The sequence below is a fragment of the Paraburkholderia sp. genome (genome assembly GCF_036488795.1).
In the GTDB taxonomy this organism is placed as follows: domain Bacteria; phylum Pseudomonadota; class Gammaproteobacteria; order Burkholderiales; family Burkholderiaceae; genus Paraburkholderia.
The window spans coordinates 1-41,456 of the sequence record NZ_DASXHA010000088.1; the positions used below are offsets into that span (position 1 = coordinate 1).

38 protein-coding genes are annotated in these 41,456 nt (G+C 63.7%); 19 read left to right on the forward strand and 19 right to left on the reverse strand.

Annotated features, from left to right (window positions below):
- The first annotated feature begins 44 nt into the window (after positions 1-44).
- Positions 45-926 (forward strand): EamA family transporter, encoded by an 882-nt coding sequence (locus VGH41_RS11615; RefSeq protein WP_331597569.1) that lies wholly within the window; start codon positions 45-47, stop codon positions 924-926.
- A gap of 84 nt (positions 927-1,010) precedes the next feature.
- Here the strand turns inward: VGH41_RS11615 and VGH41_RS11620 are convergent, their stop codons facing one another.
- Both VGH41_RS11620 and tsaE read right to left on the reverse strand, forming a co-directional pair.
- Positions 1,011-2,555, reverse strand: coding sequence for an N-acetylmuramoyl-L-alanine amidase (locus VGH41_RS11620; RefSeq protein WP_331597570.1), 1,545 nt, complete (start codon positions 2,553-2,555; stop codon positions 1,011-1,013).
- Complete coding sequence (gene tsaE / locus VGH41_RS11625; RefSeq protein WP_331597571.1) at positions 2,537-3,094, reverse strand: tRNA (adenosine(37)-N6)-threonylcarbamoyltransferase complex ATPase subunit type 1 TsaE; 558 nt, start codon at positions 3,092-3,094, stop codon at positions 2,537-2,539. The genes VGH41_RS11620 and tsaE overlap by 19 nt, the downstream gene beginning before the upstream one ends.
- A gap of 17 nt (positions 3,095-3,111) precedes the next feature.
- On the opposite strand from tsaE, the gene queG reads away from it, so the two are divergent.
- The 3 genes from queG to xerD all read left to right on the forward strand — a co-directional run bounded on the left by queG (position 3,112) and on the right by xerD (position 5,883).
- On the forward strand, positions 3,112-4,362 hold the full coding sequence (gene queG / locus VGH41_RS11630) for a tRNA epoxyqueuosine(34) reductase QueG (RefSeq protein WP_331597572.1): 1,251 nt from the start codon (positions 3,112-3,114) through the stop codon (positions 4,360-4,362).
- A gap of 109 nt (positions 4,363-4,471) precedes the next feature.
- Positions 4,472-4,951 carry a methylated-DNA--[protein]-cysteine S-methyltransferase gene (locus tag VGH41_RS11635; RefSeq protein WP_331597573.1) on the forward strand — a complete coding sequence of 160 codons (480 nt, stop codon included), beginning with the start codon at positions 4,472-4,474 and terminating at the stop codon, positions 4,949-4,951.
- The gene (gene xerD / locus VGH41_RS11640) at positions 4,948-5,883 is read left to right on the forward strand and encodes a site-specific tyrosine recombinase XerD (protein ID WP_331597574.1); all 936 of its coding nucleotides are present in this window, start codon (positions 4,948-4,950) and stop codon (positions 5,881-5,883) included. Before VGH41_RS11635 ends, xerD begins: the two co-directional genes overlap by 4 nt.
- A gap of 19 nt (positions 5,884-5,902) precedes the next feature.
- On the opposite strand, the gene VGH41_RS11645 is transcribed toward xerD, so the two are convergent.
- Entirely contained in the window at positions 5,903-7,465 is a 1,563-nt protein-coding gene (locus VGH41_RS11645; RefSeq protein WP_331597576.1) for a class I adenylate-forming enzyme family protein, read from the reverse strand.
- Positions 7,466-7,605: 140 nt separating this feature from the next.
- Between VGH41_RS11645 and ybaK the strand changes: the two genes are divergently transcribed.
- Positions 7,606-8,097, forward strand: a complete 492-nt coding sequence (ybaK, locus tag VGH41_RS11650) for a Cys-tRNA(Pro) deacylase (RefSeq protein ID WP_331597577.1) — start codon at positions 7,606-7,608, stop codon at positions 8,095-8,097.
- Positions 8,098-8,232: 135 nt separating this feature from the next.
- Entirely contained in the window at positions 8,233-8,868 is a 636-nt protein-coding gene (plsY, locus tag VGH41_RS11655) for a glycerol-3-phosphate 1-O-acyltransferase PlsY (protein ID WP_331597578.1), read from the forward strand.
- 48 nt (positions 8,869-8,916) lie between these two features.
- Here the strand turns inward: plsY and VGH41_RS11660 are convergent, their stop codons facing one another.
- Positions 8,917-9,402 (reverse strand): YajQ family cyclic di-GMP-binding protein, encoded by a 486-nt coding sequence (locus VGH41_RS11660; RefSeq protein WP_074300623.1) that lies wholly within the window; start codon positions 9,400-9,402, stop codon positions 8,917-8,919.
- A gap of 172 nt (positions 9,403-9,574) precedes the next feature.
- Here VGH41_RS11660 and murB point away from each other — a divergent pair, with 172 nt between their 5' ends.
- Positions 9,575-10,615 carry a UDP-N-acetylmuramate dehydrogenase gene (murB, locus tag VGH41_RS11665; RefSeq protein ID WP_331597579.1) on the forward strand — a complete coding sequence of 347 codons (1,041 nt, stop codon included), beginning with the start codon at positions 9,575-9,577 and terminating at the stop codon, positions 10,613-10,615.
- 204 nt (positions 10,616-10,819) lie between these two features.
- Here the strand turns inward: murB and VGH41_RS11670 are convergent, their stop codons facing one another.
- Entirely contained in the window at positions 10,820-12,046 is a 1,227-nt protein-coding gene (locus VGH41_RS11670; protein ID WP_331597580.1) for an argininosuccinate synthase, read from the reverse strand.
- Between the two features lie 242 nt (positions 12,047-12,288).
- Positions 12,289-13,218, reverse strand: a complete 930-nt coding sequence (gene argF / locus VGH41_RS11675; RefSeq protein ID WP_331597581.1) for an ornithine carbamoyltransferase — start codon at positions 13,216-13,218, stop codon at positions 12,289-12,291.
- A 419-nt stretch (positions 13,219-13,637) separates the two neighbouring features.
- On the opposite strand from argF, the gene VGH41_RS11680 reads away from it, so the two are divergent.
- Entirely contained in the window at positions 13,638-13,970 is a 333-nt protein-coding gene (locus tag VGH41_RS11680; RefSeq protein ID WP_331597582.1) for a DUF3579 domain-containing protein, read from the forward strand.
- Positions 13,971-14,217: 247 nt separating this feature from the next.
- Here the strand turns inward: VGH41_RS11680 and rpsT are convergent, their stop codons facing one another.
- Positions 14,218-14,496 (reverse strand): 30S ribosomal protein S20, encoded by a 279-nt coding sequence (rpsT, locus tag VGH41_RS11685; RefSeq protein WP_331597583.1) that lies wholly within the window; start codon positions 14,494-14,496, stop codon positions 14,218-14,220.
- Positions 14,497-14,910: 414 nt separating this feature from the next.
- Here rpsT and murJ point away from each other — a divergent pair, with 414 nt between their 5' ends.
- Both murJ and VGH41_RS11695 read left to right on the forward strand, forming a co-directional pair.
- A complete protein-coding gene (gene murJ / locus VGH41_RS11690; RefSeq protein ID WP_331597584.1) occupies positions 14,911-16,461 on the forward strand; it encodes a murein biosynthesis integral membrane protein MurJ in 1,551 nt (516 codons plus the stop codon).
- Entirely contained in the window at positions 16,458-17,309 is an 852-nt protein-coding gene (locus VGH41_RS11695; protein WP_331597585.1) for a SirB1 family protein, read from the forward strand. The genes murJ and VGH41_RS11695 overlap by 4 nt, the downstream gene beginning before the upstream one ends.
- A gap of 96 nt (positions 17,310-17,405) precedes the next feature.
- Here VGH41_RS11695 and VGH41_RS11700 read toward each other — a convergent pair whose 3' ends face one another.
- The 5 genes from VGH41_RS11700 to lpxK form a co-directional block, all read right to left on the reverse strand.
- A complete protein-coding gene (locus tag VGH41_RS11700; protein ID WP_331597586.1) occupies positions 17,406-18,164 on the reverse strand; it encodes a 3-hydroxyacyl-CoA dehydrogenase in 759 nt (252 codons plus the stop codon).
- Between the two features lie 351 nt (positions 18,165-18,515).
- Entirely contained in the window at positions 18,516-19,181 is a 666-nt protein-coding gene (adk, locus tag VGH41_RS11705; protein ID WP_331597588.1) for an adenylate kinase, read from the reverse strand.
- A 219-nt stretch (positions 19,182-19,400) separates the two neighbouring features.
- Positions 19,401-20,210: a 3-deoxy-manno-octulosonate cytidylyltransferase gene (kdsB, locus tag VGH41_RS11710; RefSeq protein WP_331597590.1), complete on the reverse strand. Its 810-nt coding sequence runs from the start codon at positions 20,208-20,210 to the stop codon at positions 19,401-19,403.
- Between the two features lie 118 nt (positions 20,211-20,328).
- A complete protein-coding gene (locus VGH41_RS11715) occupies positions 20,329-20,535 on the reverse strand; it encodes a Trm112 family protein (RefSeq protein ID WP_331597591.1) in 207 nt (68 codons plus the stop codon).
- Positions 20,516-21,532: a tetraacyldisaccharide 4'-kinase gene (lpxK, locus tag VGH41_RS11720; protein WP_331597592.1), complete on the reverse strand. Its 1,017-nt coding sequence runs from the start codon at positions 21,530-21,532 to the stop codon at positions 20,516-20,518. Before lpxK ends, VGH41_RS11715 begins: the two co-directional genes overlap by 20 nt.
- A gap of 577 nt (positions 21,533-22,109) precedes the next feature.
- On the opposite strand from lpxK, the gene xseA reads away from it, so the two are divergent.
- The 3 genes from xseA to VGH41_RS11735 all read left to right on the forward strand — a co-directional run bounded on the left by xseA (position 22,110) and on the right by VGH41_RS11735 (position 25,957).
- Positions 22,110-23,489, forward strand: coding sequence for an exodeoxyribonuclease VII large subunit (xseA, locus tag VGH41_RS11725; protein ID WP_331597594.1), 1,380 nt, complete (start codon positions 22,110-22,112; stop codon positions 23,487-23,489).
- 209 nt (positions 23,490-23,698) lie between these two features.
- Positions 23,699-24,277, forward strand: coding sequence for a superoxide dismutase [Fe] (gene sodB / locus VGH41_RS11730; RefSeq protein WP_331597595.1), 579 nt, complete (start codon positions 23,699-23,701; stop codon positions 24,275-24,277).
- Positions 24,278-24,838: 561 nt separating this feature from the next.
- Positions 24,839-25,957, forward strand: coding sequence for a porin (locus VGH41_RS11735; protein ID WP_331597596.1), 1,119 nt, complete (start codon positions 24,839-24,841; stop codon positions 25,955-25,957).
- Positions 25,958-26,015: 58 nt separating this feature from the next.
- Here the strand turns inward: VGH41_RS11735 and VGH41_RS11740 are convergent, their stop codons facing one another.
- Positions 26,016-27,500 (reverse strand): NYN domain-containing protein, encoded by a 1,485-nt coding sequence (locus VGH41_RS11740; protein WP_331597597.1) that lies wholly within the window; start codon positions 27,498-27,500, stop codon positions 26,016-26,018.
- A 303-nt stretch (positions 27,501-27,803) separates the two neighbouring features.
- On the opposite strand from VGH41_RS11740, the gene VGH41_RS11745 reads away from it, so the two are divergent.
- Positions 27,804-29,324 carry a purine-cytosine permease family protein gene (locus VGH41_RS11745; protein ID WP_331597598.1) on the forward strand — a complete coding sequence of 507 codons (1,521 nt, stop codon included), beginning with the start codon at positions 27,804-27,806 and terminating at the stop codon, positions 29,322-29,324.
- An 80-nt stretch (positions 29,325-29,404) separates the two neighbouring features.
- On the opposite strand, the gene clpP is transcribed toward VGH41_RS11745, so the two are convergent.
- Positions 29,405-30,052 carry an ATP-dependent Clp endopeptidase proteolytic subunit ClpP gene (gene clpP / locus VGH41_RS11750; protein WP_331597599.1) on the reverse strand — a complete coding sequence of 216 codons (648 nt, stop codon included), beginning with the start codon at positions 30,050-30,052 and terminating at the stop codon, positions 29,405-29,407.
- A 299-nt stretch (positions 30,053-30,351) separates the two neighbouring features.
- On the opposite strand from clpP, the gene VGH41_RS11755 reads away from it, so the two are divergent.
- A complete protein-coding gene (locus VGH41_RS11755; RefSeq protein ID WP_331597600.1) occupies positions 30,352-31,341 on the forward strand; it encodes a sigma-70 family RNA polymerase sigma factor in 990 nt (329 codons plus the stop codon).
- On the opposite strand, the gene VGH41_RS11760 is transcribed toward VGH41_RS11755, so the two are convergent.
- The 3 genes from VGH41_RS11760 to VGH41_RS11770 form a co-directional block, all read right to left on the reverse strand.
- A complete protein-coding gene (locus VGH41_RS11760; protein WP_331597610.1) occupies positions 31,297-32,571 on the reverse strand; it encodes an EAL domain-containing protein in 1,275 nt (424 codons plus the stop codon). The genes VGH41_RS11755 and VGH41_RS11760 overlap by 45 nt on opposite strands.
- 192 nt (positions 32,572-32,763) lie before the next feature.
- Positions 32,764-34,224: a multidrug transporter subunit MdtD gene (gene mdtD, locus VGH41_RS11765; protein ID WP_331597601.1), complete on the reverse strand. Its 1,461-nt coding sequence runs from the start codon at positions 34,222-34,224 to the stop codon at positions 32,764-32,766.
- A 105-nt stretch (positions 34,225-34,329) separates the two neighbouring features.
- A complete protein-coding gene (locus VGH41_RS11770; RefSeq protein WP_331597602.1) occupies positions 34,330-35,745 on the reverse strand; it encodes a PLP-dependent aminotransferase family protein in 1,416 nt (471 codons plus the stop codon).
- A 159-nt stretch (positions 35,746-35,904) separates the two neighbouring features.
- On the opposite strand from VGH41_RS11770, the gene VGH41_RS11775 reads away from it, so the two are divergent.
- Positions 35,905-36,225, forward strand: coding sequence for a DUF2917 domain-containing protein (locus VGH41_RS11775; protein ID WP_331597603.1), 321 nt, complete (start codon positions 35,905-35,907; stop codon positions 36,223-36,225).
- A gap of 19 nt (positions 36,226-36,244) precedes the next feature.
- On the opposite strand, the gene VGH41_RS11780 is transcribed toward VGH41_RS11775, so the two are convergent.
- Positions 36,245-37,474 carry a citrate synthase family protein gene (locus VGH41_RS11780; protein ID WP_331597604.1) on the reverse strand — a complete coding sequence of 410 codons (1,230 nt, stop codon included), beginning with the start codon at positions 37,472-37,474 and terminating at the stop codon, positions 36,245-36,247.
- Positions 37,475-37,630: 156 nt separating this feature from the next.
- Here VGH41_RS11780 and VGH41_RS11785 point away from each other — a divergent pair, with 156 nt between their 5' ends.
- Positions 37,631-39,028, forward strand: coding sequence for a CoA transferase (locus VGH41_RS11785; RefSeq protein WP_331597605.1), 1,398 nt, complete (start codon positions 37,631-37,633; stop codon positions 39,026-39,028).
- A 44-nt stretch (positions 39,029-39,072) separates the two neighbouring features.
- Here VGH41_RS11785 and VGH41_RS11790 read toward each other — a convergent pair whose 3' ends face one another.
- Positions 39,073-39,819 carry a GntR family transcriptional regulator gene (locus tag VGH41_RS11790; RefSeq protein ID WP_331597606.1) on the reverse strand — a complete coding sequence of 249 codons (747 nt, stop codon included), beginning with the start codon at positions 39,817-39,819 and terminating at the stop codon, positions 39,073-39,075.
- 137 nt (positions 39,820-39,956) lie between these two features.
- On the opposite strand from VGH41_RS11790, the gene VGH41_RS11795 reads away from it, so the two are divergent.
- On the forward strand, positions 39,957-40,802 hold the full coding sequence (locus VGH41_RS11795) for an aldo/keto reductase (RefSeq protein ID WP_331597608.1): 846 nt from the start codon (positions 39,957-39,959) through the stop codon (positions 40,800-40,802).
- Between the two features lie 291 nt (positions 40,803-41,093).
- Positions 41,094-41,456 (forward strand): hypothetical protein (locus tag VGH41_RS11800; RefSeq protein ID WP_331597609.1); only part of this gene is annotated, 363 nt, incomplete at its 3' end.

A 41,456-nucleotide genomic window follows, 5' to 3' on the forward strand; every position in this document is an offset into this window, starting at 1 on the left:
CCACTCCGCTAAACTCCCCTTTCAAACAACTTCAGGAGACGGCGATGACGCCAAAGGATCTGCTGCTCGCGCTGGTCGTCGTCGTGGCGTGGGGCGTGAACTTTGTCGTGATCAAGGTGGGGCTGCACGGCGTACCGCCGATGTTGCTCGGCGCGTTGCGCTTCATCCTTGCCGCGCTGCCCGCGGTGTTTTTCGTCAAGCGTCCCCAGTTGCCGTGGCGCTGGCTGCTCGCGTACGGCGCGACCATCTCGTTCGGCCAGTTCGCGTTTCTGTTTTCCGCCATGTACGTGGGCATGCCGGCCGGTCTCGCATCACTCGTGCTGCAGGCGCAGGCGTTCTTCACGCTGATCTTCGCCGGCCTGTTCCTGCATGAGCGCTTTCGCGCACCCAATGTCGCCGGACTGGTGATTGCCGCCGGCGGGCTCGCCGTGATCGGCATGCAAGGCGGCCACGCGATGACGCTCGCCGGCTTTGTGCTGACCTTGTGCGCCGCCGTCTCATGGGCGCTCGGCAACATCGTCACGAAGCAGGTCGGCAAGGTCGATCTGGTCGGCCTCGTCGTATGGGCGAGCCTGATTCCGCCGCTGCCGTTCCTCGCGCTGTCGTACTGGATCGAAGGACCGCAGCGAATCGCAGCCGCTCTGTCGGGCCTCGGTGCCACGTCGATTTTCGCGGTGGTGTATCTCGCGTTCGTCGCCACGCTGCTCGGCTACAGTTTGTGGAGTCGTTTGCTGTCGCGCTATCCGGCGAGCCAGGTGGCGCCGTTTTCCCTGCTCGTGCCGATCATCGGGCTGGCATCCGCCTCGGTGTTTCTGGACGAGCAACTGTCCATGGCGCAGATTATCGGCGCGGTGCTGGTGATGGCCGGTCTGGTGGTGAATGTATTCGGCGCATGGCTCGTGCGGCGATTCGTCCCGGCCCGCTGACGAGGCGCGCATCCCGCCGGCATCTGACGAAGAAACGGCCGCATGCAGCGGCCGTTTTAGCAAGTGCGGCAGCGAAGCCGTCCGTCAGGTCATGCGGTTTTTCGCGAGCGGCGGATTGGCCGCGAAATAACGCTTGATGCCCTTCAGAATCGCGTTGGCCATCTGGTCGCGGTAGGCGTCGTCGTTCAGGTGCTTTTCCTCGTCCGGATTGCTGATGAACGCGGTCTCCACGAGGATGGACGGAATGTCCGGCGCCTTCAGCACGGCAAAACCGGCCTGTTCGACCGAGCCCTTGTGCAGCTTGTTGATACCGCCAATCTCGTTCAGCACGAAATTGCCGTAGCGCATCGAATCGCGGATCTGCGCGGTGGTCGACATGTCGAACAGCGCGCGATTCACCGCGGCGTCGTCCGATTTGATATTGATGCCGCCAACCTGATCCGACGAGTTCTCCTTGTTCGCCATCCAGCGTGCTGCCGCGCTCGACGCGCCGTGCTCCGACAACGCGAACACCGACGAGCCGCGCGCCTCGGGCGTGGTGAACGCGTCCGCGTGGATCGACACGAACAGGTCGGCGCCGACGCGCCGCGCCTTCTGCACGCGCACGTTGAGCGGCACGAAGAAGTCGTCGTCGCGCGTCATCATGGAGCGCATGTTCGGCTGCGCGTCGATCTTCGCGCGCAGCTTCTTCGCGATGTCGAGCGCGATGTGCTTCTCATACGTGCCCGCGCTGCCGATCGCGCCTGGATCTTCGCCGCCATGGCCCGGATCGATCGCGACGGTCAACAGGCGCACCGTATTGCTCTTGCCGGATCTGGGCGTGCTGAACGCGTAGGTGTCGTCGCCGCTGTCGTCGTCATTGCCGCGTGCAATCGCGGTAGGCGGCGCCACGGGTCGGGACGGCGGCGTGAGCGTCGCCGGAGCCCGCGGCGTCGGCGTGACATGCAGCGGCGGCATGGGCGGATGCGGCACGTCCGCAGCGGGTCCGCCGTTCTGCGCGTAGCGGTCGAAAAATGCTTCGCTGTTGTCGGCAGCCGGCGGCGTGGTGCCGGGGCCGCTCAGGGTGGAGGGCGGGGCGGCATTTTCGTTCAGGCTCTGCTGCTTGTGCTCGGATTGCGCGAGCAGATCCATCATGGGATCGGGCGGCACCGCCGGATAGAGGTCGAACACCAGCCGGTATTTGTAAGTGCCGACCGGCGGCAGCGTGAACACCTGCGGCTTCACCGAACCCTTCAGGTCGAACACCATCCGCACCACGTGCGGCTGATATTGTCCGACGCGCACTGCCTGAATCTGCGGGTCGTTCGGCGTGATCTTGGAGACGAGATCCTTCAGTTCCTGGTCGAGATCGAGACCGCTCAGATCGACCACGAGGCGATCCGGGCCTTGCAGCAATTGCTGGGTGTTCTGCAGGGGTTGATCGGATTCGATCGTGACGCGGGTGTAGTCGCGCGCGGGCCACACGCGTACGCCGAGGACCGAACTGGCCCATGCGAGACGCGGTGCGACGAGGCCGAGCACGAGCGTCGACGCGCCGGCGCGCAGAATCTGCCGGCGTCGCCAGTTATGCGTGGCGGTCGCTGCCGATTCGATCGAGCGAAATGGTTTGATTAACATCTTTCTAGACATGCTTTTCCTGATTCGCTGTACGCCCGGGCAATCAGCACCCGGCCGTCGCCGTCGACATCGAGCGAGAAAACGAGATCCGGCAGCCCCAACAGGCCGCCCGCACGCTGCGGCCACTCGACGAGGCAAACCGCGCCGCTGTCGAAGTACTCGCGAAAGCCCGCGTCGGCCCATTCAGCCGGATCGGTGAAACGGTACAGATCGAAGTGATAGAGCTCAAGTTCCCCATCGGGTCTTTCGACCGCATAGGGTTCGACGAGTGTATAGGTCGGACTGCGCACGCGCCCGGTGTGCCCGAGGCCGCGCAGGGTTGCGCGTACGAGGGTGGTTTTGCCCGCGCCGAGGTCGCCCGTCAACTGCACCTGCAAGCCGTGAAACGGCGTTGCGCCGGCGCTGGTCCGTTGTGCGTGACGCACGCTCTCGATGGCCTGTGCGAAGCGCACACCGAACGCACTGGTGGCGGCTTCGTCTGCGAGCGCAAACTGGCGTTCGAGCAGGACAGCGGCGGCCGGTTGGAGCGAGCGATCGGAGTTGTCGGGCATTCTCGTAAAATGGCGTGATGAACCGAAGTCCGGAAGTCCCTGTTTCCTGCACGCCTGCGTCCGATGACGATGCGCGTGCCCGGCGTCATTTCGACAAAGCGGCGCTGGTCGCGCTTGCCCTGCGCATCAAGACGTGGGGCCGCGAACTGGGTTTCGGCGCGGTCGGTATCAGCGATACCGATCTCTCCACTGCCGAGGCGGGACTCGCCGCGTGGCTCGAAGCGGGCTACCACGGCGAGATGGATTATATGGCCAAACATGGGATGAAACGCGCGCGGCCCGCTGAGCTTGTGGCCCATACGCGACGCGTGATTACGGTTCGCATGGCCTATTTGCCCGCTGCGGGGGACAACGGAAAGCTCGACGAAAGCGCCGTGTCGGATGGGCCCGCCGCGCCTGCCGCGCCGCCTGCCTGGCGTGCTCACGAACACGCGCGGCTCGCGGATCCGGCGGCGGCGGTGGTGTCGATTTATGCACGTGGCCGCGATTATCACAAGGTGATGCGTAACAGGCTGCAACAACTCGCCGAGAGAATCGAAGCGGAAATCGGCGCGTACGGTTACCGCGTGTTCACCGATTCGGCACCTGTGCTCGAGGTGGAGCTCGCGCAAAAAGCGGGTATCGGCTGGCGCGGCAAGCACACGCTGTTGCTGCAGCGTGATGCCGGTTCGCTGTTTTTCCTCGGTGAGATCTATGTCGATTTGCCGCTGCCCGCCGACGCGCAGATCACGCCCGACGACGCTCCCGAAACCCCGGGCGCGCATTGCGGCAGTTGCACGCGGTGCATTTCGGCATGCCCGACCGGGGCGATCGTCGAGCCGTACAAAGTGGATGCGCGACGTTGCATTTCCTATCTGACCATCGAATTGAAGGGCAGTATTCCCCTGGATTTGCGCCCGCTAATCGGTAATCGTGTGTATGGCTGCGACGATTGCCAGCTCGTGTGTCCATGGAACAAGTTTGCCCAGGCGGCGCCCGTGGCGGACTTCGGCGTACGCCACGGACTCGATCGCGCGACGCTGGTTGAACTCTTCGACTGGAGCGCCGACGAGTTCGACACGCGCATGCAAGGCAGTGCGATCCGCCGTATCGGCTATGAGTGCTGGCTGCGCAACCTGGCGGTCGGCATGGGCAATGCGTTGCGCGCGTCACCCGCCAGCCTTTCCGGCGAAGCGCGTACGGCGATCGTCGACGCGCTGCGCCGACGTGCCGGGGACGCGTCGCAGCTCGTGCGCGAACACGTCGAATGGGCGCTTGAAGCGGCGTGATCAGGCGGCGTACAGTAGCGGCATTCCGTACTGTGCTGGCCACGCAGTGCGCGAGCGTCGGGTGCCGGCGCTCGCACCGGTGCAACCTTAAGCAAATGGGCAAGCCATCATGTTCAACGCAGTGATCGACGCGCCGTTCGGCAAGATCGGCATTCGTCTCGAAGCCGATACGGCGGTGCGCGAGATCGTCTATTTGCCGGACTCGGTGCACAACATCGCGCCTGAGACGCCGCTGGCGAAGCAGGCGGCAGAGCAGATCGACCGCTATTTCGAGCGCGCGGCGGCCGGTTTCGATTTGCCGCTCGCCGCGGTGGGCACCGCGTTTCAGCGGCGCGTATGGGCGGCGATCAGCGAGATTCCGCCCGGCATCGTCCTGACGTATGGGCAACTGGCGCGCCAGGTGGGCAGCGCGCCGCGCGCGGTCGGCCAGGCGTGCGGTTCGAACTACTTTCCGCTGGTGATTCCGTGTCATCGTGTGGTGTCCTCAAGCGGGATTGGCGGCTTTGCACATCACGCCGACGAAGACGACAGCTATTTCCGCAAGATCAAGCGCTGGCTGCTTGCGCATGAAGGTGTGCCCTACGCATGAGCGATACTGTTACCGCCGATATTCCCGCCACCTCCCCGCTGTTCGTGACGAGCAATGCTTCGATCGACGCGTTCTGCGACGCGCTGTGGCTCGAACACGGCCTGTCGCGCAACACGCTCGACGCATATCGCCGCGATCTGCGCCTGTTCTGCGAGTGGCTTGCCCAAAGCCGCAACGCTTCCCTCGATACCGCCAGCGAAGCCGACCTCACCGCGTATAGCGTGGTGCGCCAGAAAGACAAGTCGACTTCCGCAAACCGCAGACTCTCGGTGTTTCGACGCTACTACGCGTGGGCTGTGCGCGAACATCGCGCGCAGGTAGACCCGACGCTGCGGATTCGTTCGGCGAAACAAGCGGCGCGTTTTCCTTCGACGCTGACCGAAGCACAGGTCGAAGCGTTGCTTGGAGCACCGGACATCGACACGCCGCTCGGCCTGCGCGATCGCACGATGCTCGAGCTGATGTACGCGAGCGGCCTGCGTGTCACCGAACTCGTCACGCTGAAGACGGTCGAGGTGGGACTCAACGAAGGCGTCGTGCGCGTGATGGGCAAGGGTTCGAAAGAGCGGCTGATTCCGTTCGGCGAGGAAGCGCACGGCTGGATCGAACGCTATCTGCGCGAGGCGCGGCCCGCGTTGCTAGGTGCCCGCGCAACGGATGCGCTGTTCGTCACCTCGCGCGCCGAGGGCATGACGCGCCAGCAGTTCTGGAACATCATCAAGCGTCATGCGGCGGCGGCCGACGTACATGCGCCGTTGTCGCCCCATACGCTGCGGCACGCGTTCGCCACGCACCTGTTGAACCACGGCGCCGACTTGCGGGTGGTGCAGCTGCTGCTCGGCCACACGGATATCTCGACGACGCAAATCTACACGCACGTTGCGCGCGAGCGGCTGAAGTCGCTGCATGCGGCGCATCATCCGCGCGGCTGAAGGGCGCGTACCCCAGCACTCACACCAGATCGCGCAGCCGGTGCTTGAGGACCTTGCCGGTTGATGCCGCAGGCAGCGCGGCGAGCACCCGTACTTCGGCAGGGCGTTTATACGGCGCGAGACGCTCGCCGCACCACACAATCAATTCAGCCGGCGTCACCGTCGCGCCGGCTGTGAGTTCGACGAACGCGACCACCTCTTCATTGCCTTCGACGGCGCGCCCAATCACCGCCGACTGCACCACTTCGGGATGCGCATTCAGCACATGCTCGACTTCTGCCGGATACACATTGAAGCCGGAGCGGATGATCAACTCCTTGCTGCGCCCGACGATGTGCAGCGCGCCGTCGGTCTCCGCGCGCGCGAGATCGCCGGTCTTCAGCCAGCCATCCTGCGTGACCGCAGCGCGAGTCTGCTCCGGATTGCGGTAATAGCCGAGCATCACGTTTGGTCCGCGCACCCATAGCTCGCCAATCTCGCCCGGTTGGACGTCGAGGCCGTTCACGCCGACGAAGCGCACCGCCACGCCGGGAATGACGTGGCCGACCGAGCAGTCGGTGCGCGGCGCGTCCAGCATGGTTTGCGCGACCGTGGGACTGCTCTCGGTCATGCCGTAGCCGTTGTGCAATGGGAGGCCGTACACGCTTTCGACGTGCGCTTTCAGCGCGGCATCGAGCGGCGAACCGCCCGAGTAAGCAAAGCGCAGATGCGGCGCGGACCAGCCGTGACCTTGCGTCTGCAGATGGTCGAGCAGCTTGGCGTGCATCGCCGGGACGCCCTGGAAGATCGATACGCGTTCTTCGGCGAGCGCACGCCGCACGGCTTCCGGCGCAAAGCGCGGCGCGAGCCGCAGCGTGGCGCCCGCATACAGGCTGCCGAGGCACACCGACGCGAAGCCATAGACGTGCGAGACGGGCAGCACCGCGTACACCACGTCAGCCGGATTGACGCCGCGCAGACGGCTCGAAATGGCCGCGATAAACAGCAGATTACGGTGCGACAGCATCACGCCTTTGGGCGCGCCGGTTGTGCCCGTCGTGTAGATCAAGGCGGCGCACTGGCGATCGCTGCCGGTTTCGACAGGCTCTGCTGTGGCGGTGTCGTCACACGCGTATGCCCACGTGCCGATATCTGGAGCGAGCGCCGGCGCGCGCAGAGCGCCGTGGCGTTGCGCGTGCTGCTGTGCGTCGGGCGAGGTTTCGACGGCATAAGCGACCACGCGCGGCCCCGCGTGCGCGCGGATCGCGTCCAGCTCGGCGGCGGATAAGCGTGCGTTCGACATCAGCGCCCATGCGTCGAGCTTCGCCGCAGCGAACAGCAGCACGATCTGCGCAATGCTGTTCTCCGCGACGATCATCACGCGGTCACCGCCGCGTACGCCCCAGTCGCGCAACTGGGCCGCGGCGGCGTTGACGGCGCACAGCAGTTGCGCGCTAGTCAGGCAACGTGCGTCTTCGATCAGCGCGATATGCTGCGGATCGCGCGCGGCCATCAATGCGGGGATCTCGCTGATGCGCTGTGGCAAAGCGGCAAGCAGCGCGGGAATCTCGATGGCCTGGCGTCCGGGCAAGTCGAAGGTCAATGCTGTCTCCTGAAAACGGTGGGGTATGCGGCACGCCTTGCGTCCGATGATTTGCGAACGATCGTGCCACAGCGGCCAAACGCCCACAATTGGCCGTTCGGCAAATGGCGGTCGCGCGACGCCGCCATTACAATGCGCCGATGAGCAAATCCAGACACGTTTCCGAAACGCCCGCGACGCAGTTTCTGCGGCGCCACGGCGTCGCGTTCGGCGAGCATCCGTACGATTACGTCGAGCATGGCGGCACCGCGGAATCGGCGCGCCAGCTGGGCGTCGACGAGCATCACGTCGTCAAGACGCTCGTTATGGAAGACGAGCACGCAAAACCGCTGATCGTGCTGATGCACGGCGATCGTACCGTCTCCACCAAGAATCTCGCGCGGCAGATCGGCGCGAAGCGGGTCGAGCCGTGCAAGCCCGAAGTCGCGAACCGGCACTCGGGCTATCTGATTGGCGGCACCTCGCCGTTCGGCACACGCAAGGCGATGCCCGTGTACGTCGAGTCGAGTATTCTCGAACTGGAACAGATCTGGCTGAACGGCGGGCGGCGCGGTTTTCTCGTCAGCATTGCTCCGGCCGTGTTGACCGCCTTGCTGAACGCGAAAGCGGTGCAGTGCGCGAGCGTCGACTGAGCAGGGTGCATACCAATCGGAGGGGGCGGTCCGGTTCGGTAGAATGTGGGCCGTTTCGCGTGTGCTGCGCGTGCCGCGTGGGCTGTTGCGCCGCCCGTCGCGCTTTCCGATACCTATAAGAGTCCCTGGATAGAAATGGAAAACCTGATCGTCGCCGTTGTCGCTTACCTGATCGGCTCGGTGTCGTTTGCCGTGATTGTCAGCGCCACGATGGGACTGGCCGACCCGCGCTCGTACGGCTCGAAGAACCCTGGCGCGACCAATGTGCTGCGTAGCGGCAACAAGACCGCGGCCATCCTGACGCTGCTCGGCGATGCGTTCAAAGGCTGGCTGGCCGTGTGGCTTGCCGGCCACTTCGGTCCGCGCTACGGTCTCGACGACACGGCGGTTGCGCTCGCGGCCATCGCCGTTTTCCTCGGCCACCTGTATCCGGTGTTCTTCCGCTTCAAGGGCGGCAAGGGGGTGGCGACGGCGGCGGGCGTGTTGCTGGCAATCAACCCGGTGTTGGGTATCGCCACGTTGCTGACCTGGCTGATCATTGCGTTCTTCTTCCGCTATTCGTCGCTGGCGGCGCTGGCCGCTGCGGTATTTGCGCCGCTCTTCGACGGCTTCCTGTTTGGCGCCAACATCATTGCGCTGGCCATCGTGGCAATGAGCTGTCTCTTGATCTGGCGCCACCGCGGCAACATCGCAAAGCTGATGGCCGGCAAGGAAAGCCGGATCGGCGACAAGAAGAAGGCCGAGGCGCAGACGGCGGCAAAGCGGCCCTGAGCGCCGCGGTACGCCGGCGCGCGCCGCCGAACCACCAGGCCGCGCGCCTTAGTCGCGGAAGTTGTTGAAGTCGAGAGGCGTATCCGTGACGTCCTTACGCAGCAGCGCGATCACGCTCTGCAGGTCGTCGCGCTTGGTACCGTTCACGCGCACCGCGTCGCCCTGAATGCTCGCCTGGACCTTGATCTTGCTGTCCTTCACGAGCCTGACGATCTTCTTCGCGAGGTCGCCCGAGACGCCTTTTTTCACGGTGACGACCTGCTTGACCTTGTCGCCGCCGATTTTTTCAATCTTGCCGTAGTCGAGGAAACGCACGTCCACGTTGCGCTTGGCCATCTTCGACACCATGACGTCCTTGACCTGACCCAGCTTGAAGTCGTCGTCGGCATAGAGCGTCAACTCGTGCTCCTTGTGCTCGACGCGCGCGTCCGACCCCTTGAAGTCGAAACGGGTTGAAATTTCCTTGTTGGACTGCTCGATCGCGTTCTTGACTTCGATCATGTTTGCTTCGCAGACGACGTCAAACGATGGCATTGCTCTCTCCCAATAGTGCCGAGGTAGTTGGCGCCGCCGGACGGCTGCGCACGACGCACTCGCTATAATCACGAACCGGACGTCATTTTACCGACGCCTTTCTCTTTTGCCCAAGGCCGTTGCGGATTGCCGCCCGGCCCGCTCCAGACGGCCCCATATTCCGATGTCTTCGATGTCCCAGTTCGCACCCGCTTCCTTCCATGCCGGCTATCCGCTGCAGGCGCACAACACGTTCGGCTTCGATGTGCGTGCGCAGCTGGCGTGCCAGATCGAGCATGAAGAGCAATTGCGCGAGGCGCTGCGCGACGCGCGGGTGGCAGGCCTGCCGCGCCTGGTGCTGGGCGGCGGCAGCAATGTCGTGCTGACCGGTGACTTCAACGGCGTGGTGCTGCTGATCGCGCTGCGCGGGCGCCGCCTCGTACGCGAAGACGCCGAGGCCTGGTACGTCGAAGCGGCGGCTGGCGAGAACTGGCATGCATTCGTTGCCTGGACGCTCGAACAGGAGATGCCCGGCCTCGAGAATCTCGCGCTGATTCCGGGCACGGTGGGCGCGGCGCCGATCCAGAACATCGGCGCATATGGGCTGGAAATGTGCGAGCGCTTCGCGTCGTTGCGCGCGTTCGAGCTGGCGACCGGCGAGGTAATCGAACTGGACGCGCAGGCCTGCCGGTTCGGCTATCGCGACAGTTTCTTCAAGCGCGAAGGGCGCGACCGCTTTGTGATTACGTCGGTGACCTTTCGCTTGCCGAAGGCCTGGGTGCCGCGCGCCAGCTACGCGGACATCGCGCGCGAACTGGCTGCCGAAGGCCATGGTGACACATCGCCGAGCGCGCAGGCGATTTTCGATGCGGTGGTCGCCGTGCGGCAGGCCAAGCTGCCTGACCCGCTACAAGTGGGTAACGCCGGTAGTTTCTTCAAGAATCCGGTGATCGACGCCGCGCAGTTCGACGCATTGCGGCAGCGCGAGCCGGAAGTGGTGTCGTACCGGCAGCCGGATGGTGCGGTCAAGCTGGCTGCCGGCTGGCTGATTGACCGGTGTGGCTGGAAAGGACGTGCAATCGGCGCGGCGGCCGTGCATGAGCGTCAGGCCCTGGTGCTGGTGAATCGTGGCGGGGCGAGCGGCGCTGAGGTACTCGCGCTGGCTCAGGCGATTCAGCATGACGTGCGCGAACGGTTCGGGGTTGAACTGGAGCGGGAGCCGGTTTGCGTGTAAGCGGAGTGTGACGCCGAATTGAGGGTTGTCAGTAGACGGCGGCCTGCGTGGATGAAAAAAGCCGCTGATCCGCGAGGATCAGCAGCTTTTTGTTATGGCCAGCGCTTTTTAGCTGCGCGTGATAGCACGCGTTTTGGTTCCGCCCGCGCCTTGCGGCGCTTAACTTCGCTGACGCGAAGTTAGCCTTCACCGAAACGCACGTCGTCAGCTACGCTGACGACGTGCGTTTTCCGCGATTCGCATGCGCAGAGCGTTCAGCTTGATGAATCCGCCAGCGTCAGCCTGGTTGTAGGCGCCCCCGTCGTCGTCAAAGGTCGCGATGGTCTTGTCGAACAGCGTTTCCTTCGAATCGCGCGCCACCACCGACACGCTGCCCTTGTACAGCTTCACACGTACCCAGCCGTTGACCTTCTCTTGCGTATGGTCGATCAGCACCTGAATTGCGCGACGCTCCGGGCTCCACCAGTAACCGTTGTAAATCAGCGCAGCGTAGCGCGCCATCAGGTCGTCCTTCAGGTGCGCCACTTCGCGATCGAGCGTAATCGATTCGATTCCGCGGTGCGCCTTCAGCATGATCGTGCCGCCCGGCGTTTCATAACAGCCGCGGGACTTCATGCCGACGTAGCGGTTCTCGACCAGATCCAGACGGCCAATGCCGTGCTTGCCGCCCAGCCGGTTCAGCTCGGTCAGCATTTCGGCCGGGGAAAGACGCTTGCCGTTGATGGCAACCGGGTCACCGTGTTCGTATTCGATGTCGAGGTATTCCGGCTGATCCGGTGCCTGCTCCGGCGACACCGTCCAACGCCACATGTCGGCTTCGGCCTCCGCCTTCGGGTCTTCCAGGTGACGGCCTTCGAACGAGATGTGCAGCAGGTTGGCGTCCATCGAATACGGCGCGCCGCCTTGCTTGTGCTTCATTTCGATCGGAATACCGGCCTTTTCCGCGTAAGCCAGCAGCTTTTCACGCGACAGCAGGTCCCATTCACGCCACGGGGCAATCACCTTGATGCCCGGTTCGAGCGCGTAATAGCCGAGTTCGAAGCGAACCTGGTCGTTGCCCTTGCCGGTTGCGCCGTGCGACACCGCTTGTGCGCCAGCGGCGCGGGCAATTTCGATCTGGCGCCTGGCGATCAGCGGACGCGCGATGGACGTGCCCAGCAGGTACTCGCCTTCATAGATCGTGTTGGCGCGGAACATCGGGAACACGAAATCGCGCACGAATTCTTCGCGCAGATCTTCGATGTAGATGTTTTCCGGCTTGATGCCGAGTTGCAGGGCCTTCTTGCGCGCCGGTTCCAGCTCCTCGCCCTGGCCGATGTCGGCCGTGAACGTGACGACTTCGGCGTCGTAGTTGTCCTGCAACCATTTCAGGATGACGGAGGTGTCGAGGCCGCCGGAATAGGCGAGCACGACTTTCTTGATATCGCTCATGGTGAACTCGTAGCTGGGAGAAAGCGGGGAAAACAAGGCGCGCCGGCCGTTCCGGTGCGCGGAAAAAACGTCATTTTGACACTAAACCGCCGGGATCCCGCGTTTTTGGGACGGGGCGGCGGATCAGCCGGTGCGCGCTTCGGACCGTGAAGTGTCCGGGGCCGCAGCCGGCGAGGGGCGCGGCGCGAACCCGAGAGCTGTGCCTCGTAAGCGAGCTCCGTCGCGCTCCGCGTAGCGCTTGCTCAGTGATTCAGCTTGCCGAGCAGCAGAAATTCCATCAAGGCCTTCTGGACGTGCAGGCGGTTTTCCGCCTCGTCCCACACGACGCTTTGCGGCCCGTCGATCACTTCCGCGCTGACTTCCTCGCCGCGGTGGGCGGGCAGGCAATGCATGAAGAGCGCGTCCGGGTTGGCGCGCGCCATCATCTCCGCATCTACGCACCAGTCGGCAAAAGCCTTCTTGCGAGCTTCGTTTTCTGCTTCGAAGCCCATGCTGGTCCAGACGTCCGTGGTGACCAGGTCGGCGCCCGCGCAGGCTTCGTGCGGGTCGTCGAATTCCTCGTAGAACGGCGCGCTCCCGGCCGCCACCATTGCGCGGTCGAGCTTGTAGCCCGGGGGGGTGGAGAGGCGCAGCCTGAAACCGAGGATCTGCGCCGCCTCGATCCAGGTGTAGAGCATGTTATTCGCGTCGCCAACCCAAGCGACAGTCTTGCCGCGAATCGGGCCGCGATGTTCGAAATACGTGAACACGTCTGCCAGCACCTGGCAGGGATGGTATTCATTGGTCAGGCCGTTGATGACCGGCACGCGCGAATTCTCGGAAAAACGCTGCAGGATGTCCTGGCCAAACGTGCGGATCATGATGATGTCGACCATGCGCGAAATGACCTGGGCGGCGTCTTCAATCGGCTCGCCGCGCCCAAGCTGCGTGTCGCGCGTGCTCATGAACACGGCGTGGCCGCCAAGCTGGAAGATGCCCGCTTCGAACGACAGGCGCGTACGCGTCGAGTTCTTCTCGAAGATCATCGCGAGGGTGCGGTCGTGCAGCGGGTGATAAGTCTCGTAGTTCTTGAACTTGCGCTTCAGAATGCGCGCGCGTTCCAGCACGTACTCGTAGTCTTCCAGCGAGAAATCCTTGAACTGCAGGTAATGACGAATTTTCTTGGCGGTCATGAAACAAATACGGCGGTCTCACCCGGCGAAATTGCCGGACGGCGCCGCCGTCGTTTGTGGTAACTCAATGCAGCATAAAGGATTTTGACCCGTTTGACGAGCCGGCCGAATGGCCAGGCAGTCATTCCTAAAGGCCCGTGGCTTGCGTCAGAAGAGTCCTGTGTGCGGTGCGGAAGGAGGTCCGCTGAGCTATAATCGCAGGGTTTCCTAAAAGCCCGGCAAGCAGGCTCCATGCTTGCAGGACACGGCTCGCGCGCCCGGAAGGCTTTCCTCGCGGTGCGCCGTCATGACGATTGCCAGGGGGCCTTCTGATCGGCTCCAGGGTGCCCGGCGGCGTGGTCCGCGGGGTCGTGTACAACGTGTTCAGGCAGCAGCCGCATTCGCTGGCGTTCAGCTGGGCAGTCACAAGGTACCCGTACATGGCCGAAGCACCTCCAACCGAATTTTTCATCCAGGGTATTACCAGCAACGGAAAGAAGTTTCGGCCGAGCGACTGGTCGGAGCGACTCGCCGGGGTGATGTCCATGTTCGGACCGGGCGCGAAAGGGCCGAATGCCTATCTGCAATATTCGTTGTACGTGCGTCCCACTATGCTCGACGACCTCAAATGCGTCATCCTCGACTCGCGGCTGCGCGATATCGAGCCGATGGCGTTCGATTTCGTCATGAACTTCGCGAAAGACAACGACCTGGTTGTCACCGAGGCCTGCGAATTACCCCCGGAGCACGGCACGCAGCAGAAGCGGCGCTAGGTTTCGCGGCGGGGCAGGTGGCCCGGCTTCTGAAGCGCGCGCCATTTGTCAGGCTGATGAAAACAGCAAAACCCGCGAGTGCGGGTTTTTTTGCGTCTGGAGCCGTCTGCAAGGCCGCAGCGTGCGTTGATTCGAATCTGCGCACGAGCGCTTGCGTCAGTCGCAACAAAACAAAAAAGCCCGCCGAGGCGAGCTTTCTTGACGCAGCGGAAACAGGAGGTAGCCCACCGAAGCGGGCCGACCGGATTTACTGCGCTGCGGACGCTTGCAGACCCTTGATGGCTGCAGCGAGGCGGCTCTTATGGCGAGCTGCCTTGTTCTTGTGAACGATTTTCTTGTCGGCGATGATGTCGATCGTCTTCGACGACGCCAGGAAGAGCTCAGCGGCCTTGGCCTTGTCGCCGGCGTCGATCGCCTTGCGGACAGCCTTGATTGCCGTGCGGAACTTCGAGCGCAGCGCCGAGTTGTGCGAGTTTGCTTTCGCGGCCTGGCGGGCGCGCTTGCGTGCTTGTGCGGAGTTAGCCATGACGGTTCCTTATCCTGTTCCTGTTTCCAGTACCTGACCTTCAAGTGGCCGGGCGCTGCTTTTAGATCGAACCCTTGGAAGCGATTGCCCAAGAGCGCAAAAGTGACGAAATTGCTGATTCAGCTAGGCGAAATCAGGCCCGTTCAGCGGATGCCTGGATGGCGGCGGAGCGCAACCCCAGTGCTTCCCGAAAATTGAGCGAGCTTCGAAACCGGCGATTATAGCAACAAAAACAGGCACGTGGCAAACGGAAATACGTGATCCGCCGTGCGAGCGGACACTGCGTGGGCACCAGGCGGGCACTGCGCGAACATCGTGCAATCCTGTCCGGATCGAACGTCTGCGCGTCAAATCGGTCGGATACGGTTCCCGGCTCGTCGTCCGCACACGCGGCACCCGTATAATAAGCGCCCCATGAATCTATTCCGAGCCCTGCTGACGGTCAGCGGCTTCACGCTGCTGTCCCGCGTGACCGGACTGGCCCGCGAAACGCTGATCGCCCGTGCGTTCGGCGCCAGCCAATACACCGACGCGTTCTACGTCGCCTTCCGTATTCCCAACCTGCTGCGCCGCATCTCCGCGGAAGGCGCGTTTTCGCAGGCGTTTGTGCCGATTCTCGCCGAGTTCAAGAATCAGCAGGGGCACGACGCGACCAAGGCGCTGGTCGACGCGACTTCGACCGTGCTCGCCTGGGCGCTGGCCGTTCTGTCGCTGATAGGCGTGCTTGGGGCGTCGGGCGTCGTGTATGTGGTCGCGTCCGGTCTGGCGCATGACGGCGCGGCGTATCCGCTCGCCGTCACCATGACGCGCATCATGTTCCCGTACATCGTGTTCATTTCGCTGACCTCGCTGGCCTCGGGCGTGCTGAATACCTACAAGAGCTTTTCGCTGCCGGCATTCGCCCCGGTGCTGCTGAACGTCTCGTTCATCGGCGCGGCCGTGTTTGTCGCGCCGCATATGAAGACGCCGGTCTATGCGCTGGCGTGGGCGGTGATCGTCGGCGGAGTGTTGCAGTTCCTCGTGCAGTTGCCGGGTCTGAAGAAGATCGACATGGTGCCGCGCATCGCGTGGAATCCGCTTCGTGCGCTCGCGCATCGCGGCGTGAAGCGCGTGCTGTCGAAAATGGTGCCGGCCATGTTCGCGGTGTCGGTCGCGCAGATCAGCCTGATCATCAATACGAACATTGCGTCGCGCATCGGTCCCGGGGCCGTGTCGTGGATCAACTACGCCGACCGGCTGATGGAATTCCCTACCGCGTTGCTGGGCGTGGCGCTCGGCACGATTCTGCTGCCGAGTCTCTCCAAGGCACACGTCGACGCCGATCCGCATGAGTATTCGTCGCTGCTCGACTGGGGCTTGCGCGTGACCTTCCTGCTCGCGGCGCCCAGCGCAATCGCGCTGTTCTTCTTCGCCGAGCCGCTCACCGCGACGCTGTTTCACTACGGCAAGTTCGACAGCCACTCGGTGGTCATGGTCGGGCGCGCGCTGTCGGCGTATGGGGTTGGGCTGATCGGCCTGATCCTCATCAAGATTCTCGCACCCGGCTTTTACGCAAAGCAGGACATCAAGACGCCGGTGAAGATCGGCGTCGGCGTGCTGATCGTCACGCAGTTGAGCAACTACGTCTTCGTGCCGATTTTCGCGCATGCCGGCCTGACGCTGAGTGTCGGCCTCGGCGCCTGCGTGAACGCGCTATTGCTGTTCATCGGTTTGCGCCGGCGCGGCATCTATATGCCGTCCAGCGGCTGGCTGAAGTTCTTCGTGCAGATGTTCGGGGCATGTCTCGTTCTGGCGGGTGTCATGCATTGGTTTTCCATCAGCTTTGACTGGATCGGCCTGCATGCCGAACCGCTCGAGCGCGTCGTCCTGCTGGCATCGTGCCTCGTTCTGTTTGCTGCGCTATATTTCGGTATGCTCTGGCTGATGGGCTTCAAATACGCGTATTTCAGAAGGCGAGTGAAGTGATCACGACGACGCGGGTTCTCGACTATTTCAGCACGCTGGTCGCCGAAGACGACAGCCTGCCGCTCACCGAGGCGGCGCTTTCGCTCGCACAGGATGCTTACCCCGACCTCGATCTGCAAGGCGCGCTCGCCGAGATCGACGAACTGGTGCTGCGCCTGCAGCGCCGCATGCCGGCGGAGACTGACATCAAGCAGAAGGTCGGTATCCTCAACCGGTTTTTCTTCCGCGAACTGGGCTTCGGCAGCAATCTCAATGACTATAACGATCCGGATAACAGTCATCTGAACGTGGTGCTCAGGCGCCGCCGCGGCATTCCGATTTCGCTGGCCGTGCTGTATCTGGAGATGGCCGAGCAGATTGGCATTCCAGTACGGGGCGTGTCGTTTCCGGGGCACTTCCTGTTGCGTGTCACGACGCCTGACGGCGACGTGATGCTGGATCCGACCACGGGGCATTCGCTCTCGGAATCGGAAATGGTCGACATGCTGGAACCCTACGTGGCGTCGGCCGGCGAGTCGGTCAGCCGCGCGTTGCGCATGTTGCTGCAACCGGCCACGCGCCGCGAGATCATCACGCGCATGCTGCGCAACCTGAAGTCGACCTATCTTCAGACGGAACGCTGGCAGCGCCTGCTCGCCGTGCAGCAGCGGCTGGTGATCCTGCTGCCGGACAGCATCGAGGAAGTGCGCGATCGCGGCTTCGCTTATGCGCGGCTCGACTATCTGCGGCCCGCGCTGGAAGATCTGGAGCGTTACCTGGGCGACCGGCCGGATGCGGATGATGCAACGGTCGTCGAATCCCAGTTGCACGAGTTGCGTCAGCGTACGCAGCACAACGACGGCGACTGAGACACGATCCTTCACCTCATGCGAAGCGAAACGCCGGCGATGCGCACCAAGCGCGTCGCCGGCGTTTTACATTGCGACGGGAGCGGCCGGCCAGGGTTACTTGGGCTGCATCCGGATTGCGCCGTCGAGGCGAATCACTTCGCCGTTGAGCATCGGGTTGTCGAAGATCTGCTTGGCGAGCATTGCGTATTCCACCGGCTTGCCCAGACGCGGCGGGAACGGCACCATCGCGCCGAGCGCGTCCTGTACTTCCTGCGGCATGCCGAGCAGCATCGGCGTTTCGAAGATGCCCGGTGCGATCGTCATGACGCGGATCGCGTTGCGCGACAGGTCGCGGGCGATCGGCAGCGTCATGCCCACCACGCCGCTCTTCGAAGCAGCATAAGCGGCCTGGCCAATTTGTCCGTCGAATGCCGCCACCGACGCCGTATTGATGATCACGCCGCGCTCGCCCAGCGTATTCGGCTCGTTCTTCGACATGGCCGCCGCGGCGAGGCGAATCATGTTGAAGGTGCCGATCAGGTTGATCGAGATGGTCTTCGTGAACGCCTCGAGCGGATGCGGTCCGTCCTTGCCGACCGTCTTGATGGCCGGGGCCACGCCCGCGCAATTGATCAGGCCGCGCAGCGTGCCGAGCTTCGTGGCCGCTTCGACCGCTTGCGTGGCGTCGTCTTCACGGCTCACGTCGCACTTGACGAACACGCCGCCCAGTTCTTGCGCGAGCGCCGTGCCTGCCTGCTGGTTGAGGTCGGCGACCAGGATCTTGCCGCCGTGTTCGGCGAACAGGCGCGCCGTGGCGGCGCCCAGACCTGATGCACCGCCGGTGATCAGGAATACGTTGTCACGAATCTCCATGTCTTCTCCTTTGCTTCGGTTCGGTAATCGTCGAGATCGAATATTTTTTCGATGAACGATTGTAGCGACTATGCTGCAGCGCGGAAAGCAAAAGGGCGGAGTGTCTGCTCGTGCGTGGTGCGGGAGCAAGCCACAAGAATTAATTCGGATAACGGAATAAACAGCAGCCGGATAGCCGCAGGCATGCACGCCGCCGGGAGCAGGCATGACATGGGAGAAAACCGCGCGGGCGTAAAAAAGCCCGCCTTAAATGCGGGCCTTTCATTTCAGCGAACTTCGCTGACGTGCCGCTGTGACGGGTGCCGCGGCAACCTGAACTGCCATTGCGCCTGTCGCATCACGGCAGCGCGCTTACTTCAGTGCTTCGAACACGCGAACGCGAATTTCGTCAACGGTGCCCAAGCCGGAAATGGCGCGGTATTGCGGCGCGCTGAGGCTGGTGGACGGATCGCCGTGTTTCGCCCAGCTGTTGTAGTAATCGATCAGCGGCCTGGTTTGCGCCACGTAGACGTCCAGACGCTTCTTGACCGTTTCTTCCTTGTCGTCGTCGCGCTGGATCAGCGGTTCACCCGTGACGTCATCGAGCATGTCGACCTTCGGCGGATTGAAGCGGGTGTGATACGTGCGGCCCGACGCAGCGTGTACGCGGCGGCCGCTCATACGCACGATGATCTCGTCGAACGGCACGTCGATTTCCAGCACGTAGTCGATCGCGACGCCGGCGTGTTTCATGGCTTCCGCTTGCGGCAGCGTGCGCGGAAAGCCGTCGAACAGATAGCCGTTCGCGCAGTCCGGTTGTTGCAGGCGCTCCTTGACCAGATTGATGATCAGTTCGTCCGACACCAGTTCACCGGCATCCATGAAACGCTTCGCTTCCACGCCGAGCGGCGTACCTGCCTTGACGGCCGCACGCAGCATGTCGCCGGTGGAAATCTGCGGAATGCCGAATTTTTCTTTGATGAAGTTTGCCTGAGTGCCCTTGCCCGCTCCAGGAGCACCCAACAGGATCAAACGCATGTGATATCTCCAGATCTATGTGAATTCTGTGCGGCGCAATGCTTGAAGGTGATCTGCGCGCCTGGTTCAGGGGACCCGCGTTGGACGGACCATGACGTGCCTCGCGCTGCTCGTCGGATCCGACGGCGCTGCGAGGAGACAACGGGACGACTGGGGGCAAACCCTGACAAACGGTCATTGCAGATGGTGCGCACGACCGTCTGATTATGCCATGGGTTTTTACGCTGACGGACCGAATAAAGCCTGTACGCGGGCAAGATCCGCGGGGGTGTCGACGCCTGGCAGCGGCGCTTGCGCGGTCACGAGGACGGCGATGCGCTCGCCATGCCACATGGCGCGCAACTGTTCGAGCGCCTCGGCCTGTTCGATCGGAGATTGGGCGAGACCCGGATAACTGCGCAGGAATCTGGCGCGATAAGCGTACAGGCCAATGTGCCGATAAACCGCCGCAGGGGCAGGTGGGGCGGGCATTTTCGCGATATCCGGCCAGGCCGGCTGATACGCGTCGCGGGCCCAGGGAATCGGCGCGCGCGAAAAGTACAGCGCCACACCGCGGGCGTCGAGCACCACCTTCACCACGTTCGGGTTGAAGACCTCGGCGGGATCGGTGATGGGGTGTGCGGCCGTGGCGATCGCGCAGCCCTCGCTCGCCGCAAGGTGCGACGCAACGCCGCACACGAGCGCCGGGTCGATCAGCGGTTCGTCGCCCTGCACGTTGACGACGATCGTGTCGTCGCTCCAGCCGAATTGTGCAGCGACTTCCGCAAGACGGTCGGTGCCCGACGGATGATCGCCACGCGTCAACACTGCTTCGATGCCATGCTCGCGCGCGACGTCGAGCACCGACTGCGCGTCCGACGCAATCAGCACCTGCTGCGCGCCGGAGGCGAGCGCGCGTTCGGCGACGCGCACGACCATGGGTTTGCCGCCGATATCGGCGAGCGGCTTGTTCGGCAGACGGGTCGACGCGAGTCGCGCCGGAACGACGGCGATGAACGGCGGGGTGGAGGCGGCGGTGGCGTGAGTCATCAAGAGCGTGGCAGACCTGAACAAGGCACGGAACTGGGCGCGCCTCGTCGGGGCGCGTAGAACATGGAAGACCGATGCGGGCTGAGCCGGGTTCGCAGTGCGACCACAGTGGCCCGGCTCAAGCGCCGGGCGCGGGGTTCAGCGGCTCGACCGGCGTGCCTTCCACCGTTTGACGGGCTTCGTCCACCAGCATGACCGGAATGCCGTCGCGGATCGGATACGCGAGCTTGTCCGCATTGCAGATCAGCTCCTGCGCGGCGCGATCGTAGCTGAGCGGGCCCTTGCAGATCGGGCAGACGAGGATTTCAAGCAGGCGAGCGTCCACGGACTTTCTCCACAACTAATTCAATGAGGCGATGATCCAGCGCAGCTTCGACGGGGACAACCCAGATGCGCGCATCGTGCCAGGACCCCAATTTTACCGCATCCTTTTCGGTGATCAGGATCGCGTCGGCATCGACATCGACGAATGGATTCGTGTCAAAGGCGTAGTGATCCGGCAAAGCACGCGTGTCCGGTGCGAGACCTGCCGCGCGCAGCGTCGCAAAGAAGCGTTCGGGCGCGCCAATTCCGGCCGCGGCCAGCACGCGCACCCCGCGGAATTGCCCGAGCGGCCGGCGCAGTGCGGGATTGCCGAGATGCCATGCGTCGCCCGGCGTGAGCGTCAGCGCGAACGTGTTCGGCCAGGGCGGCAAGGTGCGTTCATACGGATTGTTGATCAGCGTCGCATCGCGGCGGCGTGACAGCGGTTCGCGCAACGGTCCCGCCGGCAACAGAAAACCATTGCCGCCGAGACGATGGTCGAACACGACCACTTCGGCGTCGCGCGCGAGTCGATAGTGTTGCAGCCCGTCGTCACTGACGATCACGTCCACCTCACGATGTGCGGCGCACAGCGCCTGCGCGGCCGCGACGCGATCCGGGCAGACCCACACCGGCGCGCCGGTGCGGCGCGCGATCAGCAAAGGTTCGTCGCCACCTTCCTGGGGCAGCGAAGCGGACGTGATGGCGGTTGGCCGGCTTACGCGAGCGCCGTAACCGCGCGACACGACACCCGGATGGAAACCCGCGGCGCGTAGCGCTTCGACCAGCGCAATGACGGTTGGAGTCTTGCCCGTGCCTCCGACCGTCACGTTGCCGACCACCACCACCGGCGCACCGACCCGCACCGATTTCAGCCAGCCCAGTGAGAAGGCCGCGCGCCGCGCGGCGGCGATCGCGCCGAACACGCAGGCAAACGGCGTCAGCGCCCACGCGAGCGGGCCGCGCTCCTGCCACTCGCGCGCGAGGCGCGCTTCGAGGTTGTGGGTCACTTCACTCATGGGAAAAGGCCGGAGGCCATGACGCGCTGCGATGCAAGAATCAATGCGTTTCTCCAGGTGAGGCGAACGGCGATAGCACAGGACGGACGCCGCACCAGCAGTATGCGGCGACGAAAAGACGCGGGACCGCTGAGTGCCGCGCGGCTTCGAATGACCCGCGAAACAGGCTCGAAGGCGCGCGCCAGCGGACGCTGATAACGCCCTTTAAAGCCGGCACTCTAGCGCGCGAGCGCCGTCCGCGGCAAGTCGCAGCGGTTGCACTTCCGAACGCGCTCGCCGCAACCGGAGCCGGTGCGGGGATCCAGCAACCTGTGGATAACTTTGTGGAGAACCCCCCACCGAAGTGGCTGGAAAGGCCATGGCGCGCGGTTGTGGTCGGTCAGCACCCCTGTTAGTGAGATATTAATGCCATATAAATCAACGGGTTGTCTCGAGATTGCTGGGCTTTGAGCGCATCCCGACAGCATCCTTTCAGCCGCTCCCGCCATGTGGACACTTTTAACAATTCGTACAACGCGCTGGACGCGGATGGCCGCTCGGTCTATCGTCTGTCCGGCCTGTCATCCCTATTCCTCGCATGAATTCCGAAAGTCCTTTCTCGTCGTCGGGCGCCGTCGGCGGCGATGTCGTCGTGCCGGTATCGGCGCTCAATCGCGCCATTGGCACGATGCTCGAACGCTCCTTTCCGCTCGTCTGGGTGGCCGGGGAAGTGTCGAATTTCACGCGCGCTGCGAGCGGCCACTGGTATTTCTCGATCAAGGACGCGCAAGCGCAAATGCGCTGCGTGATGTTCCGCGGTCGCGCGCAATATGCCGAGTTCACGCCGCGCGAAGGCGACCGCATCGAAGTGCGCGCGCTCGTCACGATGTATGAGCCACGCGGCGAGCTGCAGTTGAATGTCGAGGCGGTGCGTCGTACCGGTCAAGGGCGGCTTTACGAAGCGTTCCTGAAACTCAAGGCGCAGCTCGAAGCGCAAGGGCTCTTCGCCGCTGAACGCAAACGTCCGCTGCCAGCGCATCCGCGCGCGATTGGCATTGTTACGTCGCTGCAGGCTGCTGCTTTGCGAGATGTGTTGACCACGTTGCAGCGCCGCGCGCCGCATATTCCGGTGATCGTGTATCCGGCGCCCGTGCAGGGCGTGGGTGTCAGTGCGAAGCTGGCGGCAATGGTCGAGACGGCCAACGCAAGACGCGAAGTGGATGTGCTGATCGTATGCCGGGGCGGCGGTTCGATCGAAGATTTGTGGGCCTTCAACGAAGAAGTGCTGGCGCGTGCGATCGCCGAGAGCGCGATGCCGGTGGTGAGCGGGGTGGGTCACGAAACCGATTTCACGATCGCCGATTTCGCCGCCGACGTGCGCGCGCCGACGCCCACCGCCGCCGCCGAACTCGTCAGTCCGCAACGCGCGCTGTTGCTGCGCGATCTGGATCACCGTCACGCGACGCTTGCACGCGGCTTTGGCCGCATGATGGAGCGGCGCGCGCAACAGCTCGACTGGCTGGCGCGCCGGCTGGTGTCGCCTTCCGAAAGACTCGCGCGGCAGCGTACGCACTTGCAGCAACTGAGCGTGCGTCTTGCGTCAGCGGGCGCACGTCCGGTGCGCGATGCACGAGCGCGGTTTTCGCTGCTGCAGATGCGCTGGCAGCGCTGGCGTCCGGATCTCGCGGCGCATCGCAATGCGTTGAATGCGCTCGCACAACGTCTGGACAGCGCGCTGTTGCGGCAACACGAACGTCAGACCGCGCGCGTCACGACGCTTGCTGCGCGTCTTGAAGTACTGAGTCCGCAACGCACACTCGAACGCGGTTACGCGGCCTTGCTGGATGCGCAAAACGGCCGCGCGGTGCGCGCGCCGTCGACGCTCAGGCCCGGACGTCGCCTCACGGTGCATCTTGCTGAGGGTACCGCCGACATCACGCTTGCAGATGTGCAGGCGCGTCTCGCCGATGGTTTTTGAAAGCTGCGAAATGGGCATTTATCTAGCGTACTTTTGACCGTGACAAGGGCGTGGCGGGAGCACTAATTACGTCATTTACACGGCATGTTCGCGGGCGCCGGACATAAAGTCCGTTGGTTTGCGGGGTTATTCCAAGTCGCCTACAATCGAGTGCTCTACAGCGTTATCCGCAGACTGACTCCCCCACAAACAGATAGAAGGAAAGCACCATGGAACATACGCTCCCGCCGCTGCCGTTCGCGAAAAATGCGCTCGCTCCGAACATGTCGGAAGAGACGCTCGAGTATCACTATGGCAAGCATCACCAGACCTATGTGACTAACCTGAACAATCTGATCAAGGGCACGGAGTTCGAGAACCTGTCGCTTGAAGAGATCGTCAAGAAGGCATCGGGCGGCATCTTCAACAATGCTGCTCAAGTGTGGAATCACACGTTCTTCTGGAACAGCCTGTCGCCGCAAGGTGGCGGCGCACCAAAGGGCGCACTGGGCGACGCTATCAACGCCAAGTGGGGTTCCTATGACAAGTTCAAGGAAGAGTTCGCCAAGACGGCAGTCGGCACGTTCGGCTCGGGCTGGGCATGGCTCGTGAAGAAGGCAGACGGCTCGCTCGACCTCGTGTCGACCAGCAATGCGGCTACGCCGCTCACCACGGACGCGAAGGCGCTGCTGACCATCGACGTGTGGGAACACGCTTATTACATCGACTATCGCAATGCACGTCCGAAGTTCGTTGAAGCGTACTGGAACATCGTGAACTGGGATTTCGCTGCGAAGAATTTCGCGTAAGCTTGGCTGCGGCTCTCAATCACTTGGTGTGAAGCCGCAATAAAAGCAGGACCCGTAGTAATAAAGAAAGCCCTCTGCGCAATGCGAGGGCTTTCTGTTTTTCAGCGTGGCGTTTTGTTTGTGAGGCGTGGCGCCAGGCGGTGGTGCGCCAGAGTGTCATCTACTGCTTTCGGCGTTCTTCGACGCGCGACACCCGTTCTCCGTACCGGCTGATTCGGCCGCATACCCCTTCAATTGCCCTGATTTGCACACGCTTTCGAGGCGCTTGGCCCCCTTGCTAGCGGCCCATCTTGACATGCGCTGCCTGCAATCTCCTCATGAGAATAATGCAATGGCTTTATGGTGCCGGTTGGCTTCAAATTAGCACGCTCATTCTATTTATAGGGCTAACCAGCGCCTTTGGAATGCCAGATGCGCCGGGCGCCATATCCACGATCAGCACGATCAGCGAGATCACGCACGCCGCACAAGGGTGGCGCACAGGAGACAGCGGTCGCTTCGTACCGCAGCAGCAAGGCAATCAAGTCCGCGGCAAGCGGTCATCAGAAAGAGGAGACAGGTATGCGCTTGATCAGTCAGGGTATTTGCGGAGCCACACTGGCTCTCGCCGCCGGCGTTGCGGTGGCAGCCGACTCGAGTGTGACGTTATATGGTGTCGTGGATGTATTTGGCCAATACCTCGACAACGGCGGGCACCATTCGTTTTCCGAGCGAAGCGGTGGCGCGACCGGCTCACAGTTCGGCATGAAGGGCAACGAGAACCTGGGCGGCGGTCTGACTGCGCAGTTCGACCTCGAGACCGGCTTCAACGTCAACAACGGCACCTTGTTTGCCGACACGTCCGCACTGTTCTATCGCCAGGCGTGGGTCGGTCTGACGCATGACACGTACGGCTCTCTGACGCTGGGCCGTCAATATGAGCCGAGCTTCCGCGTGGTGTACCCGGCCGAGCCGTTTCGCGCGAATGAGGTTTTGTCGCCGTTTTCAGCGAATGTGCTCGCGGTCGATCGCAAGACCCTTTCAACGCAGTATGACTCCGGCCGCGCCAGCAATTCGATCCTGTATCAGTCGCCGAATATGGGCGGCGTCCAGCTTTACGGCATGTATGCGTTCGCGTCGACGGTGTCGCAGCCGATCCCGGCTACCACCGGCAATATGCTGAACGTCGGCGCAAGCTATACGGGTTATGGTTTGTACGCGGGGCTCGCGTATGTGAACCAGCATCCGGGGCAGGAGACCATCCAGGGGCTGCCGACCGCGTTGAGCCTGCTCGGCACCGAACACTTTATCGGCGTATTGGCTTATCGCGTGGGGATCGTCAACTTCCAGTTCAACTATTCGTATCAGCGCGCGAAAGATCCGTCGGCGCACTCGCTTGCCGCCGTGCTTGGAACGGGGCACTCGCTGAGCATTGCCGAGCTGGGCGCGACGATCCAGGCGACGGCTGCGGACACGATCGAGCTTGCCGCTCTGCAGCGCAACGTGCGCGGCGCGCACGACAACGCCCCAGGCTTCGAGATTGGTGCCGACCACCAGTTGTCCAAGCGTACGAGCCTCTATGTGCGCGCGGGCTACATCAAAAACAACGGCACCTCGACGGTCAGTTGGCCGGGCGTGACGGTGGCCGAGCCCGGCACCAAGCAGATACTGGGCACGGTGGGCATGACGCACCGCTTCTGAGCGCTGCCCTGATAGACGGCGGCCCCGCAATAGGGGCCGCCTGAATGGCGCGCTGCACTTATTCCGCGTCTGAAGTCGCCGCTGCCTTACGCGGGCGACGCGCGCGCGTGGTGGATTTACGCGCGGTCTTGCGGGCCACCGGTTCCTCGGGTGTAGCCTGCGCCGGTGCCTCCTGCACAGGTGCTGCGTGGGCAGCTTCAGCGTCGGCTTCGGTTGCGGCTTCAGCTGGCGTGGCCGCAGTTTTGCGGGCCGCTTTCCTGGCTGTTGTCTTACGGCTGCCACGTCCCTTGCGGCGCGTTTCCTGGCTGCCTTCGGATGCCTCGGAGTCGATTGCCGCTGCTTGCGGCACGACCGCTTGTCCGGCAGTTTCTTCAACTGCCTCTTCGATTTCAAAGATCGACGGTTGCGCTTCGATCACGGGTGCTTCGTGATCGCGTTCATCTTCTGGTTCGCTGCTGGCAAACGCCGAGGTCCAGCGTGGCTGTGCGTCGCTGTCGGAAGATTCGGGGGTGCGTGGCGGCTCCGCCGCCTCGCGCGCACCTTTGCGATTGCCGCGTCCGCGGCGTCGCGAGTCGTGCTGCTTGCTGGCGGATTCGGCCGTCACCGCGGCTTCCGAAGGTGCGGCTTCCTGCGGCGCTTCTCGCGGTGCTTCTTGATGAGCCTCATGACGAGACTCATGCGTCGCTTCTCGCTGCTCGCTCACTGAGGCCGTTGCGCTGCGATATACATACGCACCGGACTTCTCGTCTCGTCCGAATTCGAGCAAGCCACGCGCTTGCGCCTCTTCGAGCAGATTGCCGAACGCGCGAAAGCCGTAATACGTTTCGTTGAAATCGGGCTTGCGGCGCTTGATGGCGTTCTTCAGCACCGACGCCCAGATCTTGCCGCTGTCGCCACGCTCGGAAGCGAGCGCATCGAAAGTCTGTACGGCGATTTCCACGGCCTTGGTGCGGCGCGTTTCCAGATCTTCCTTTGGGCGTTTTTCTTCATTGGCGCTGGGCGCGCGCTTCGCTGCGGGCTGCTGTGCCGGACGTGCGGTTTCGCGTTTGACCACGGTGCGCTGACTCTCGCGCACGAGGTCGTCGTAGAAAATGAATTCGTCGCAATTGGCGATCAGCAGATCCGAAGTGGACTGTTGCACACCGACGCCGATTACCTGCTTCGCGTTTTCGCGCAGCTTCGACACCAGCGGCGAAAAGTCGGAGTCGCCGCTGATGATCACGAACGTATTGACGTGCGATTTCGTATAGCAGAGGTCGAGCGCATCGACCACAAGGCGAATGTCCGCCGAATTTTTGCCCGACTGGCGCACGTGCGGAATTTCGATCAGTTCGAAGTTCGCTTCGTGCATCGTGCCTTTGAAGCTTTTGTAGCGCTCCCAATCGCAGTACGCTTTCTTCACGACGATGCTGCCTTTAAGCAGCAAACGCTCCAGTACGAGCTTGATGTCGAACTTTTCGTACTTCGCATCGCGCACGCCGAGGGCGACGTTTTCGAAGTCGCAGAACAGCGCCATGCTGATCGTTTCGTTGGCTGACGCCATGTAATTCTCCAATGAGGCAATCGTCGAACTCGACGGTCGCGACCATGATAGCGATTCCTGCGCGGGGTTAACAGCTTTGTGTTCCGCTGCACGGGCTTTTCAGGATACATCGTACTAGATCGATGTAAACGTCCGCATTTCGCTATTCATTTCTGACTTTTGGCCGCTTACAACTGTCTCCATCGACGGATGCGCAGGATCTGACGATATGCATGAGAACGGATAGTTCGGGCCGGCGGGATGGGCAGGGCACAAATAGACATCACGCAGGCGTTAAGCAGACAGGCAGGAGACAGTTTCACCATGAATCAACCCGAAGCGGTCAAGCTGGCCGGCAACGACATGAATGGCGGCGCCGGCATCGCAGTCGAGAGCCATTCGATCGACTATATCCCCGAGAGCGAGCGTCACGCGCGTCTCGGCAGTCAGGGCCCGTTCTGGTTCCTCGGCAATTTCCACTTCTTCACCATTTCGATCGGCTTTGTCGGTCCGGGCATGGGTTTGTCGGCCGGATGGACGACTCTGGCGGGCGCGCTGGGCATCATGTTCGGCACGATCTTCATGGCCTTTCACGGTTCGCAAGGCCCGGAGATGGGCTTGCCGCAGATGATCCAGTCACGCGCGCAGTTCGGCTATCGTGGCGTGATCCTGGCGTTGTTCGCTACGTTGTTCGTGTTCGTCGGCTTTAACGTCGTCAATGTTTCGCTGATCGTGGATGGCCTCAAGCATGTCTTCGGAATCGACGCGACGCTCAGCGCCGCCGTCGCGATTCTGGCCGGCGCGTTATTGTCCATCTACGGACACGATCTGATGCACAAGGCGTTCAAGTGGGCGTTAATCGCGACCCTGCCGCTCTATGCACTGGTCACGCTCGCACTGATGTTCGGCGCGGGGCACCCAGCGCAGGTCACGCCCGCGGCGGCGGACGTCACGCATTCGGGCTTCAGCTGGATCGCATTCGCCACGCAGTTCGCCATCGGCGCCAGCTACAACATTTCGTACGCGCCGTACGTGTCGGACTATTCGCGCTATCTGCCGAAGCACACGAGCCGCCGCAAGCTGATTACCGCGATCTTCCTCGGTGCGTCGCTGTCCGGCACGTGGATGATCGGCCTCGGCGCATGGCTTGCGCAGCAACTGAAGGCCGAGGACGCGCTGGTTGCGTTGAATCAGGTCGGCGCGTCGATGTTGCCGGGCTTCGGGCATGTGCTCGTGATGGTATCGGTGGCGGGCTTCCTGCCGATCATCGCGCTCAACACCTATAGCGCGATGCTGACGCTGCTCACCGGTGTCGATTCCGTTCGCAAGATCACGCCGACACGCGGCGCACGCATTGCGTCGATCGTGGCGATCAGCGCGGTCGTGCTGTTTTGCGTGCTGGCGATCAAGGGCAACGGCATCGCGATGCTCAACACCTTTCTCGTGCTGATGCTGTATTTCCTCGTACCGTGGACGGCCGTCAACCTGGTTGATTACTTCTTCGTGCGCAAAGGCCGCTACGCGATTCCGCACTTCTTCACGCCGAGGGGCATCTACGGCGCGTGGCAGATGCGCGGCATCGCCGCTTACGTCGTAGGTTTCGGGGCGATGATTCCGTTCTTCTTCGTGTACGACGCACAAGCGCAGAAAGAGGTGTTCGTGGGCTATTTCGCCCATCTGCTCGGCGGCGTGGATATTGCGTGGCTGGTAGGACTGATCGTGTCGGGCGGGGTGTACTGGCTGCTGAGCCGTTCACTGGATCTGCACGCCGAAGAGAAACTGATTCGCAACATGAAGGAGGGTGATTTCGTCGCCATCGCCCAGCGCGTGCACAGCGAAAAATGATCCGGCGCGCGTGCCCTGGCGGGTTGGCAACACCACGACGACAACCAGGGCGCGCACTGCACAGTAACCTGCAACAGCCTTCACAGGTTATTACGAGGTGCCTCCACGCCGAGCGCGTCGCGGGTCACCAGCACATCGTCGATCAGCCCGTAGGTTTTCGCATCGGCGGCCGACATGAAGTTGTCGCGGTCCGTGTCCTTGCCGATCTGTTCGAACGTGCGCCCCGTGCGTTCGGCCATGAGCGCGTTCAGACGTTCGCGCTGATACAGCACTTCCTTCGCCTGAATCTCGATGTCGGCCGCGGTGCCCTGACTGCCGCCGGACGGCTGATGGATCATGATGCGCGCGTTCGGCAATGCATAACGCTTGCCGCGCTGTCCCGCGGTCAGCAGAAAGGTGCCCATGCTCGCGGCAAAACCGGTGCATAGCGTCGACACTTCCGGCTTGATGAACTGCATGGTGTCGAAGATCGCGAGGCCGTCGTAGACCGAGCCCCCCGGCGAGTTAATATAAAAAGAAATATCCTTGTCGGGATTCTCGGATTCGAGGAACAGCAGCTGCGCGACGATCAGGCTCGCGGACTGCTCGTTCACCGGGCCGACCAGAAACACGATGCGCTCGCGCAGCAGCCGTGAATAGATGTCGTAGGCGCGCTCGCCGCGTCCGGATTGTTCGATGACGGTCGGTACCAGACCGAGTCCGGTAAAAGCTGGATAGCTGGAATGCATGCATGCCTCGTCGCAGGTGAGACGGTGGGTTGAACCCGCGCCATTCAAGCGGCGCGAGCGACTGTCCACATGACGAAACGCCGCCCGCAGGCGTGACAGAAAAATATTTGCGCTGGCCTGTCACATCGGAGACGGCTTGCCCGTCAAGCCACATGGCAGCAAACGAGGATGGAATTTGCAGCGGCGCGCGCCAGGGCGCTATGGATGGGGCAAGTCGTTCTGCCGGTTTGCGCTTGCTGCATCAGCTTGCATGACCTACGCGGCGTTCTCCACGACGCCATGATTCAGGAGCTTCACGAATGAAGGAATCAGCAAACGACAAGGCATCCGGCTTCGAAGCCGCGCGCGCAAGGCTCCTTGCGCTCGCTTACCGGATGCTCGGCAGCCGCGCGGAAGCGGAAGACGTGGTGCAGGACGTCTGGCTGAAATGGCATCTCGCGGAGGCCGGCGAGATACGCACGCCGGTCGCGTGGCTCACCACGGTCACGGCGCGTCTGGCCATCGACAGACTGCGGCATTTGCAACTGGAACGCGCGTCGCGGGCCGCAGGATGGTTGCCGGAGCCCTGGCTGGACGACACGGTGCCATCCGCGGAAGAACTGGCGTTGCGTTCGGCGCAGATGTCGTACGGTCTGATGCTGTTGATGGAGCGCTTAAAACCCGACGAGCGCGCCGCCTTCGTGTTGCATGAAGCGTTTGATTGCGACTACGCGGAGATTGCGAAGATCCTCGCGAAGACACCGGCGGCGTGCCGTCAGATCGTGCATCGTGCCAAAACGCGTTTGCAGCGCGCTGGCGCACCTTTGCAGCGGCCGGATGCTTCGACCCATGGGCTACTCGTGGAACGGCTGCGTGAGGCGTTGGAAACGCAGGATAGGGCGGGCCTGCTGCGTCTCTTTAGCGACGCGCCGGAGGTGGTCAGCGACGCGCCTGTCCGTGTGGCCGACCCGGTGTCGGCGTCCCTCGAGTGGGTCGAGACGGTGACTTCGCTCAGCGTGCAGGCTGAGCAAGCCGAAGCGGTGTCGATTGACGGCGCCTCGAGCATTGCGTTGCTGAGGGGAGGCGAAATCACCGCGCTGCTCGATGTCTCGAGCGACGACTCCGGCAAGATCGCGGCGTTGCGGATCGTCACGTGCGCGGCGTATCTGCACACCGCGAATCGCGCTTTCAGCCTCGCGGCGGTCAGGCGTCTGCTCAGGAAGCTGCAACGCAACGCAACAGGCGCCTACGCGGCGCCCGGCACTTTAGTTGCGGTGTGCGGCAACTTCCCAGTTGATGTCGACGCATAGCACCTGCATGCCGTGCGGCGTTTGTGCGGCGATCGACGCGGTTACGCACAGGTGCGCTTCGTTGATCGACAGATACGGCGGCGTCAGATGCACCCGGCCCGGCATCCGCAGCGCGCCGATGAAATACGGCCGGCGCTCCCAGCTTGCACCTTCCGAATGCAACAGCGGCCGGAAGCGCTTCGCGCGTTGCGAGGCGCGTCCCGGCGGCAAGACGTTGTCGCCGATCTGCCGGCCCGAGCCATCCAGCAAGAAACAGCGCGCCGTTTCACCCAGCGTCAGCAGCGGCGCGGTCGCCTGGGCGACCGATTCACCGGCCATCAGCTGGGCACTGGCGGTTTCGAGCGCCTGCACATACGGCTCCAGACGCACGGCTTGCGCACGCTCGCGCGCGGCGACCCGTTCGCGCAGCGCCGCGGACAGGTCGTCCATCAAGCCGGCCGCCGCTTGCGGCTTCACCGGCTCGACGCTCGGCCCGGCGAAATACGCGCCTTGTACGAAGTCCACGTTACATTCGAGCGCGATCAGCGCGTCGCGCTCGGTCGAGAGGCCGCCCATCAGCACCAGTTGCCCCGACTCGTGCAGCAGCGACACGAGGCCCGGCAACACCCGTTCGATATGCGAATGCTCGCTGGCCTGCGCCAGAATGCAGCGGTCGAGCGTGACGATGTCCGGCCGCAGATTCCACACGCGGTCGATATTCGAATGCTTCGCGCCAAAGCCATCCAGCGCGATCAGGAAGCCCGATTTGCGCAGCGAGTCGACAATCTCCGCGAAGCGCGTGGTTTCGCCGCCGGCCTGCTCCGACACTTCGAGCACCACGCGTTGCGGCGGCAGGCCAAGCGCCTTCAGACCGGCCAGCAGCGCGTCGCCGTAGCTCGTGTCCATCAGCGCGGCGGGATGCAGGCTCAGGAACAGCCACTCGTCGTGGCTATCGAACGCATTGAAATTGCCCAGATGCAGCGATTCCGCCAGCCGCCCGAGTTCGAGCAGGTCGCCGCGCCGTGCGGCCTGGGTGAACACCTCGTGCGAGGGCACCTGCTGGGCGTGTTCATCGCGGGCGCGCAGCGACGCGTGATAACCGATCGCGCGCCGGTGCGACACGGAGAACACCGGCTGGAACACGCTGAACACCGTGTAGCCGCCGTACAGGACGGTACGCCGGGAGCCTTCGTCGCCCGCCATCGGACGCGGCGGCTGGAAGCCGGGGGGATCGAGTTCGATTATGCTCATCATGTCAGTCGTGGGGTGGAAGGCGGCGTAGCTGGCACGCATCAAGCACAAGTTTACAGGATTGATCAGCAAGAACCATGCGCGGGCCTGAAAACGCAGTTAGCACGGCGGGAAACGCGGATTGTGCGCGGTGCGGTGCGCCGCGCTCATGCGGCGCACTCGCGTGGTGCGCAGGACGCCCTGATTCGGCGTTCAGGTCCGCTCGGAAGGATCGGTTTTCTGCGCCGAGCGGCGGATGTCCGCGGACAGTTGCGCGAAGATCCAGGACGAGCACGCGGTAATCACGCCGACGCACAGGAACGTCGCGTGGAACGCGGGCAGCGAATTGGCTTGCGTCACCTTGTGGATCAGGCCGGTGAAGGTGGCGAGCAAGGCGCCCGCGACCGTGACGCCGAGACTCATCGACAGCATTTGCACCAGCGAAAACAGGCTGTTGCCGCTGCTCGCGCCGCCGGTGCCGAGGTCCTTCAGCGTGAGCGTGTTCATCGCGGTGAACTGCATTGAATTCACACCGCCGAAGAACGCCAATTGCACGAGCCGCAGCCACAGCGGCTGGTTCACGCTCATCAAGGCAAAGCTCGCCATCGCGAGTCCGACCAGCACCGTGTTGGTCACAAGCACGCGCCGATAGCCATACCGGGTGATCAGCCTCGTCGCAAGCCGCTTGGATGTCATGCCGGCCGCGGCAACCGGCAGCATCATCAGGCCGGCTTCGAACGCGCTGTAGCCGAGGCTCACTTGCAACAGCAGCGGAATCAGATACGGCATCGCGCCGCTGCCGATGCGGGCGAACAGATTGCCGAGCAGCCCGACGCTGAACGTGTTGATCTTGAACAGATCCAGCGGAAACAGCGGATGCGGTTCGCGTACCGCATGCAGACCGTACGCGACAAAGCAGGCGAGGCTCAGGATCAGCAGTACGAGCACGGCGGCGTGCTGGATGCCGAGTTCCGTGCGGCCGTCGAGCGCGAACGAAATCGCCACCATGCCGACCACCAGCAGCAGATAACCTTTGAGGTCGAACCGCGCGGTGTCCGGATTGCGGCTGTCCTGCATGAAGATAAACGTTGCGATGCAGCCGATGACTCCCACCGGCACATTGATCAGAAAGATCCAGTGCCACGAGGCAATCTTCACCAGCCAGCCGCCGAGTGTCGGACCGATCAACGGCCCGATCAACCCAGGAATGGCGACGAACGCCAACGCCGGCAGATAGCGTTCGGCGGGAAACGTCCGCAACACGGCGAGGCGTCCGACCGGCAGCAGCATCGCGCCGCCCACGCCTTGCACGACGCGCCACAGCACCAGCTGATCGAGCGATTGCGCATTGGCACACAGCAGCGAACCGATCGTGAACACGAGGATCGCGCTCATGAACACCTTACGCGTGCCGAGCTTGTCCGCGAGCCAGCCGGAGACCGGAATCATCACCGCCATCGTCAGCGAGTACGCAATCACTACCGACTGCATGCGCAGCGGCAATTCGCCGAGGCTGCCCGCCATTGCCGGCAGCGCCGTGTTGACGATGGTCGAGTCGAGCGTCTGCATGAAAAAGCCGGTGGCAACGATCCACAGCATCACCGTGAGTGAGCGCGCGCTGGGTTGCGTGGTGGAGGTAGCGGGGCTGGATTCGGCGCTCGGCGGACTGGACATGGAGGACGGCTGCTCACGCACCGGACGGGCTGGGGAGGCTACATTCTAGGGAAATCCGCGTGACGTCGCAGTGAAGTTTGCGGTGCGTCGCGCGGTCGATTCGCCTCAGCAAGCCGCGAGGCGCGCCGCCGCAGCGAAGAAGCGCAGGGCGCGCGGATCGTTCGCGTAGGCCGCATTGATGCGAATCCACGGGCTCATGTCCGTGTTCGGCCGGAAATAGCTGCCCGGCGCCACCGTGACGCCGAGCGGTTCGCCGCATTCGACAAGCCGCGTGGAGTCCGAAATATGCGGCACGCGCGCCCATACGAATTTGCCGCCGAGCGGTGCCTCGAACACTTCCCAGCCGCTCGCTTCGAGTGCCTGCACGGTCGCGCCGAGCGCGTCGCGCATGCGCCGCCGCAGCCGCTCCAGATACTTGCGATAGGTGCCGCGTTCGAGCAGCGCAACGGCCACCGCTTCCGCAAAGCGCGAGCCGCCGATGCTCGTCAGCATCTTGATGTCGGCAAGGTCTTTGATGATGGCGTGATGCGCCACCACGTAACCGATGCGCAGCGACGACGACAGGGTCTTCGACAGGCCGCCTATGTAGATCACGTGTTCGAGTTGATCGAGCGTGGCGAGGCGGTCGGTGAGCTCGGCCTGAAAGTCCGCATAGATATCGTCTTCGATGATCGAGAAGCCGTGTTCGCGCGCCAGCTGCAGCAGGCGGAATGCGACTTGCGGCGCGACCGTGGTACCCGTCGGATTGTGGAACACGGTGTTGATGAACAGAAGCTTCGGCCGATGGTGCCGCAACTGCGCCTGTAGCACCTCGAGATCGGGACCGGTGCGGGTGCGCGGAATGCCTACCAGTTTCACGCCGTGCAGCTTCAGCAGGCCGTACAGGTTGTAGTAGCCGGGATCCTCGACGAACATGGTGTCGCCCGCTTTCAGCATGTAGCGCATCAGCAGATCGAGCGCCTGGCTTGCGCCGTTGGTGATCAGGATTTGCGATGCATCCACGCCGATCCCCAGTTGTCCGATGCGGCCTTGCAGATGCTCGCGCAGCGTGGGATTGCCGAGTTGCGTCGCGTAATCGATCAGGCTCGCGCTATCCACGCGCGACACGTGACGAATCGCCTGGCCGATGCTCTCCATATCGCGCCACGCCTCGGGGATGAAGCCGCTGCCGAGCTTCAGCGTCTCACCCGGATGATTGAACTGCTGCAGGATGTGCACGGCTTCTTCTTCCGCGCGGCGTGGGTCCGACGTGCCCTGGCTGCCGCTTGCGTTGCGCTGCCGTTCGGCGACATAAAAGCCCGAGCCATGACGGGAATCGAGGTAACCCAGCGAGACCAGCCGGTCGTACGCCTCGATCACCGGGAAGCGGCTCACGCCGTAATCGGCGGCGAACTGGCGGATCGACGGCAATTTCGCGCCCGGATGGGCAGCGCGCGAACGGATCCACGCCGTGACGCCGGTGACGATCTGTTCGGTCAGCGGCACGCCGTTTTCGCGGTCAAGTTCGATATCGAGTTTCATGAGGACTCTCGCAGCGGGAGCTGGGCCAGCCACTTCCCGGGCAACTGTCAGGTTTTTCAGCTGCACAGTTCCGACCAAACTGTCTGGAAGTGTGCATGGGGTTTCTATCATGGCACGGCAATAATCGAATCACCAAGAAGCCGTTCAAGGAGCATGGCGATGCGTGAAATCCGTACTTTTGAACTCGAATACGGCGAGTCGGCGGCCGCCTGGCGCGTTGCGCAGCCGCTCGTTCTGAAAGTGATGGCCGGCCAGATCTGGCTGACCGTCGAAGGTGACGCGGAGGACTACTGGTTGTCCTCGGGCGACACATTCGAGCTGAGCCGTGGCGCGGTGGCGCGGGTCAGCGCAGGGCAGGGCGGCGCGCGCATGGCGCTGGCGTTCGCCAGCGGTTCGAATGCTGCGCAGGCACGGCCGGCCACGCGGGCGGCGCGCAAATCCCTGTGGAGCTGGGTGCCGCGCTGGTTGCAGACGGCCTGAACAGGCGGTCGCGTTGGCTTCAGTGCCCGGCGTCGTATTCTCCGATGTAGCGCGCACGCGGCCGGATCAGCCGGCCGTCCGCGACCTGCTCCATGGCGTGGGCGATCCAGCCTGTCACGCGACCCACCGCAAATAGCGTAAAGCCGGCGCCGGGCGGCAGCCCGAGCACGCGTTCAATGGCGGCGAGCGCAAAATCGAGAGTCGGTTGCGCCCCCGTCGTATCGCGCACCGCGCGAGCCAGCGCGTGCACCTGCGTGATGGGCGAGCGGGCCGGCGCCGACTCCGTCAGCAACTCCAGCAGCAGGCGGGCGCGCGGGTCGCCTTGCGGATAAAGCGGATGCCCGAAGCCGGACAGCACCGCGCCATACGAGCCGTGATCGTGATGCGCCAGCCGGGTTGCGAGAAAGCGGTCGAGATCGGCTGCGCGCGATGCTTCGTCGAGCAGCGCGGCGACGCGCACCGTTTCGCCGCCGTGTCGCGGTCCCGCTAGCGCGGCGAGGCCGCCTGTCACTGCGCCGAACAGATGGGTTCCCGTCGACGTAATGCAGCGGACCGTGAAGGTCGACGCATTCAGTTCATGGTCGGCGCAGGCGACCAGCGCGGCACGCAGCACGCCAATCTGCTGCCGGTTGCGGATGCTCCACGCCGCCGCGAGCTGCCGATGCAGTGGCTCGTTCGACGCGCCCGTGGAAATCATGGCGGCGGCCAGCAGGCGCATCACCACGCAGGCCGTGTCGAGTTGCGCATCGCGGCCTTGCGCCCAGACGCGCGGCATTTGTGCCGCGGCCGCCGCCAGCAGCACCGAAGCCCGCTCGAGCGGCGCACTGTCGCCCCACAACTTCAGCCACGCGGCCCACTGCGCCGCGCCGATCGGCGCGGGCGGTGCGTCGGCAATCCGCCGTGGACTGCACTCCCACAGGAGCGCCGCGACTTCCTCCAGTGACGCGCTTCGTGCCAGTTCCACGGCATCGTGGCCGCGATATAGCAGCCGGCCGTCGGCGATCAGCGTGATGGAGGACTCCAGCACGGGCACGCCCCAGTCCAGCACCTTTTGCGCGACCTTGCCGGCGCGCTTGCCATCTTCCTTGCGGCGCGCGAGACGCCGCACCTCGCCCGCGTCATAGAGCCGGTGTTTGCCGTGCGCGTCCGGCGACGAGTGCAGCATGCCGCGGCTCACGTACGCGTAGAGCGTCGGCACGCTGATACCGAGTAGGGCGGCGGCTTCGGGGGCGGTCAGATGAGTGGGCATGAAGGGCGAAGTGGATATAAGCGCAGGCGAGAACCGAAGAAATCAATATATATTGATTATATTAATCAAGATTGATTGCGATAGAAGGGAATTCTAGACTCGACCCACCAGATCCTCAACTCCGGTCAACCCGCCACTCCCACTACTTCGATCGTCATGACGCCTCTCCTCGCCCTCGATCACCTCTGGACCGCCGCGGGTTGCGATGCCGCCGCGCTCGACGCCGTCTCGCTCATCGGCAGCGACCCCGGCTTGCCGTCCGTCTACCGGGTCGGCACGCTCGCCACGGCCACCCTTGGGGCGGTCGGCCTTGCCGCCGCCGAATGCTTGCGCCTGCGCACCGGTTGCCGTCAGCGCGTCGAGGTCGACATGCGGCGCGCGCTGGCGGCGTTTCGCAGCGAACGCTATCTGCGCGTCAACGACGGGCCGCCGCCCGCCTTGCGCGATCCGGTGATGGGTTTCTACGCCACGCGCGATGACCGCTGGATTCAGTTGCACACCAACTTCCCGCATCATCTGGCCGGCGTGCTGAAGGTGCTGGGCTGCGCGAACGATCGCGCGGCAGTGGCCGAGGCGATTCGCGGCTGGGACGGCGCTTCGCTCGATCAGACGCTCGCCGAAGCCGGTCTATGTGCCGCGCTGATCCGCTCGCCGCGCGAATGGGCGGCGCTCGATCAGGCGAAGGCCATTGCGAATCTGCCGCTGTTCGAAATTACGCGTATTGGCGATGCGCCGCCTGAACCGGCCGGACGCGGCGGCGCCGACCGGCCGCTGGCGGGGACGCGTGTGCTCGATCTGTCGCGCATCATTGCCGGGCCGGTGGCGGGGCGCACGCTCGCGCAGCACGGCGCGCAGGTGTTGCTGATCAACGGTCCGCATTTGCCGAACATCGCGCCACTCGTGATCGACACTGGCCGCGGCAAGCGCTCGGCCACGCTCGATCTGCGCGACGAGAGGGGGCGTGAGCAGTTGCGCTCGCTGGTGCAGGACGCTGACGTGTTCTTGCAAGCGTATCGCCCTGGCGCACTCGCCACGCGGGGCTTTGCACCAGAGGCGCTGGCGGAACTCCGACCGGGCATCGTGTGCGTCTCGGTGTCGGCGTACGGGCACGCAGGGCCATGGGCGCAGCGGCGTGGTTTCGACAGCCTCGTGCAGTCTGCAAGCGGCATTGCGTGGACCGAGAGCCGGGCCGCGCGGAGCGACGAGCCGAAGCATCTGCCGTGTCAGGCGCTCGACCACGCGACCGGCTACCTGGCGGCATTCGGTGCGATGGTCGCGCTGGCCCGTCGCGCGACCGAAGGCGGCAGTTGGCACGTGCGCCTGTCGCTGGCGCAGACCGGGCGCTGGCTGCAGTCGATGGGACAGATCGAAGACGGCTGGCGCGCGCCCGACGTCGGCATCGACGCTGTGCAGGACTGTCTGGAGACCGTCGATTCCCCGTTCGGACGCGTGCGGGGGACGTCGGCCGCCGAGCGTTTGTTGGAGACGCCAGCGTTTTATGGCCGCCCGCCCGTGCCGATCGGCACGGATGAGGCGCGCTGGGAAAACGGCTGAGGTTCGGAGCCGGGCAGGGCGCACGTGACGCGCGCCCGCTTTGCCTACTTGCGTAGTTCCGCGACGAAATCGTAGTAGTCGTTACGGCAATACGTATCGGTCAGTTCGATCGCGCGCTGGTCGGCCGTATAACCGACACGCGTGATCAGCAGCAATGCCTCGTTCGGCGCAATGCTCATCTGCTGCGCGATCTCTTCGTTCGCGTTGACAGCGCGAAAATGCTGTAGCGCGCGCACGATTCCGAGTCCACGGTGTTCGAGGTAGCTGTAGAGCGAATCGCCGATTGCCTGCGGATCGGGAATCACCGCTGCCGGGAAGGTCGAGTTTTCGACCGCCATCACGATGCCGTCCGCCAGACGCAAGCGCCGCAGGCGCGTCACTGCCGCCGCCGGTGACAATCCCAGCTGGATCACTTCGTCGCGATTGGCGGGCATGATCTCGCGCGAGATCCATTGCGAGCTTGGGCTGAAGCCGCGCCGCCGCAGCATTTCGCTAAAGCTCGACAGGCGCGACAGCGGATCTTCATAGCGTGGCGTGATGAAGCTGCCCGCGCCCTGGGTGCGCCGGATCAGACCTTGTTCGACGAGCAGCGCGATGGCTTTGCGTGCGGTGATTCGCGAGACGCCGAGCGCGTCCGACAGCACGCGTTCCGAAGGCAGTGCTTCGCCGGCATTCCAGCGGTTTTCGTGAATCGCGTTGCCGAGCTTGCGAGCGAGCTGCAGATAAAGCGGCGTATCGTTTTCCGGGTCCGGACGCAGATCGCGCCAACGGTCTTCCGAGGCAGAGTTCATGGGAGAGACGCAAGAAGGGCAAGCGGCAATTCTATGACATTGGCGCGTTGCGTTATAGCGGGCTTTTCACGGGTGGCCGATTTAACCTTTGTCCAGCGGATAAACTGGCGCTGCAACCGGCAACCGAGGGAGAAAGCATGACAAACGATATCGCTAGCGTGAGCTTGCCTGATGGCGAGCGCATTCCGAAGCTGGGGCAGGGCACATGGGAGATGGGCGAGCAGCCGTCGCGCCGCGCGGCGGAAATTGCCGCGCTGCGCGCGGGCATCGAACTTGGGATGACGCTGATCGACACGGCCGAAATGTACGGCGAAGGCGCCACTGAAACGCTGCTCGGCGAGGCGCTGGCCGGACTGCGCGAACGGGTGTTTCTGGTCAGCAAGGTCTATCCGCATAATGCGGGCCGGCGCGCCGTGCAGGCTGCCTGCGAGCAGAGTCTGAAGCGTCTGAAGACGGAGCACCTCGATCTGTATCTGCTGCACTGGCGCGGTTCGGTGCCGTTGGCGGAGACGGTCGAAGGCTTCGAGGCCCTGCGCCGGGCCGGCAAGATTCGCCACTGGGGTGTCAGCAATTTTGACACCGATGACATGGACGAACTCATGTCGGTGCCGGGCGGTGAGGCCTGCGTGACCAATCAGATTCTCTACAACGTGGCGCGGCGCGGTCCCGAGTTCGATCTGCTGCCGTGGCTCGCGGAACACAAGATGCCGGCCATGGCGTACAGCCCCGTGGATCACGCGCGTTTGCCGAAGCGCTCGCCGCTCGATGACATCGCTGCTGCGCGCGGCCTGTCGGTATTTCAGGTGGCGCTGGCCTGGGTGCTACAGCAGCCGGGCGTGTTCGCCATTCCGAAAGCGGGACGCGTCGAGCATGTACACGATAACTTTCGCGCGCTCGAACTGAAGCTCAGCGCCGATGAATGCGCGGCCATCGACACGTACTTCAAGCCGCCGCGCAGCAAGCGGTCCCTCGAAATGCTATGAACGCGGCACCGCGGGGGACATTTCGTTGCGTGTTGGGGTGCCCGCATAGCGAACGTAGATAGCCGATATCAAGGCGTCGTTGCTGTGCGGATCCTGTCTGGCGCCGCCTGGCACGGACTGCGTCCCGCGCCTTGTGTCAGCGAACCGATCCCGCTTTGCTTGGCGATCCCGGCTGCGGCGGTGACGCCCGACCGGGGGATCGGAACGTCACCGCCAGCATCGACCGGGAGGCGTCTGCCGGGCCGCTAGGCCGCGCTGCGAAGGTGGGAACGGCTCGGGGGCGCCGTTCCCATGGATCTAGTGTCCGCTGCCTCCGCCACCGCTGCCGCCGCTGCCGCCGCCACTGCCGCCGCCACCCTTGCCTCCGTGGCCACCGCCAAAGCCGCCGCCAAAGCCGCCACCGAAGCCACCGCCAAAACCACCACCGAAGCCGCCGCCTTTGCCGCCCGCGCCGCCACTTGGGCCGCCGCTTGGGCCGCTGCCGCAACCACAGCCGCCACTGCCACTGCCACTGCCACCGCCACCACCGCCACCGCCACCACCGCCACCACCGCCACCACCGCCACCACCGCCACCACCGCCACCGCCACCACCGCCACCACCGCCACCACCGCCACCACCGCCACCGCCACCACCGCCACCACCGCCACTACC

Coding starts and splice junctions, on each gene's coding strand:
- queG (WP_331597572.1), top strand. CDS start 3,112: ATGAACCGAAGTCCGGAAGTCCCTGTTTCCTGCACGCCTGCGTCCGAT.
- VGH41_RS11785 (WP_331597605.1), top strand. CDS start 37,631: ATGACGCCTCTCCTCGCCCTCGATCACCTCTGGACCGCCGCGGGTTGC.
- VGH41_RS11740 (WP_331597597.1), bottom strand. CDS start 27,500: ATGGCGTCAGCCAACGAAACGATCAGCATGGCGCTGTTCTGCGACTTC.
- murJ (WP_331597584.1), top strand. CDS start 14,911: ATGAATCTATTCCGAGCCCTGCTGACGGTCAGCGGCTTCACGCTGCTG.
- adk (WP_331597588.1), bottom strand. CDS start 19,181: ATGCGTTTGATCCTGTTGGGTGCTCCTGGAGCGGGCAAGGGCACTCAG.
- VGH41_RS11620 (WP_331597570.1), bottom strand. CDS start 2,555: ATGTCTAGAAAGATGTTAATCAAACCATTTCGCTCGATCGAATCGGCA.
- kdsB (WP_331597590.1), bottom strand. CDS start 20,210: ATGACTCACGCCACCGCCGCCTCCACCCCGCCGTTCATCGCCGTCGTT.
- VGH41_RS11615 (WP_331597569.1), top strand. CDS start 45: ATGACGCCAAAGGATCTGCTGCTCGCGCTGGTCGTCGTCGTGGCGTGG.
- VGH41_RS11790 (WP_331597606.1), bottom strand. CDS start 39,819: ATGAACTCTGCCTCGGAAGACCGTTGGCGCGATCTGCGTCCGGACCCG.
- VGH41_RS11660 (WP_074300623.1), bottom strand. CDS start 9,402: ATGCCATCGTTTGACGTCGTCTGCGAAGCAAACATGATCGAAGTCAAG.
- tsaE (WP_331597571.1), bottom strand. CDS start 3,094: ATGCCCGACAACTCCGATCGCTCGCTCCAACCGGCCGCCGCTGTCCTG.
- argF (WP_331597581.1), bottom strand. CDS start 13,218: ATGACCGCCAAGAAAATTCGTCATTACCTGCAGTTCAAGGATTTCTCG.
- rpsT (WP_331597583.1), bottom strand. CDS start 14,496: ATGGCTAACTCCGCACAAGCACGCAAGCGCGCCCGCCAGGCCGCGAAA.
- VGH41_RS11635 (WP_331597573.1), top strand. CDS start 4,472: ATGTTCAACGCAGTGATCGACGCGCCGTTCGGCAAGATCGGCATTCGT.
- xseA (WP_331597594.1), top strand. CDS start 22,110: ATGAATTCCGAAAGTCCTTTCTCGTCGTCGGGCGCCGTCGGCGGCGAT.
- mdtD (WP_331597601.1), bottom strand. CDS start 34,224: ATGTCCAGTCCGCCGAGCGCCGAATCCAGCCCCGCTACCTCCACCACG.
- VGH41_RS11700 (WP_331597586.1), bottom strand. CDS start 18,164: ATGGAGATTCGTGACAACGTATTCCTGATCACCGGCGGTGCATCAGGT.
- ybaK (WP_331597577.1), top strand. CDS start 7,606: ATGAGCAAATCCAGACACGTTTCCGAAACGCCCGCGACGCAGTTTCTG.
- VGH41_RS11680 (WP_331597582.1), top strand. CDS start 13,638: ATGGCCGAAGCACCTCCAACCGAATTTTTCATCCAGGGTATTACCAGC.
- VGH41_RS11670 (WP_331597580.1), bottom strand. CDS start 12,046: ATGAGCGATATCAAGAAAGTCGTGCTCGCCTATTCCGGCGGCCTCGAC.
- lpxK (WP_331597592.1), bottom strand. CDS start 21,532: ATGAGTGAAGTGACCCACAACCTCGAAGCGCGCCTCGCGCGCGAGTGG.
- VGH41_RS11760 (WP_331597610.1), bottom strand. CDS start 32,571: ATGAGCATAATCGAACTCGATCCCCCCGGCTTCCAGCCGCCGCGTCCG.
- clpP (WP_331597599.1), bottom strand. CDS start 30,052: ATGCATTCCAGCTATCCAGCTTTTACCGGACTCGGTCTGGTACCGACC.
- VGH41_RS11755 (WP_331597600.1), top strand. CDS start 30,352: ATGAAGGAATCAGCAAACGACAAGGCATCCGGCTTCGAAGCCGCGCGC.
- sodB (WP_331597595.1), top strand. CDS start 23,699: ATGGAACATACGCTCCCGCCGCTGCCGTTCGCGAAAAATGCGCTCGCT.
- VGH41_RS11795 (WP_331597608.1), top strand. CDS start 39,957: ATGACAAACGATATCGCTAGCGTGAGCTTGCCTGATGGCGAGCGCATT.
- murB (WP_331597579.1), top strand. CDS start 9,575: ATGTCCCAGTTCGCACCCGCTTCCTTCCATGCCGGCTATCCGCTGCAG.
- VGH41_RS11745 (WP_331597598.1), top strand. CDS start 27,804: ATGAATCAACCCGAAGCGGTCAAGCTGGCCGGCAACGACATGAATGGC.
- VGH41_RS11775 (WP_331597603.1), top strand. CDS start 35,905: ATGCGTGAAATCCGTACTTTTGAACTCGAATACGGCGAGTCGGCGGCC.
- xerD (WP_331597574.1), top strand. CDS start 4,948: ATGAGCGATACTGTTACCGCCGATATTCCCGCCACCTCCCCGCTGTTC.
- plsY (WP_331597578.1), top strand. CDS start 8,233: ATGGAAAACCTGATCGTCGCCGTTGTCGCTTACCTGATCGGCTCGGTG.
- VGH41_RS11780 (WP_331597604.1), bottom strand. CDS start 37,474: ATGCCCACTCATCTGACCGCCCCCGAAGCCGCCGCCCTACTCGGTATC.
- VGH41_RS11770 (WP_331597602.1), bottom strand. CDS start 35,745: ATGAAACTCGATATCGAACTTGACCGCGAAAACGGCGTGCCGCTGACC.
- VGH41_RS11735 (WP_331597596.1), top strand. CDS start 24,839: ATGCGCTTGATCAGTCAGGGTATTTGCGGAGCCACACTGGCTCTCGCC.